At 62.2% G+C, this 57,671-nt stretch carries 55 protein-coding genes and 1 tRNA gene (2 of these 56 cut by a window edge); 28 read left to right on the forward strand and 28 right to left on the reverse strand.

The annotated features are described in order from the left end of the window. The 6 genes in view from hemB to hemE are tightly spaced (at most 57 nt apart) and all read right to left on the reverse strand, a layout consistent with a single transcriptional unit that may run on beyond the window. Positions 1–639, reverse strand: partial view of a porphobilinogen synthase gene (gene hemB, locus CLV85_RS00795; protein WP_229820518.1) — the 5' portion only. The gene continues 318 nt to the left of window position 1, outside the view; only the first 639 of its 957 coding nucleotides appear in the window; its start codon is at positions 637–639; its stop codon lies off the left edge, out of view. Between the two features lie 35 nt (positions 640–674). Next, positions 675–1,589 (reverse strand): hydroxymethylbilane synthase, encoded by a 915-nt coding sequence (gene hemC / locus CLV85_RS00800; protein WP_100387722.1) that lies wholly within the window; start codon positions 1,587–1,589, stop codon positions 675–677. Further along, on the reverse strand, positions 1,586–2,755 hold the full coding sequence (locus tag CLV85_RS00805) for a ferrochelatase (protein WP_100387723.1): 1,170 nt from the start codon (positions 2,753–2,755) through the stop codon (positions 1,586–1,588). The genes hemC and CLV85_RS00805 overlap by 4 nt, the downstream gene beginning before the upstream one ends. Next, positions 2,752–3,432, reverse strand: a complete 681-nt coding sequence (hemQ, locus tag CLV85_RS00810) for a hydrogen peroxide-dependent heme synthase (RefSeq protein ID WP_100387724.1) — start codon at positions 3,430–3,432, stop codon at positions 2,752–2,754. The genes CLV85_RS00805 and hemQ overlap by 4 nt, the downstream gene beginning before the upstream one ends. Before the next feature lie 57 nt (positions 3,433–3,489). After that, positions 3,490–4,803 (reverse strand): protoporphyrinogen/coproporphyrinogen oxidase, encoded by a 1,314-nt coding sequence (locus CLV85_RS00815; protein ID WP_229820425.1) that lies wholly within the window; start codon positions 4,801–4,803, stop codon positions 3,490–3,492. A 4-nt stretch (positions 4,804–4,807) separates the two neighbouring features. After that, positions 4,808–5,866, reverse strand: a complete 1,059-nt coding sequence (hemE, locus tag CLV85_RS00820; protein WP_100387725.1) for a uroporphyrinogen decarboxylase — start codon at positions 5,864–5,866, stop codon at positions 4,808–4,810. Positions 5,867–5,883: 17 nt separating this feature from the next. Here hemE and CLV85_RS00825 point away from each other — a divergent pair, with 17 nt between their 5' ends. From CLV85_RS00825 to CLV85_RS00850, 6 genes are all read left to right on the forward strand, one after another. Further along, positions 5,884–7,119, forward strand: coding sequence for a glutamyl-tRNA reductase (locus CLV85_RS00825; RefSeq protein WP_100387726.1), 1,236 nt, complete (start codon positions 5,884–5,886; stop codon positions 7,117–7,119). Between the two features lie 38 nt (positions 7,120–7,157). Beyond that, positions 7,158–7,856, forward strand: coding sequence for a GNAT family N-acetyltransferase (locus CLV85_RS00830; protein WP_100387727.1), 699 nt, complete (start codon positions 7,158–7,160; stop codon positions 7,854–7,856). Positions 7,857–8,138: 282 nt separating this feature from the next. Further along, complete coding sequence (locus tag CLV85_RS00835; protein ID WP_100387728.1) at positions 8,139–8,702, forward strand: GTP-binding protein; 564 nt, start codon at positions 8,139–8,141, stop codon at positions 8,700–8,702. Next, complete coding sequence (locus CLV85_RS00840; RefSeq protein WP_100387729.1) at positions 8,702–9,118, forward strand: roadblock/LC7 domain-containing protein; 417 nt, start codon at positions 8,702–8,704, stop codon at positions 9,116–9,118. The genes CLV85_RS00835 and CLV85_RS00840 overlap by 1 nt, the downstream gene beginning before the upstream one ends. Before the next feature lie 52 nt (positions 9,119–9,170). Further along, the gene (locus tag CLV85_RS00845; RefSeq protein WP_100387730.1) at positions 9,171–9,530 is read left to right on the forward strand and encodes a hypothetical protein; all 360 of its coding nucleotides are present in this window, start codon (positions 9,171–9,173) and stop codon (positions 9,528–9,530) included. 68 nt (positions 9,531–9,598) lie between these two features. After that, entirely contained in the window at positions 9,599–10,591 is a 993-nt protein-coding gene (locus CLV85_RS00850) for a DUF2510 domain-containing protein (RefSeq protein ID WP_100387731.1), read from the forward strand. A gap of 69 nt (positions 10,592–10,660) precedes the next feature. On the opposite strand, the gene CLV85_RS00855 is transcribed toward CLV85_RS00850, so the two are convergent. Next, complete coding sequence (locus tag CLV85_RS00855; RefSeq protein ID WP_100387732.1) at positions 10,661–11,575, reverse strand: serine hydrolase; 915 nt, start codon at positions 11,573–11,575, stop codon at positions 10,661–10,663. Further along, positions 11,569–13,536: a M13 family metallopeptidase gene (locus tag CLV85_RS00860; RefSeq protein WP_100387733.1), complete on the reverse strand. Its 1,968-nt coding sequence runs from the start codon at positions 13,534–13,536 to the stop codon at positions 11,569–11,571. The genes CLV85_RS00855 and CLV85_RS00860 overlap by 7 nt, the downstream gene beginning before the upstream one ends. Before the next feature lie 75 nt (positions 13,537–13,611). Between CLV85_RS00860 and CLV85_RS00865 the strand changes: the two genes are divergently transcribed. Genes CLV85_RS00865 through CLV85_RS00880 form a run of 4 tightly spaced genes read left to right on the forward strand, consistent with a single transcriptional unit; the run spans position 13,612 to position 17,465 of the window. Beyond that, a complete protein-coding gene (locus CLV85_RS00865) occupies positions 13,612–15,030 on the forward strand; it encodes an MFS transporter (protein WP_100387734.1) in 1,419 nt (472 codons plus the stop codon). A 50-nt stretch (positions 15,031–15,080) separates the two neighbouring features. Continuing rightward, the gene (locus CLV85_RS00870; RefSeq protein ID WP_100387735.1) at positions 15,081–16,052 is read left to right on the forward strand and encodes an alpha/beta fold hydrolase; all 972 of its coding nucleotides are present in this window, start codon (positions 15,081–15,083) and stop codon (positions 16,050–16,052) included. 4 nt (positions 16,053–16,056) lie between these two features. Further along, entirely contained in the window at positions 16,057–16,752 is a 696-nt protein-coding gene (gene nucS / locus CLV85_RS00875) for an endonuclease NucS (protein WP_100387736.1), read from the forward strand. A gap of 50 nt (positions 16,753–16,802) precedes the next feature. Next, positions 16,803–17,465, forward strand: coding sequence for an HAD hydrolase-like protein (locus CLV85_RS00880; RefSeq protein WP_100387737.1), 663 nt, complete (start codon positions 16,803–16,805; stop codon positions 17,463–17,465). A gap of 10 nt (positions 17,466–17,475) precedes the next feature. Here CLV85_RS00880 and CLV85_RS00885 read toward each other — a convergent pair whose 3' ends face one another. The 13 genes from CLV85_RS00885 to CLV85_RS00945 form a co-directional block, all read right to left on the reverse strand. Continuing rightward, positions 17,476–17,889, reverse strand: coding sequence for a hypothetical protein (locus CLV85_RS00885; RefSeq protein WP_100387738.1), 414 nt, complete (start codon positions 17,887–17,889; stop codon positions 17,476–17,478). Positions 17,890–18,026: 137 nt separating this feature from the next. Then, positions 18,027–19,163 (reverse strand): NAD(P)/FAD-dependent oxidoreductase, encoded by a 1,137-nt coding sequence (locus tag CLV85_RS00890; RefSeq protein WP_229820419.1) that lies wholly within the window; start codon positions 19,161–19,163, stop codon positions 18,027–18,029. Beyond that, the gene (locus CLV85_RS00895) at positions 19,160–19,690 is read right to left on the reverse strand and encodes an isoprenylcysteine carboxyl methyltransferase family protein (protein WP_100387739.1); all 531 of its coding nucleotides are present in this window, start codon (positions 19,688–19,690) and stop codon (positions 19,160–19,162) included. The genes CLV85_RS00890 and CLV85_RS00895 overlap by 4 nt, the downstream gene beginning before the upstream one ends. Positions 19,691–19,692: 2 nt before the next feature. Next, positions 19,693–20,748, reverse strand: coding sequence for a type III polyketide synthase (locus CLV85_RS00900; RefSeq protein WP_100387740.1), 1,056 nt, complete (start codon positions 20,746–20,748; stop codon positions 19,693–19,695). A gap of 29 nt (positions 20,749–20,777) precedes the next feature. After that, the gene (locus CLV85_RS00905) at positions 20,778–21,245 is read right to left on the reverse strand and encodes a DoxX family protein (RefSeq protein ID WP_205030303.1); all 468 of its coding nucleotides are present in this window, start codon (positions 21,243–21,245) and stop codon (positions 20,778–20,780) included. A 47-nt stretch (positions 21,246–21,292) separates the two neighbouring features. Further along, the gene (locus CLV85_RS00910; protein WP_100387741.1) at positions 21,293–22,504 is read right to left on the reverse strand and encodes an MFS transporter; all 1,212 of its coding nucleotides are present in this window, start codon (positions 22,502–22,504) and stop codon (positions 21,293–21,295) included. Positions 22,505–22,507: 3 nt separating this feature from the next. After that, complete coding sequence (locus CLV85_RS00915; protein WP_100387742.1) at positions 22,508–23,161, reverse strand: DUF624 domain-containing protein; 654 nt, start codon at positions 23,159–23,161, stop codon at positions 22,508–22,510. After that, the gene (locus CLV85_RS00920) at positions 23,158–25,125 is read right to left on the reverse strand and encodes a DUF4962 domain-containing protein (RefSeq protein ID WP_229820417.1); all 1,968 of its coding nucleotides are present in this window, start codon (positions 25,123–25,125) and stop codon (positions 23,158–23,160) included. The genes CLV85_RS00915 and CLV85_RS00920 overlap by 4 nt, the downstream gene beginning before the upstream one ends. After that, positions 25,122–26,987 (reverse strand): heparinase II/III domain-containing protein, encoded by a 1,866-nt coding sequence (locus tag CLV85_RS00925; RefSeq protein ID WP_100387743.1) that lies wholly within the window; start codon positions 26,985–26,987, stop codon positions 25,122–25,124. Before CLV85_RS00925 ends, CLV85_RS00920 begins: the two co-directional genes overlap by 4 nt. Further along, the gene (locus tag CLV85_RS00930; protein WP_100387744.1) at positions 26,984–27,748 is read right to left on the reverse strand and encodes an SDR family NAD(P)-dependent oxidoreductase; all 765 of its coding nucleotides are present in this window, start codon (positions 27,746–27,748) and stop codon (positions 26,984–26,986) included. Before CLV85_RS00930 ends, CLV85_RS00925 begins: the two co-directional genes overlap by 4 nt. A 61-nt stretch (positions 27,749–27,809) precedes the next feature. After that, complete coding sequence (locus tag CLV85_RS00935) at positions 27,810–28,745, reverse strand: carbohydrate ABC transporter permease (RefSeq protein ID WP_100387745.1); 936 nt, start codon at positions 28,743–28,745, stop codon at positions 27,810–27,812. Between the two features lie 2 nt (positions 28,746–28,747). Continuing rightward, entirely contained in the window at positions 28,748–29,707 is a 960-nt protein-coding gene (locus tag CLV85_RS00940; protein ID WP_100387746.1) for a carbohydrate ABC transporter permease, read from the reverse strand. A 73-nt stretch (positions 29,708–29,780) separates the two neighbouring features. Then, positions 29,781–31,061: an ABC transporter substrate-binding protein gene (locus CLV85_RS00945; RefSeq protein ID WP_157847460.1), complete on the reverse strand. Its 1,281-nt coding sequence runs from the start codon at positions 31,059–31,061 to the stop codon at positions 29,781–29,783. Positions 31,062–31,359: 298 nt separating this feature from the next. Between CLV85_RS00945 and CLV85_RS00950 the strand changes: the two genes are divergently transcribed. Together CLV85_RS00950 and CLV85_RS00955 are read left to right on the forward strand one after the other, a co-directional pair. Beyond that, complete coding sequence (locus tag CLV85_RS00950) at positions 31,360–32,424, forward strand: LacI family DNA-binding transcriptional regulator (protein WP_100387748.1); 1,065 nt, start codon at positions 31,360–31,362, stop codon at positions 32,422–32,424. Beyond that, a complete protein-coding gene (locus tag CLV85_RS00955; RefSeq protein ID WP_100387749.1) occupies positions 32,399–32,770 on the forward strand; it encodes a DUF2834 domain-containing protein in 372 nt (123 codons plus the stop codon). Before CLV85_RS00950 ends, CLV85_RS00955 begins: the two co-directional genes overlap by 26 nt. A 56-nt stretch (positions 32,771–32,826) precedes the next feature. Here the strand turns inward: CLV85_RS00955 and CLV85_RS00960 are convergent, their stop codons facing one another. Continuing rightward, entirely contained in the window at positions 32,827–34,194 is a 1,368-nt protein-coding gene (locus tag CLV85_RS00960; RefSeq protein ID WP_100387750.1) for an NAD-dependent succinate-semialdehyde dehydrogenase, read from the reverse strand. Next, positions 34,191–35,474, reverse strand: a complete 1,284-nt coding sequence (locus CLV85_RS00965; protein WP_100387751.1) for a M20 family metallo-hydrolase — start codon at positions 35,472–35,474, stop codon at positions 34,191–34,193. Before CLV85_RS00965 ends, CLV85_RS00960 begins: the two co-directional genes overlap by 4 nt. A 220-nt stretch (positions 35,475–35,694) precedes the next feature. Here CLV85_RS00965 and CLV85_RS00970 point away from each other — a divergent pair, with 220 nt between their 5' ends. Continuing rightward, positions 35,695–36,867: a PucR family transcriptional regulator gene (locus CLV85_RS00970; RefSeq protein WP_157847461.1), complete on the forward strand. Its 1,173-nt coding sequence runs from the start codon at positions 35,695–35,697 to the stop codon at positions 36,865–36,867. Here CLV85_RS00970 and CLV85_RS00975 read toward each other — a convergent pair. Then, the gene (locus CLV85_RS00975; protein ID WP_229820414.1) at positions 36,853–38,562 is read right to left on the reverse strand and encodes an amidohydrolase; all 1,710 of its coding nucleotides are present in this window, start codon (positions 38,560–38,562) and stop codon (positions 36,853–36,855) included. The genes CLV85_RS00970 and CLV85_RS00975 overlap by 15 nt on opposite strands. Positions 38,563–38,704: 142 nt before the next feature. Here CLV85_RS00975 and CLV85_RS00980 point away from each other — a divergent pair, with 142 nt between their 5' ends. The 6 genes from CLV85_RS00980 (at position 38,705) to pdxY (ending at position 45,788) form a co-directional block, all read left to right on the forward strand. Beyond that, the gene (locus CLV85_RS00980; RefSeq protein ID WP_100387753.1) at positions 38,705–39,880 is read left to right on the forward strand and encodes an RsbRD N-terminal domain-containing protein; all 1,176 of its coding nucleotides are present in this window, start codon (positions 38,705–38,707) and stop codon (positions 39,878–39,880) included. Positions 39,881–40,136: 256 nt separating this feature from the next. Next, positions 40,137–41,234, forward strand: a complete 1,098-nt coding sequence (locus CLV85_RS00985) for an alcohol dehydrogenase catalytic domain-containing protein (RefSeq protein ID WP_158592983.1) — start codon at positions 40,137–40,139, stop codon at positions 41,232–41,234. 99 nt (positions 41,235–41,333) lie between these two features. Beyond that, positions 41,334–42,326 (forward strand): sugar ABC transporter substrate-binding protein, encoded by a 993-nt coding sequence (locus tag CLV85_RS00990; protein WP_100387755.1) that lies wholly within the window; start codon positions 41,334–41,336, stop codon positions 42,324–42,326. Between the two features lie 70 nt (positions 42,327–42,396). Next, positions 42,397–43,863 carry an ATP-binding cassette domain-containing protein gene (locus CLV85_RS00995; RefSeq protein ID WP_100387756.1) on the forward strand — a complete coding sequence of 489 codons (1,467 nt, stop codon included), beginning with the start codon at positions 42,397–42,399 and terminating at the stop codon, positions 43,861–43,863. Next, the gene (locus CLV85_RS01000) at positions 43,860–44,867 is read left to right on the forward strand and encodes an ABC transporter permease (RefSeq protein ID WP_100387757.1); all 1,008 of its coding nucleotides are present in this window, start codon (positions 43,860–43,862) and stop codon (positions 44,865–44,867) included. Before CLV85_RS00995 ends, CLV85_RS01000 begins: the two co-directional genes overlap by 4 nt. A 69-nt stretch (positions 44,868–44,936) precedes the next feature. Continuing rightward, positions 44,937–45,788 carry a pyridoxal kinase PdxY gene (pdxY, locus tag CLV85_RS01005; protein WP_100387758.1) on the forward strand — a complete coding sequence of 284 codons (852 nt, stop codon included), beginning with the start codon at positions 44,937–44,939 and terminating at the stop codon, positions 45,786–45,788. Between the two features lie 94 nt (positions 45,789–45,882). On the opposite strand, the gene CLV85_RS01010 is transcribed toward pdxY, so the two are convergent. Continuing rightward, positions 45,883–45,966, reverse strand: a tRNA-Leu gene (locus tag CLV85_RS01010). A gap of 210 nt (positions 45,967–46,176) precedes the next feature. On the opposite strand from CLV85_RS01010, the gene CLV85_RS01015 reads away from it, so the two are divergent. The 8 genes from CLV85_RS01015 (at position 46,177) to pknB (ending at position 55,819) form a co-directional block, all read left to right on the forward strand. After that, a complete protein-coding gene (locus tag CLV85_RS01015) occupies positions 46,177–46,893 on the forward strand; it encodes a M23 family metallopeptidase (RefSeq protein WP_229820412.1) in 717 nt (238 codons plus the stop codon). An 80-nt stretch (positions 46,894–46,973) separates the two neighbouring features. Beyond that, positions 46,974–47,690, forward strand: a complete 717-nt coding sequence (locus CLV85_RS01020; protein ID WP_100387760.1) for an FHA domain-containing protein — start codon at positions 46,974–46,976, stop codon at positions 47,688–47,690. Next, positions 47,687–48,211: an FHA domain-containing protein FhaB/FipA gene (locus CLV85_RS01025; protein ID WP_100387761.1), complete on the forward strand. Its 525-nt coding sequence runs from the start codon at positions 47,687–47,689 to the stop codon at positions 48,209–48,211. Before CLV85_RS01020 ends, CLV85_RS01025 begins: the two co-directional genes overlap by 4 nt. Before the next feature lie 4 nt (positions 48,212–48,215). Continuing rightward, a complete protein-coding gene (locus tag CLV85_RS01030) occupies positions 48,216–49,460 on the forward strand; it encodes a PP2C family protein-serine/threonine phosphatase (RefSeq protein WP_100387762.1) in 1,245 nt (414 codons plus the stop codon). Then, positions 49,444–50,889 carry an FtsW/RodA/SpoVE family cell cycle protein gene (locus CLV85_RS01035; protein ID WP_100387763.1) on the forward strand — a complete coding sequence of 482 codons (1,446 nt, stop codon included), beginning with the start codon at positions 49,444–49,446 and terminating at the stop codon, positions 50,887–50,889. Before CLV85_RS01030 ends, CLV85_RS01035 begins: the two co-directional genes overlap by 17 nt. After that, the gene (locus CLV85_RS01040) at positions 50,886–52,340 is read left to right on the forward strand and encodes a peptidoglycan D,D-transpeptidase FtsI family protein (RefSeq protein ID WP_100387764.1); all 1,455 of its coding nucleotides are present in this window, start codon (positions 50,886–50,888) and stop codon (positions 52,338–52,340) included. The genes CLV85_RS01035 and CLV85_RS01040 overlap by 4 nt, the downstream gene beginning before the upstream one ends. Then, positions 52,337–54,025 carry a protein kinase domain-containing protein gene (locus CLV85_RS01045; protein ID WP_100387765.1) on the forward strand — a complete coding sequence of 563 codons (1,689 nt, stop codon included), beginning with the start codon at positions 52,337–52,339 and terminating at the stop codon, positions 54,023–54,025. Before CLV85_RS01040 ends, CLV85_RS01045 begins: the two co-directional genes overlap by 4 nt. A 69-nt stretch (positions 54,026–54,094) precedes the next feature. Next, positions 54,095–55,819, forward strand: coding sequence for a Stk1 family PASTA domain-containing Ser/Thr kinase (pknB, locus tag CLV85_RS01050; protein WP_121626128.1), 1,725 nt, complete (start codon positions 54,095–54,097; stop codon positions 55,817–55,819). Between the two features lie 64 nt (positions 55,820–55,883). Here the strand turns inward: pknB and CLV85_RS01055 are convergent, their stop codons facing one another. The 3 genes from CLV85_RS01055 to CLV85_RS01060 are packed head-to-tail and all read right to left on the reverse strand — an operon-like array spanning position 55,884 to position 57,447. After that, positions 55,884–56,519, reverse strand: a complete 636-nt coding sequence (locus CLV85_RS01055) for an anthranilate synthase component II (protein WP_100387766.1) — start codon at positions 56,517–56,519, stop codon at positions 55,884–55,886. Beyond that, positions 56,516–56,674: a hypothetical protein gene (locus CLV85_RS13395; protein WP_169925787.1), complete on the reverse strand. Its 159-nt coding sequence runs from the start codon at positions 56,672–56,674 to the stop codon at positions 56,516–56,518. Before CLV85_RS13395 ends, CLV85_RS01055 begins: the two co-directional genes overlap by 4 nt. Further along, a complete protein-coding gene (locus tag CLV85_RS01060) occupies positions 56,674–57,447 on the reverse strand; it encodes a class E sortase (protein WP_100387767.1) in 774 nt (257 codons plus the stop codon). Before CLV85_RS01060 ends, CLV85_RS13395 begins: the two co-directional genes overlap by 1 nt. A gap of 81 nt (positions 57,448–57,528) precedes the next feature. Between CLV85_RS01060 and CLV85_RS01065 the strand changes: the two genes are divergently transcribed. Next, positions 57,529–57,671 carry the 5' portion of a cell division protein CrgA gene (locus CLV85_RS01065; RefSeq protein ID WP_100387768.1) on the forward strand. 88 nt of this gene lie beyond the right edge of the window, so only the first 143 of its 231 coding nucleotides appear in the window; its start codon is at positions 57,529–57,531; its stop codon lies beyond the right edge, outside the window.

Here is a 57,671-nt window from a genome sequence, read left to right on the forward strand (position 1 = left end):
GGCGCGGCGGTCGCCCTCAAGCGAGGACTGCACGGCTTCGCGGAACGGACCGTAGAAAGCCGAGGCGTATTTGGCGGCGTAACCGAGCAAGGGGGTGTCGGTGTGGCCAGCGGTGTCGAGAGCATCGCGTACTTCGGCGACTTGGCCGTCCATCATGCCGCTGAGGCCCAGTAGTTGCGAGCCGGCTTCGGCCTGAGCCACGCCCATTTCGCGGTAGCGCTCGAGGGAGGCGTCGTTGTCGACGATGAGCTCGGTCGCGCCGGTGACGGGGTGAGTGCGCTCGCGCAGCACACCGCAGTGGCCGTGATCGGTGAATTCGTCGAGGCAGAGATCGGTCTGCACCACGAGGGCGTCACCGGCCTCGGCGACAGCCGCGCGCGTGGCGACGTTGAGGATTCCGTTCGGGTCAATCGCCCCCGAGCCCTCGGCATCCTTGTGCTCAGGAACACCGAACAGCATGATGCCACCGACGCCCAGCTCGGCTGCTTCGGCAATCGCGCGGCGCATCGAATCGAGAGAATGCTGCTGCACGCCCGGCATCGAACTAATCGGAACCGGCTCGCTCAGACCCTCGCGTACGAACATCGGCAAGATGAGCTGGCCCGGGTGAGTGCGGTTTTCGGCGACCAGGCGACGCATCGCCGGGCTCGACCGCAAACGGCGGGGGCGGATGATCACGCCCGCGCTCCCGTGAGATCCCCGGCACCCTGCGACAACAGTTCGTCGGCGACCCGCTGTGCTGCCTCGCGCGCCGGGTCTTCGACGTCGTTGACGTACAGCGCGTGCGAGCTGGTGAGGTAGCGGGAGCCGTCGAGGGCATAGACCCGGGCATCCAAGAACAGGAGGCCGTCGTCGATCACGGCGTGCGCTCCGAGGGGAGCCGAGCATCCGGCGTCAAGAAGGGCCAGAACGTAGCGTTCGGCCTCAGTCTTGGTGCGGCTGGGCTTGTGGTCGAGAACCTTGACGAGCTTCTCGTCGCCGTCGCGAACCTCGATGGCGAGGGCGCCCTGACCGGGAGCGGTGGGCCAGCCCGAGATGCCGAGGTACTCGGTAATGGCGGCGGCACGACCGGCGCGGGCGAGGCCGGCGGCGGCGAGAATGACAGCATCCAACTCACCGTTCGTCACCTTGTCGAGACGCGAATCAATGTTGCCGCGAATGTCGACTACTTCGAGGTCGGGGCGACGCGAACGCAGTTGCGCTTGACGACGCGGCGAGCCGGTGCCGACGCGAGCGCCAGCCGGAAGAGTGTCGAGGGTGAGCTCATCGCGAGCACACAGCACGTCACGCTCGTCGGCGCGCTTGGGCACCGCCGCAATCGTGAGGCCGGGCACATTGGCGGTCGGCAAGTCTTTCAACGAGTGAACGACAACGTCGCACTCACCGGCGAGCAGTGCTTCGCGAAGCGCGTTCGCGAACACACCCTGGCCACCGATCGTGGAGAGCGACTCGGTTGAGCGGTCGCCCTGAGTGGAGATCGGGATGATCTCCGTCTCGACGCCGGTCTTGCTTTCAAGCTGGCATGCCACCGTGGTGGTCTGCGCCATGGCGAGAGTGCTTCCTCGCGTGCCAATTCGGATGACGGTCACGGTGCTACCCCCGCGGCTGCGGGCTTAAAGCCGAGCCGCACATTCTCACAGCACCCGGGACGACACACGTCGTACCAGGGGCCGAGCTTGGTCAGTGCGGGGCGATCTGCCACCGGCACTCCGTCCCGACGCTCCAACACGAGGTCAACAAGACCCGTGACGAACGCCGGATGCACGCCAGGCGTCGGAACGCGGACGGCAAACATGTTGTGCCCTCCCGCCGTTTCGAGCGCCTCCGTGTCGAGGTCCCACTTCACTTCCATGTGGTCGGAGATGAAGCCGACCGGAACGATAACGACCGCTTCGATGCCATCGGCGGCGAGCGCATCAATCGCATCATTGATGTCGGGCTCGAGCCACGGCATCGAGGGCGGGCCACTGCGCGACTGGTACACGAGGCTGTGGGCCGGAAGCGGAGCCTCGGGCGAATCAACAGCCTGCGCTGCCATGACAACTTCGGAGACAGCGAGGTGCTGCGCGGCGTACGCGCCGCCTTCGCCAAAGCCACGCGACTCGGGGCCGCTCTTGGCGGCATCCGTCGAGGGGATGGAGTGAGTGGCGAAAAGTACGTGCGTCTTTTCGGGAGCAATGCCCTGAGCAGCAACCTTCGCGAGGCCCTCGCGCACGCCGTCGATGAACGGCTGAACGAACCCCGGGTGATCGAAGAACTGGCGAACCTTGTCGATCTGAATCGTGCCTTCGAGACCGGTCTGCTCGAGCGCGATCGCGTAATCTTCGCGGTACTGACGGCAGCTGGAGTACGAGCTGTAGGCGCTCGTGCCCACGGCGATGAGCTTCTTGTAGCCGCGTTCGTTGGCTTCGGTGAGCGCATCGCTCAAGCAAGGGTTCCAGTTACGGTTTCCCCACAGCACCGGCATGTCGATACCGCGGCGAGCAAGCTCTGCTTCGAGAGCGGCTTTCAGCTCGCGGTTCTGGTCGTTGATGGGGCTGACGCCACCAAAGGCGCGGTAGTGGTGCGCCACCTCTTCGAGACGCTCTTCGGGGATGCCGCGGCCGCGCGTGACGTTGCGCAAGAACGGGATGACGTCGTCTTGACCCTCGGGGCCGCCGAAGCTGGCGAGCAGAATGGCGTCGTAGGCCACCGCTTCTTCCACATGTTCGGGGCCGGATGCTGCGGCATCCGTTGCTCCCAGAATGCGAGTCACGACAGCACCTCGGCAATCTCGTCGAGCGTGATGCGTCGGCCCGTGTAAAACGGCACCTCTTCGCGCACGTGCATGCGGGCATCCGTTTGACGCAAGTGGCGCATGAGGTCGACTAGGTCAACGAGTTCGGGGGCTTCGAGCGCGAGCATCCACTCGTAGTCTCCGAGCGCGAAGCTTGCGACGGTGTTGGCGAGAACCTGAGGCATCTCGGAACCCTTGATGCCGTGGTCGCGCAACATCTTGCTGCGCTCGGCGTCGGGCAGCAGGTACCACTCGTAGCTGCGCACAAAGGGATAGATGGTGAGCCACGCTTCGGGCTCTTTGCCACGCATGAACGCGGGCATGTGGCTCTTCGAGAACTCGGCGTCGCGGTGCACACCCATGGCGTTCCACGTGGGAAGCAAGGAGGCGAGCGGCTCGCTGCGGCGCAATTCACGCAGCGCCCACTGGATGTCTTCGGGATTGTTGCCGTGCAGCCAGATCATGAGGTCGGCATCGGCACGCATTCCCGACACATCGTAGAAGCCACGAACGGTGACTCCACGGGCCTCGACCGCAGCAACGGCAGGAGCGAGATCGCCGGCAGCAGCGGGACGGTGCGGATCGCGACGGAACACCGCCCACAGGGTGTATCCCAAAACTTCGGCGGGCTTCTCGACGTCAGTCATGTCTTCCATTCTCTCCCCTGCCTTCTGGGCAAACTGGGAGAATACCTGTGAGTTAGGCGAACCTAACTAGCTTACCTCTTTGGCTGCCTCGTTCGGCTCGTCGCCGGTCGCGGCATCCTCGCCATCAGCGGGGCCCTCGGCCGCGAGCGCCAGCAGCCGATCCGCCGCAGCGTTCGCGTGCGTAACGATGCCGGCCAGCCCGGTGCCTCCGACGGTTTCGCCGACAACCACCACACCATCCGTGCGTTCAGCGGGGGCCAACGGTGCGGGGCGAGTCCACTCGCGACGAGCGAAATCAACGACGGCCTCGACGGGAAGCGAGACGCCCAAGAGAACTTCGGCATCGCGACGAGCAACCTCGGCAAAGTCACCGGCGGGCACTTCGTTGTACGAGAGGCGCACCACGTGACGACCCTCTGCCTGCTCCTTGAGCCACTGCCACTTCGCCGTGGCGTGTGTGAGTGCACGAGCAGAGACCTTCGTACAGCCGGGCGCAACGAGCACTCCCGAGCCGCGGGGTTCGGCATCCAACTCAGGCGCATCGAGCACGAGAGTCGCGAGCGTGACCGTGCGACCACGAACCGGCGCGAGGATGCCGGGAGCAGCCACGATCACCGTGCCGTCGAGATCGGCGAGCGCCTCAGCGCTCTCGATGCGGCGCTCGAACTCAACAATGACGCCGTACGTCGTGAGGTCGGCCGCGAGCTCGGTAACCAGTCGGTTGATGCCACCCCGGATGCCCTGAACCGCTGTTCCGGCCGGCATCGCGTGGCGCATCGAACGCACCGCTGCCGCCAGCGAACCGTGCAGGGCGAGGCGCTCCTTGAGGGTGGCGACCCGCTCGAGCGGCAAGTCGTTGGGGTGCAGCGAGTACACGCCGTGCACGACGGGAGCGACGAGCTTCTCCACGACGGCCTTACCCATGCGGCGACGCACGAGCGCGCCAAGAGAAACGTCAGTGCGCTTGCCAAACCACGGAATCAGCGAATCGAGTTGAGCACGAAAGGCGCCGCCCAGACCAATTACCGCGATGGTGTCTTTGTCGAGCGGCGTCGCCGGAATGCCGAGAATGCCGGTGGCGGGCAACGGCAGGGCCGGGCCCTCCACGGGCTGCAGCCACGCACCCTCGTCACCCGGAGACACAATGTCATCGCCCAGACCCAGCTCGCGAGCGAGATCGGCAACAGTATTGCCGCGGGTGGCGAAGCTTTCGGCTCCGGCATCCAGATTAAGGCCACCAACGAGGTGGGATGCCACGGTGCCGCCGAGATGATCGCTCGCCTCGATGAGACGCACGGTTCGCCCCGCCATGGAGAGGCGGCGCGCCACAACGAGTCCGGCAATGCCGCCGCCAACGACGGTGAATTCTGTCGTGCTCACGGCACTAACCTTCCTGGTGAACGAGCTCCACGATCTTGGTGAGCACATCCGGATCGGTGTCGGGGCCAACGCCGTGGCCGAGGTTTACGACGTGCGAGGGAGCAACGCGGCCGCGGCTCATGACGTCGCGCACGTGTGCTTCGAGCACATGCCACGGGGCGCCAAGAAGAGCGGGGTCAATGTTGCCCTGCAGCGGAACGCCGCCGCCGAGGCGACGGTCGGCCTCGTCGAGCGGGATACGCCAGTCGACGCCCATCACGTCGGCGCCGATCGAGTGCATGGCCTGCAGCACTTCACCGCTGCCGACACCGAAATGAACTTTGGGTACGTCGTAGCCGCGCAAGTGCGAGAGCGCGCGCTTGGAGTGCGGAGCAACCCGGCGCACGTACTGCTGCTCTGAGAGCGAACCGACCCACGAGTCGAAGAGCTGAGCTGCCGAGGCGCCCGCTTCGATCTGGGCCTTCAAGAATTCGCCCGCGATGTCGGCGCACCAGTTGAGCAGCGTGGCCCAGGTCTGCGGGTCGGAGTACATGAGCGTGCGAGCTCGCTGCTGGTCCTTACTCGGCCCGCCCTCGACCATGTACGACGCGAGGGTGAAGGGGGCTCCAGCGAAACCAATGAGCGGAGTCGTGCCCAACTGAGCAACGGTTTGCGCGACAGCTTCACGGATGGGCGCGAATGCCGCAGGGTCGATGGGGTGCAGCTTGGCGACATCCGCCGCTGTGCGCACGGGGTTCGCGAAAACCGGGCCGCGGCCAGGAACGATCTCTACCTCAACTCCGGCGAGCTTGGCCGGAATCACGATGTCGCTAAAGAAGATGGCGGCGTCGACGTTGTGTCGACGCACGGGCTGCATCGTGATCTCGCTCGCGAGGTCGGGCGTGAGGCACGCCTCGAGCATCTCGTTGCCTTCACGCAATTTGCGGTACTCGGGAAGCGAGCGGCCGGCTTGGCGCATAAACCAGACGGGGGTGGTTTCGGGGCGATCACCGCGGTAGGCCCGGATGATAGGCGAGTTAGCTGTGCGGCCGTCGAGAAGAGGGTGGTCAGAATTCAAAGTCACGGGGTTAACATTAGGTTGTGCTCCTGTGTCTTAGCTCGAATCATCGCAACGCGAGCTTAGACGTACTCGAAAGTCTGTCTGAGGTCGCCGCTGCGGCTACTAACGACCTCGTTTCGACTAACGATTTCGTTGCCGGAGCCGTTCTCGTTGCCACTTGCAACCGCTTCGAGGCCTATCTCGACGTCGAAGAACCCCTCACCGCTGGTTCGGCCATCACCGTCTGCTCGCTGCTCGAATCGCTGAGTGAACGCACGGGCCTCAGCGTCGACACCCTGCACTCCTCCATCGCCGTTCATGAGGGTGCGGATGCCGCAGCTCACCTCTTTGCGGTGACCTCTGGTCTTGAGTCCGTCGTGATCGGTGAAGCTGAAATCTCTGGCCAGGTCAGCCGAGCTCTCGATCAGGCTCGCAAGGATGGCACAACTACCCGCGACCTCGAGCGCCTCTTTCAGCGCGCAACGCACACGAGTCGCGGCATCAAGAACAACACCGCCATCGGCGGGGCAGGCAAGTCCCTCGTGCGCCTTGCGCTCGAACTGGCCTCAAGCCGCGTTGCCGACTGGTCGACCGCAAGCGTTCTTGTCGTGGGAACCGGCCGCTACGCCGTCACCACCGTCAACGCGCTGCGGGACAAGGGCGCCCTCGATCTGCGCGTCTTCTCGCCATCGGGCCGCGACGCTGCGTTCGCCCTCAAGCACGGCCTCACCCCCAGCGAAGACTTCGACGTCGACGTCATCGTCACGTGTACCGCAAGCGCCGTGCTCGGCACCGAGCGCTTCTCGGCCGCCAGCAAGTGCCTCGTGCTCGACCTTGGTCTCCCCCGCAACGTTGACCCCGCGGTGGGCCAGCTCGACGGTGTTGACCTGCTCGACCTCGAAACCATTAGCCTGCACGCCCCGCTCGAAGAGCTGAACGCGCACGCGGATGCTCGCGACCTGGTTCGCACGGCCGCCCACGAATTCGCTGCCGAAAGCCAGGCGGAGCCAGCCATCGTTGCTCTTCGCAAGCACCACTTCGCTCTCCTTGAGGCGGAAATTGCTCGCGCCACCGCCCGCGGAGCCGGCGACGAAACCATCTCCGCGCTGCGCCACCTCGGCGGAGTCCTGCTGCACGGTCCGTCAGTGCGTGCTCGCGAGTTTGCGGCTGAAGGCCGCGTCGCGGAGTTCGATGCTGCGCTCTCGGCGCTGTACAACATCCCGGTAGAGCGTTCGACTACGTCGGCGGATGCTCGCGCTCGACCACACTCGGCCTAACTGCCTCCCATCTCTACCCACAACGACGAGGGTCTCCGATGAAACCGTATGACTCGCTCGCTCCGATCGCCACCGAACGTCTCGTGCTGCGTCGCCTCACTCTGAGCAATAACGACATCGACGACCTGCACGCTCAACAGTCGAACCCCGAGCTCACGACCTACATGCTGTACGACCCCCGCGACCGCGCGACCGTCATCGAGAAGATTCAGGAGTGGACGGGCAACGAAGTTCTCGCCGCCACCAACGACTACCTGCAGCTGGCCATTGACCTGCTGGATGCCGTGCCTCCGAAGGCCGTGCAAAGCACGGCTATCACTGATGCCAACGGCTCTGCGGCCGCCACCACTACCTCAGCCTCCGCCTCCCCCGGAGCCACGACCGAACCGCCCTCAGAGCGCCGCACCGTGATGATCGGCACGCTGTACTTCAAGCTCACCAACGCCGAGCAGTCCACCGCAGAAATCGGCTGGGCCCTGCATCCGAATTTTCAGGGCAAGGGCTATGCCCGGGAGGCAGCATCCGCACTCCTCGATGTTGCTTTCGGCGAGATGGAGCTGCACCGAGTGACCGCGCTTCTCGACCCGCGCAACGGCGACTCCATCCGGTTGTGCGAGGCCCTGGGCATGCGGCGAGAGGCTCACTTTGTGGAAGACCTGTGGTTCCGCGGCGCCTGGGAAGACACCTACAGTTACGGAATTCTGGCTCGCGAATGGGCCTCGCGCTCACGCCGCTGAACAGGAACAGGATGGCGCGGAGCCTCCCAAGTCTCCGTAAAGATGCCTGAGAAGCTCGCGTTTTTGCGAGAAAAACTTACACCCATTTACGGGGACAGACAGAACGTTCTGGTGCAGTTTTCCGGGGGTCTTGTCAACATGTCCCCCCGAGTGGGGACTCGCGGATGCCGGGACGGCCTAAGAGTCTAAATACAGCGCGGCACAACCCGACTCGTACCGCCGCTATCTGAGCGCATCATTTCTGGCGCTTCTCTCCGCACCTTAACCAACCGAAGTGGATCTATGTCTGAGCATGTCGTTTTGTTCGCCGGCCCGATGGGCTCCGGCAAGACGACCGCTATTCGCAGTCTGAGCGAGATCGACGTGGTGTCGACCGAGGCTACCAACACTGATCGCGCCACCGCAGATAAAGAGACCACTACCGTGGCTCTCGACTACGGCGAGATCACGCTCGACGATGTCACGAAGGTTCGACTCTACGGAGTTCCGGGGCAGAAACGTTTCGACTTCATGTGGTCAATTTTGGCGGGCCGCGCACGTGGTCTACTGCTGCTGATCAACAACGATGCGCCCGACTCCGTCAACCTGCTCATTGAGTACCTCAGCGACTTCCGTGAGCTTCACGAACGTGGAGCCGTCATCATCGGCGTCACTAAGTCTGATGTTGCCTCCACTCCGACAGTCGCCGAGTATTCGGCCGCGCTCACGGCTGCCGTTCCCGAACAACTGATTCCCGTGTTCACCGTCGACCCCCGCAACGCTGAAGAAATGCGCACGCTGCTCTTGAGCCTGGTTGCCAGCGTCGAAATGCGTGAACTCCTCGCACCCGCACCGGAAAAGATCTGATGAACCAGCCACTTGCGCCCGCAACCGTTCCTTCGCACCTCAACCCTGTGCACATCGACGCCGGCAACCGCACCCTTGCTGAAATGCAAGACCTCGCGAGCTCGCTCACCTTCGCCGCCATGCTCACCGACGACGGCTTCGAAATTGTGCACCTCAACGGCGCCCACACCGACGGCGGTCGCTTCGCCAGTATGTCCAGCTCGGTGCAGGCCCTCAGCGACGCTGTCGCCCACGAACTGAAAATCGGCACGAACGAATACGTGATCATCGCGTCTGAACTCGGCCACGTCATCCAGCTGCGCGTTCAGGGTCACCCCATCGTGATCGCCGCGCTGTTCGACACTCACGAAACTTTGGGCAAGGGCCTTTCGATCGCGCGCATCGCCGCACGACGCATGGCCGAGCTCATCGCGTAACCACGCACCACTAGAAGTAACACCAAACCCGACACCATAAACGGAGAACACAATGTCAAACATCACCGAAACCCTCACCGCTCTTCTCGACACCGATGGCGCTATGGCAGCCGCCGTTGTCGACAGTGGCTCGGGCATGCTCCTCGGAAGCGCTGGAAGCGGCATCGACCTCGACGCAGCAGCAGCCGGTAACACCGAGGTAGTGCGCGCCAAGCTCAAGACCATGAAGGCACTGGGCCTCAGCGACTCAATCGATGACATCCTCATCACGCTGTCGAGCCAGTACCACATCATTCGCCCGCTGACCTCGAACCCCGAGGTCTTCATCTACTTCGTACTCGACAAGGCGAAGTCGAACCTCGCGCTTGCTCGCATCAACGCCAAGACCGCAGACACGAGCTTGAGCCTCTAAATAACTTCAACTGTGGCGGTCACTGAGTGTGACCGCCACAGTGGGCTCACCACCCAGAAAGATTCACTATGACCGACGGCACTGACGTTCCCGCAGGGTGGTACCGCGACCCTCTGGGTGGCGAACACCTCCGTTGGTGGGACGCAAACTCCTGGACTGAGCACATCGCGCAACTCGATAGCTCACCTCAGCCACCCACCTCATCAGTGAACAGCTCGACCAATCCCTTCGATACCGCGTCAACCGCGCGCGAGCCCGAAGTCATGATCATTCACCCGTCATCGAGCAAGCGCAGCACGCGCAACGCGGGCGTCGGCACGTCAGCGTCGGCTGCGGTAGGCAACACGACCTCGGATGACAGCGGCACCGTTATCGAGGAACCCACCCGCGCCAGCATCAAAGCTGCAGCCGCGGCGGCCGCCGCCGCCGAGGAACCTCGTAAATCGGGATTCTCTGACATCGCCCTCACCGTGGAGACCTGGAACAAGCTCAACCGTGCCATCACCGACGCGGTCAACTCACCCACCGAGCCGCTCGTTGAGCTGCGCTTCGCTGATGCCCCCACGTTGGTCATCGATCCGCGCGGCTGCGCTTACTGGTGGGCAGACTCTCTCGACAACCTTGCGACAGCATCCGCCGACGGCGACGTCGAAACTGTCGCCCGTCCGCTCGGCATTCATCAGGATGAGGCCGGCCGCGACTGGGAGCCCCTCGTGTGGCTCATCGGAACACACGCCCAACCCGACTCTTTCGATCCCCTGAGCCTTTCGGGCGCGCGCTTCAAGCTGCGCCGCTGGCCCAACCTCACGACTTTGAGCCATACGACAGAGCAAATGGGTATGACAGCCATGCTCGGTGCCGCGTACCTCACCGTCACCGAATTGGCCTCGTTGGCCAAGGTCGATGTTGATGAGGCCCGCCGTCTCATCTCCACGTTCGAGCTGATGGGACTGTTGACCCACACGGTCGACACCATTGCCGAAGAGGCTCGCCAGCCCCTGGCGGCTCAGCCCGCAAAAGAGGGAATCTTCTCTCGCTTGAAGGCACGCTTCAGCCGCTAACGACTACATGCGGCCGTGGCCGCACTGCTCGCAGGTGCAGGTGCAGGTGCAGGTGCAGGTCTGCGCCCTTTAGTGCACGTACTCCATGAGATCGAGTCCGAACGTGCGCAGCGCCTCGATCACTTGCAACCGAGCATGCATGCTCTTGTCATCAAATTGAATGGATGCCGCGTAGGCCACCGCACGCTTGTTGCCTCGCAGCGCTCCGGCTTCCGCTCGCACGCCTCGGTCGATGCCGGTCTTGTTCACCAGCAGAGTGTTGTGGTCGGCACCACGATGAGCCAAAGGATCAAGCCCGAACGCGCTCGAGACGAGTGACAAGTCAGTGTTGAGCGAGAGCCAGCCAAGCACGCGTTGACTCGCAATGGAGTTCACGATTTCGCCGCGCGCGAGGGCGCCGAACAACCAGCTGAGTTCCACGGCGGATCCGACAGAAAGCTGTGGGGCATCGTCGGGGCCGCGGGTATCGCGCACGAGGTCGAGCAGTGCCGTCTTGGTCAGGCCGAGGGATTCGGTGCGAGCTCGCACGGCATCCAACCCGATCAGGCGAAGCAGGATGTTCGTTGCCAGGTTGTCGCTCGTTGCACCTACCAGGGCAGCAAGGTCGGCAACGGGCAACGATGGTGCCTGCAAGTGTTGCCACAGGCCGGCGGCGCCCACGGATGCTCCGGGGACCTTGTCGAGGATGCCGTAGGGCGCGAAATCGCTGTCTTCGAAGCGGGCAGAAACCTCGATCAGCAGCAGAATCTTGCCGATGCTGGCCGTGGGTAACGCGACGCGATCGTCGATGCTGAGCACGGTGCGACCGCTGTTGATGTCGACGGCGCTGGCAGAAACGCGCATGCTGCGATCAGCGAGCCGCAGTTTTCCAAGCGCGGCAAAGGTGCTGGTGAAGTTGGGCTCTTCTCCAGCTCCGGCGTGTTTCGCAACTCGGGGGGTGCGAATTCGACTCCGGCGTTCTCGGGTTTGCTCGATCTCTACCAAATAGTGACGCGATCTTTCGGGTCCAGCCACAACGAATCGGATTTCGTCACACCAAATGTCTCATAGAACGCATCGATATTGCGAACAATTTGGTTGCATCGGAATTCGTTCGGCGAGTGCGGGTCGATCGCGAGCAGTCGAATGACCTCTTCGTCGCGCCCCTTCTGCTGCCAGGACTGTGCCCACGACATGAAGAATCGCTGCGCACCAGTGAGGCCGTCGATAACGGGCGCTTCGGCTCCATCGAGTGAGATTTGGTAAGCCTTCCACGCGATCATGAGACCACCGAGGTCGCCGATGTTCTCGCCGATCGTGAGCGAACCGTTCACGTGGTGCTCAGGAACCTGAGCCGGCGCGAGCGCGTTGTACTGGTCGATCAGCGACTTCGTGCGCTCTTCGAATGCGGCCTTGTCTTCGGGAGTCCACCAGTCAATCAAGCGACCATCGCCGTCGTACTTGGCACCCTGGTCGTCAAAGCCGTGACCGATCTCGTGGCCAATGACGGCACCGATCGCACCGTAGTTAGCGGCGTCATCCCGCGACTCGTCAAAGAACGGGTACTGCAGAATGGCTGCGGGGAACACGATCTCGTTAAAGCCGGGGTTGTAGTACGCGTTGATCGTTTGCGGAGTCATGAACCACTCGTCGCGGTCGAGCTCTTTGCCGATCTTGCCGAGTTCGCGCTGGAACTCGAATTCGTTGGCGGCACGCACGTTGCCGGCGAGGTCATCCGCACTGATCTCGAGCGTGGAGTAGTCGCGCCACTTTTCGGGGAAACCGATCTTGGGAGTGAACTTCTCAAGCTTCTCGAGCGCACGCTGCTGCGTGGTGGGCGTCATCCATTCAAGGCCGTTGATCGACTGGCGGTACGCCTCGACCAGGTTGGCGACAAGAACATCCATGGCCGACTTGGCGGTCGGCGGAAAGTGGCGCTCAACATAAATCTTGCCGACGGCTTCGCCGAGCACACCCTCGACAAGCGAGACACCGCGCTTCCAGCGAGCACGAAGTTGGGGAGTGCCCGAAAGGGTGCGACCGTAGAAGTCGAAGTTGGCCTCTACAAAATCGCCCGACAAGTACGCAGCATTGTTGCGGATGACCTGCCACGACAGCCAGTCCCGCCACGCCTGCAGGTGGTCGTCGCTCAAGATCGCCTCGAGCCCCTCAACGAAGCTGGGCTGGCGCACTACAACTTCGTCGAAGGAGTGGGCCGGAACATCGATGGCGTCGAGCCAGACGTTCAAGTCAATAGCACCCGTGAGCTCGTTGGCAGCCTGCCACGTCATCGGGTTGTAAGTCTTCTCGCTGTCACGGTTGGCGACGTTGTCCCAGTGCTTCGACGCGATCTCGGTCTCGAGAGCGACGATGCGAGCGGCACGCTCGGCGGGAGCATCGAGACCGGCGAGCGTGAGCATCCGCTCAATGAAGGTTTCGTACTTGGTCAGAATCTCAGCGAACTTCTCGTCGCGGTAGTACGACTCATCGGGAAGGCCAAGGCCGCCCTGCTCAAGGAAGACGAGGTAGCGCTCGGGGTTGCCCGGGTCGTTGTCGACGAAGAGCTGGAAGAAGCCGCTCGTGCCTCCGCGTTCGAGGCGGCCGAGGGTGCTGAGCAGAGTCGGGATGGAATCGACGGCGGCGGCCTCCGCGAGCTGCGCGGCGATCGGGGTTGCCCCGAGCTCGTCGGCGCGAGCTTCGTCGAGGAAGCTGGCGTAGAGGTCGCCTACCTTGCGCGCTTCAGTGCCGGGCTCAGCCGATTGCGACTCGATGATGATGTCGCGAACAGCCTCCTCGGCCTCCTCGGCAAGCACCATGAACGAGCCATAGCGAGCCTTGTCGGAGGGGATCTCCGTGCGGTCGATCCAGGCTCCGTTGACGTGCCGATACAGGTCGTCTTGAGGGCGCACCTTCTCATCAAGATCGTTGACGGCAATTCCGGATGACAATGACGATTCGGCACTCATGCACCCCAGCCTAGAGCGTTCTCCTTATGCACACGCTGCGAATTTGAGACCGGTGGATAGCCCTACACTTAACTGATGACAGCCTCTGACTCGGCCGCCACACCACCATCTCTCCCCCACGGCCTCACCAGCCGCAACGTGCTTTCGTGGCGCAACGCGATCGCCACGCTCTTCGCGCTCGCTGGCTTTTCTTTCGCCAGTTGGGTGGGCCGCATCCCGACGGTGCGAGACACCTTCGATGCCAGCCATTCGGAGATCGGCATCCTGCTCTTCGGCCTCGCTATCGGTTCCCTTTTGGGGCTCGTGGTTGCCGGCAAGCTTGTCGAACGCTTTGGCGCCAAGATTGTCGTGCGGGCGTGCGTCGTGCTCTTCGTGGCGTCACTCGCTGCCACTGCAATCATCATCGGAGTGCTCGGCAGCTTCTTCGGTGCGGTGATTTCCCTCGCCGTGTTTGGGCTCGCGTTCAGCACCTACGACGTCGCCATCAACCTGTCCGGCACAGCGAACGAACGGCTCCTCGGCCGCTCGAGCATGCCGACCCTGCACGGTTTTTACAGCCTCGGCACGATGGCCGGAGCGGGCTTCGGCGCAGCGGCGGAAGCCCTTCACGTTCCCCTCGCCACTCACCTCGTGATCGTGTCGGCGATCGTGCTGATCACCGCCCTGATCGTCTCCGCGTTCATCCTGCCCGAACGCCTCGCAGACCCACCGCCCAACACCGTCGAGATGAAGATCGCCGCGGGAGAGTTAACGGCCCCGAAGTTGAAGAGCGTCTGGCTTGAACCCCGCACCATCCTGATCGGCATCATCGTGTTGGGCATGGCCTTCGCCGAAGGCTCGGCGATCGACTGGCTCGCTCTCGCCATGGTTGACGGCTACGAAATCTCCAACGCCTTCGGCACCCTGATCTTCGGTATCTTCGTGACGGCAATGACGGCAACTCGCTTCTTTGGCGTTCGCGCCCTCGACCGCTTCGGTCGCGTTCCCGTGCTGCGGGCATCCGCTGGTCTGGCCGCTGCTGGCCTCTTGCTCGTCATTTTCTCGCCGGCGGTCTGGCTCGCCGTCATCGGCACCGCGCTCTGGGGCGCTGGTGCTGCACTCGGTTTCCCGGTCGGCATCTCCGCCGCTGCGGATGACCCCAAGCGCGCCACTGCCAGGGTCACCGCCGTGGCAACCATTGCCTACGCCTCGACTCTGATCGGACCGCCGATGATCGGCGTTCTCAGTGACCAGGTCGGCGTGCTGCACGCGCTGTTGCTGATCGTGGTTCTCGCGATCATCTCAGGCCTGCTCTCGCCCTACGCCCGCGAGCTGGCAGGCCGCCACGCGTACCCGTACGTCGACTTCTCGTCGCCGGGCCCGACATCCGCTGCCGTCACGATGGCGACCACCGAAATGCACTTCGTCATCACGCCCGAGCAAATCGAAGAAGCGCAGCGCGAGAACGCACGTCGCGGCCTGGGCAAGTTCAAGCGCAAGCGCCCCGGCAAATAGCCGGGCGGCACAACCACGCGCCGAGCCATCGACGCTCCTAGGCTAGAGGCGTGTTCGCACCCATCACACCCCATTCGCACGGCTGGCTAAGCCGACCCGATGGAGCGCGCTTGTTTTGGGAGGAATCCGGCAACCCGCACGGGCAGGCAGCGCTCTACCTCCATGGTGGCCCGGGCAGCGGGCTCGGCCCCGGAGGCTACCGTCGACGCTTCGACCCCGCGGCGTATCGAATCATTGGGCTCGACCAGCGTGGCTGCGGACAGAGCACCCCACTCGCTATCGATGCACTCGACTCGCTCGACTCCAATACGATTCAAGCGCTCATTGCCGACCTCGAAGCTTTACGCGAGCACCTGGGTATAGACACGTGGGTTGTGCACGGAGTCTCGTGGGGCTGCACGCTAGCGCTGGCGTACGCGCTCCAGCATCCGGAAAGAGTGCTCGGTCTGGTGCTCGTCGCCGTCACCACCGGAGCCCGTGAAGAAATCGAGTGGATCACCGAAGGCGTCGGCACGATTTTTCCCGAGGCGTGGGCCCAGTTCAGCGCAGTCGCACGCGAGGGAGAGCGCCCAGTGGATGCCTACGCGCGGCTTTTGCGAGACGGGGATCCGCAGGTTCGAGCTGACGCGGCCCGCGCTTGGGAAACTTGGGAGAGAACCCACATATCGCTAGACCCTCATTGGGCTCCCGGCCCCCTGTTCGACAACGATCGTGACCGGGAGAACTTCGCCACCCTCGTGACTCACTATTGGGAGAACGACTGTTTTCTCGGCGGCGCCTTGCGAATCTGCGATCGCATTGCAGAGCTTGAGGGAATTCCCGCCACCCTCATCCACGGCCGTCGCGACATCAGTGGGCCTGCAAGTACGCCCTGGCGGCTTCACCAGAACTGGCCGAGCAGCGAACTCATCGTCATTGAAGACGAAGGCCACGGCGGCCCCCGCCAGATGGAATGCGCTGCCGCCGCTCTCTCGAAGCTGATCTCATCGGCTGATCATCCTGCCTCCGGTCAGCTACCGTAGGACGGTGCGACTTGTCATAGCCAAATGCTCCGTTGATTACGCCGGACGTCTCAGTGCCCACCTGCCCCTCGCGACGCGACTGCTATTGCTGAAGGCCGACGGCAGTGTGCTCGTGCACTCCGATGCGCTCTCGTACAAGCCGCTCAACTGGATGAGCCCGCCCTGCGTGCTTTCCACCCTTGAGCCCGAAGCCGAACAGTCGGATGCCGGAGTCACCGAGATCTGGAAGGTCGCCCACACCAAGTCGGCTGACATGCTCATCGTCTCGATTCACGAAATCCTGCACGACTCAAGCCACGAACTAGGCGTCGACCCCGGACTGCAAAAGGATGGCGTCGAGGCTCACTTGCAGAAGCTGCTGGCCGAGCACATCGACATTTTGGGTGACGGCTACCGCCTCGTGCGCCGCGAATACATGACCGCCATTGGGCCGGTCGACATTCTCGCGACCGACGAAAACGGCGCAAGCGTTGCCGTGGAGCTCAAGCGCCGCGGCGATATCGATGGTGTCGAGCAGCTGACGCGCTACCTCGAGCTGATGAACCGTGACCCGTTGCTGGCTCCCGTCACGGGCATTTTTGCAGCCCAGGAAATCAAGCCGCAGGCACGCACGCTCGCGAAGGACCGCGGCATCCGCTGTGTGCTGTTGGATTACGACGAAATGCGCGGCCTCGACGACCCCAACATGCGCCTGTTTTAGTCTGCGGGCGATTGTTCTAGTCTTCAGCCACACGGCCTAGGCTGGTAGCGATGGCTACTAATTGGACTTGCATTCTCGTTGACCTTGACGGCACGATCGCTGACTCGGCGCCCGGAATTACGGCGTCGCTCGCGTACATGTTTGAGGAAATGGGCTACCCCGTGCCCTCCGCTGACGAGCTGCGCGCGTACGTTGGCCCGCCGATCGTTGACTCGTTCCGCGACCGCGCCGGGTTCACTCCCGTTGAAGCAGCGCAGGCACTCTCGATCTACCGCCGCCACTACATGGAGGGCAACAACGCCAACGGAAGCGACATCTTCCCCGGCATGCCCGAAGTGCTGAAGACGCTGCACGCGACCGGCATTCCGCTGTCGCTGGCGACCTCGAAGCCCGAGTTTCCGGCATCCGTAATTCTGGATCACGCGAACCTCACACAGTACTTCCGCGTGATGGCCGGCGCCTCGATCGACGAGATTCGTAGCGCCAAGAAGGATGTCGTGGCCGAGGCCATCACGCGCCTGAAAATGATCGGTGCCGACGTGAGCAACCCGGTGATGATCGGTGACCGCTTCTACGACATCGAGGGCGCTGCCGAGCACGGCATCCCCACGATCTATGTCGACTGGGGTTACGGCAACCCCGGCGAAGCTGAGGGATCGCTCGCTGTGGTGTCGAAGGCTGAAGAGTTGCTGCCGCTGCTGCTTCCTAGCTAGACGGCGCGCGCTACCATTCTCCGAACTTGGGGTCGAGCGGGTACTTGATTTCGCAAACGTACTGCAGGGCGTAAAACTTTTCTTGGTCGAAGTCTTCGTTCACTACCCAGCCCATGCCGCCGCTGTCGTCGACCGTTACATCGAACCCTTCAGCGTTGAGGCAGTCGGCCCGCGCAGCCGGAAGTTCTTCGGGCGTGACATAGCGCACGAGCGATGCCTCGGGCACTTCGATGTCGGGATACAGCTCGAGCAATCTGTCGCGCGCGAGGTCGGCCTGCTCTGCGGCAACTTTCGCCTCTTCGTCCGGCGGAACGACCGGGTGCGTAACGACCTGGGGTTCTTGGGCGGTGCAGCCAGCGAGTATCGCGACGACTGACGCGAGGAGCACGATAGAGATCCGGTGTGGTGCGCGCATCGTTGACATCGTTTTCTCTTCCTCGGCCGTGGAAACGTCGGCTGTCTCAACGTACGTCGCGGCCTGAAAACCGTCAATGCATTCCAGCAGTTTTGCAGAGAAAATGTCATATTGGTGCGCCGGATGCTCGCCCTTTGCCTCTACTGCTACCGGGCGAGGCTCTCCACCACGCGGCCGTAAACGCGCGGCAGTCGCGCGGCGAAGGGCACGATGGCTCGGCGCAGCGGTGAGTTCGCCGCCGCCACAAGCCCGGTGGTGAGCATCCGAAAGTCGCGGGTCACTCGCCGCCATTCGCGTTCGTAGCGTTCGGGTTCACCGGCGACGATGCACTCGATGGCGGCGCGCGCCTCGGCCAGCCCTAAGCGGATGCCCTCCCCCGTAATCGCATCGACGTAGCCAGCGGCGTCGCCTACGAGCAACACTCGGCCCGCGCGCTGCCCGGTCGTGTTCTGCAACAGCGGACCAGCTCCCCGCACGCTTGACGCAGGCGCCGCACCGCGCAGCCGTTCGGCGAGCGCCGGCACACTCGCCAATGCCTCCTCGAATGACGTTCCGCGCGGGCCCAACACGGCAACGCCCACCTCGGTGTCGCTCACCGGCGTGACATACAGCTCAGCGGTCGGCGCCCAATGCACCTCCACGAGATCAGTCCACGGAGCAACCTCAAAGTGCTGCCGGATGCCGAACCGCCGAGAATCACGTCGCCCCACACGGCGAGGGCGCGCGGCCAGGCCCACCAGCTCACGCACCGTGGAGTGCAGGCCATCGCAGCCGAGCATCCACCGCCCCTCGATGGTGCGGCCGTCAGCGAGGTGCGCGGATACCGCGCCGCCCTGGTCACCGTCGTTCCCCTGCTCGATGGCCTCAACCTTGCCGTGGTCAAACTCGACGCCGAGCTCGACCGCGCGTTCGCTGAGCGCCCGGTGCAGTTCGGTGCGACGAACGCCGAGAGCGGCATCCGAAGCGAAGCGGTGTTCGGCGGTGTGGGTGCCGTCTTGGTAACTGATGCCCGCGATCCTGCGCCCGTGCGGGTGAACCCCGAGGGCGGCGAGTTCGGTGACGGCGCCGGGCATGACTCCTTCGCCGCAGGCTTTGTCGATGGTGCCGGTGCGCGGTTCGATCACGAGCGCGGTCAGGCCGTGCATCCGCGCGTTGATGGTGGCAGCGAGACCGATCGGCCCGCCGCCGACGACGACTACGTCGACGACCGGCGAAACGCTCGGTTCTGCTACAACATCATCGGCCGCACCTGCGGCAACCGCATCCTCGCCCGCCGCACTCATGGCGTCAGTTCGCGCAGTGCCCGGTTTTCGGTCGGGATGCGAAACGCCAACAGCAGCACCGCATTCAGCACGGTGAAGACAATCGCGGTGACCCAGGCGGTGTGCACGAGCGGCAACGCGATGCCTTCGATCGCGACAACCAGGTAGTTGGGATGCGGCAGCCACGTCAGCTTGTACGGTCCGCGGTTCTGCACGCGGCCGGCCCCGGGCACCACGATTACGCGCGTGTTCCACTGTGCGCCGAGCGAGTTGATGATCCAGTAGCGCGCCGCTTGGCAGAGCAGAGTGATCACGAGCATCGGGATTCCGAGCCACAACAAGAAGGGGCGATCGGCGACGATCACTTCGACAACGCAGGCGATCAGCAGGCCCGTATGCAGGGCCACCATCCACGGAAAGTGCTTCTGCCCGTACTCACGACCGCCGCGCTCAAATGCTGCGGCGGCATTGCGCTTGGAGATGCGCAGCTCATAGAGGCGCTCCATACTCGTGCCCACGATGAGGGCGATGTAGGCAATCACGGTCATACTCACCACTCCAAGAGAACGAATTCGGCGCTCACGCCCGGACCGAGAGCGAAGGCGAGGGCGTGACTACCGGGGGCTGGGGCCGGGTCGGCGTGCAGAGCATCCGCCAGCACATGCAGCACCGCCGCCGACGACAGGTTGCCGACGCGAGCGAGGCAATCCCAACTCGACTGCAGGTCGCTGCGCTCAAGCCCGAGCGAACTCTCGAACGCTTCGAGCACACGCGGGCCACCCGGATGCGCGATCCAGGTATCGATGTCCGCGATCGTCAGACCGTTGCGGCCTAGAAAGTCGCTGACCTCGCCCGGGAAGCTGTTCTGAATCACGTCGGCCACGCCCGCGCTCAACACAATCTCGAAACCGGTGCCGCCCACGTTCCAGCCGATCACATCGTGACTGTCGGCGACGAACGTGCTGCGGGTGTCGATCACGCGCGGGCCCGGCTCGCTGCGGTTCTCCCCCACCATCACGACCGCCGCGGCACCGTCGCCGAAGAGGCCGGTGGCGACAAAGTTGGCCATGCTGTGGTCATCGCGCTGCAGGGTGAGCGAGCACAGTTCGACGCTCAGCAGTACGCCGACCTCATCCGGATGCCCGACCAAATAGTCATGCACACGGGCCAAGCCCGCGGCCCCCGCCAGACAGCCCAGGCCGAACGAGGGAACCCGTTTCACGTCGGGGCGCAAGCCCAGCCGAGGAATCAGCAGCGCGTCGATCGACGGTGCCGAGATGCCGGTGACGGAAGTGAAGAAGACGAAGTCGACATCGCTCGGGGCGAGGCCGGCATCCGCGAGCGCCGTGGTCAGTGCACGCTCAAGCAGCTCGGTCGAGACGCGGATGAACTCATCGTTAGTCTCGCGAAAACTGCCGAGTTCGGGATACCGCTCGAGCGGAAGCGCCATGTGGCGACGGTCGATGCCACTGGCGCCGTGCATCCGCTCAATCACGGCCTCATGGCGGGAATTCTCGGCCAGAAGCGGCGCGAGCATGCCGGTCATTTCGGCTTGCGTGTAGCTATATTCGGGCACCACCGGGGCGACTGCCGCAACCCTGCTCATTCAGAGACTCCGCTCATTCACAGAAGTTATCACGCGCCGAGGGTGCGACCCTCGTTGCGGCGATAGGCACGCCACGCGCGCCAGGCGCCGGTCGACCAGAGCGCCCACAGAACGAGCACGGGCTGGAACGGCATCCGGATCCAGCGTTTGAGGTCGGTGTCGAGCCCGAGCGAGTCGACCTGGTTCACGAGCTGCGAGATGTTGCCGGGGTAAATCGCGATGAAGAACGCAGCGGCAACCCAGCCCACGTGCGGGCGGTACTTCTTGGCGAAGATGAGTGCACTGCCGAGCGCAATTTCGACAACACCGGATGCCACAACCACGAAGTCTTGGTCGAACGATTGCCAGTCGGGCACTTGGGCTTGAAAGTCTTCGCGCGCGAACGTGAGGTGGCTGATGCCGGCAAACACGAGCGAGGCACCGAGCGCGATGCGCCCAATTCGGCGGCCGATGCGGCTGGCTCGGGAAAGTTCGTCGGGCTCGGTTGAATCTCTCACTGATGCGACGTGGATCGGCTCGCGGGGTGGTGTCTGCTCCATCTGCCCTATCTTGGTGCGCTCGGCTTAGAGTCTGCCGAGCCTGACGCCTGACGCGGCCCAAAAACCACGAACATGATGGCGACGATAATCGCCCATACCGGGTAGGTCAGCCAGACCCAGGATGCTCCGGGCTCGCCCGAATCGGCGAGCGCGTAGATCACACCGGCCGAGCCGCTTCCGGCAGCGCCACCGATCGCGTTGGCGAGGCCCTGCACTCCGAAGTAGCTGGCGACGGAACCTTCCGGGGCAAAACGCGAAACGGTGGCGTTGAGCACGGGCTGCGCCAACATTTGGCCGACGATGAACACGGCAACGCCCACGAGCATCCCGACCAGATTCGTCGACAAGCCCATGATGCCGATCCCGACTCCCAGACAGGCAGTCGCGCCAGCGAGCGTGATGCGGTCGGGCAAGAAGCGGTTGGCGGCGCCCGTGAGCGGCAGCATCGTGAGCACCATCACAATCGCGGCGCCCGAGTAGATGAAACCGAGATCCGACGGGCCCGAGGTGAACTCGGCCGCCCGGAACGGGATCACGAGATAGAACTGCGCGATCAGCACCGCGGTGCCCGCGACGAGAGCGCAGTACCGCAGGAACGCGAGGTCGGCGAAAGCCACTCTCAGCCGTGGCGGCGTGCGCGCTGCATGCTCCTCCCCCGGGCCGGGCAAACCGATCGCGCTGATGATAAACGCGATCACGAACATCCCGGCGGCCGAGAGGCTCACGAACGCGAAGTCGGCCCCCGCGAGAAAACCACCGATGATCGGGCCGACGATGAAGCCGACATTGCTCACGACCTCGCGCGTCGAATACACCCGTACGCGGTCGCTGCCGGTGGTGAGCGCCGCATAGGCCGAGTAGCTGGCGGGGTGAAAGAGTGCGCCGCCGAGCCCCGTGAGAATCGACGCCACCACGAGCAACGGCACCGATTCCACCGTTCCGAGCATCGCGAAACCGGAGGCGCGAACCAGCACTCCGATCAGGATGGCGCGGCGAAAGTTGATGCGGTCAGCAACCCACCCGGCGATCGGCATCATCCCGTTTTGAGCCGCCGTGCGGAGTGCCGTCAACGCCGCAACGACTGCGATCGTGAGGGTCAGATCTTGCAGAAAGTGATACGCCAGCAATGGCACGAGCATGTAGAAACCGACGGCCATGATGAAGGTGTCGCTGTAGAGAACCTTCAGAGCGAAGGAGACCGGTGGGCGCTTCGCCACGCCCTAATCCTGTTCGTCGTTGACGGGACGCTTCGGGCCCCACGCCCGCACGCCCACGTAGACCGGCAGCGCGATCGTCACGAACGGCGCGAGGCTCGGCAGCAGCACCGAGGCCACGATGGTGACCGTCAGCGTGAACAACACGAGCAGCGAGCGACGCGGATGCTGCAGCATCAGCACGAATCCCTCACGTGCCCAGGTGCGCGCATCCGCTTCGGTGGAGAGCGTCGCGGCCGCCGTGAGCGCGACGGCGAACACGCCCACCGCAGCAGCGATCGGCATCACGGCGGCGGCAAACATAAGCGCGAGCGGGTCTCCGGTGCTCGTCAGTTGCGCCGCGAGGAAGATGCCGTCGGCCACCAAGATCGCGAAGACGACGGTCGCGATGGCGCCGAGGCCCAGCGTGCGCCGCCACGTTTCCCGAAACTGCCGGAACGTATTCGTGAAAACTTTGTCGTCGTTCGTCACATTCCAGAGGGCGAAGGCGCGCGCGAGCGCGATCGCGGCCGGCAGCACCGTGATGATGCCGAGCGACAAGATGAGCACCGCAAGCGACCCCAGGAAGATGTTTCCCGGATACGCGAGCGCACCAAGCAGAGTGGTCTCCCAGCGGGGAGACCGTCTCGTGCCCTGCGGTCGCTGCGGTCGTTGTCTCATCGGTGCGTACTCGTGCTCCCCTGGAATCCATCGCCCACGACGGCCGTTGCGCCCAAAGTGGGAGCGTCGCCATCAAAGCCCAACGATACGGTTTCGGTCACTCCGTCGCGCTCGATCTCCACACGCACCCCGCCCGCTGCGACGTCGTAGCGGATGCTCGCGGGTGCGGTGTCATCCCAGCGACGCGACTCGAGCACCGTGACGAAGCGAGCACTCGTGGTCGCCTCGCTCAGTCGCTTGAGGGTGTGCTGCTTCTTACTGATTGCCAAACTCGGCGTGGATGACGTGGGGTTAGCGTGCACGAAGGTTTCGACGATTTCGCTGATGGGGTTGTCGTCGAGCGCAGCGATCGGCATGACACCGTGTCCGGCATCCGCTCGCCACCGCTTGTCGCCGAGCCCGACCGGAGCGTTGTCGGTTTGCAGCAACCAGGTCCAGGTGCGGGGCTGGTCGGCAGCGAGATCGTCGGCAATCACGAGGGTTCCGCCGGGCGTCATGACGAGGTGGCGGCGCACCCGCGTGACGCCGAGCGCCCGGTCGTACATCGCCGAGGATTCGCTCACCGCGTGAGTCCAGCCGTCTTTGAGCGTTGTCGTCAGAATCTCGGCCGTGAACTCTTCGGCCAGCTCTTCGAACACGTGATACCGGTCTTCGTTCACGAAGCCGTTGCCGTCAACGAGGATCGAGTTGTGGTGTTCGGTGAGCTTGCGCGACGAGTAGCCCTCGTCGATCGCCAGGTACGAGCCCTGACCTAAGAACACGAAGCTGCCGGAGTCGGGATGGTGGTGCCCCGCGTTCAGCGTGACCCAGCCGTTCTGCTCGCGCTGGCGGTGCGACTGGTTCCACGCCTTGTGGCCGCCACCGGGTGAGGCCTTGAACGACACGAGTGCCGCTTGCTCATCCCACGAGGTGCGCCCCACCACGAGACCGAGGTCGTCGAAGTACTTGCTCGGTGGGAGCGTCTCGGGGCCAGCCGCCTCAACGCTGGGGTCAAACCACAACAGCTCTTGGTACGCCTCGGGGCGAACGCCGGGCCGCACTCCGCTCTCGTACGCTTCGCGCCAATAGAACTCGGTCGACACCTTGTTCGCCAACCACTGTGCCTGCGGGATGCGGTACTCGGCAGCGAGCTTGTAATACAGCGCGACCGGATGCCCGCTGCGGCGGTCGTGGCAGTCACCGTGGTCGACGATCCGCTCCAGGTCGGGAGCTGCCTGGTAGAGGCGGTACCAGAACGTCTCCTTCAAGTAGGTGCCGCGGTTGAACCAGTCGATGCCCTCTTGGTCACGCAGCACGTCAAGGTAGCTCGCGATCCACGGCACTCCGTAGCGCCAGTACACGACGCCCTCGTTATTGGAGCCATCGTCGGGAAGCGAGTCGAGAACTAGGGCGAAGTTCTCCTTCGCGCGCTCAGTCCACGCCTTCGCTTCGGGGTACTTCTCTTGCAGCGCGTAACCGGCGGTGGCGAGGCCGGCGTAGCAAATCCAGTTGTGGTTCTGCCAGTACGACGACGACCACCATCCGCCCTCTTTCTCCACTGCGAACTCATACATGCGCTGGCCTTGAAGCAGCAGTTTGTCTTCGAGCGCCTGCTTCTCTTCGGGGCGCAGCGCGTCGCCGGCCCACGAATAGGCAAGCGAAAGACCGTGCAGAATCCAGCCCGCGTCGAGGTCGTGGTCGGGCAGATTCGCCTTGCCCCAGTGCGGGAACGACAGCGGCGGCGCCAACCAGCGACGCAACTCTTCGAGGTACGCGTCTTGCCCGGTGAGGCGGTACGCCAGCGCGAGATTTGCCGAGCCCGGTCCGAAATAAGTGATGGATGCCAGCGGGTGTTCCTGCGGAAGTTCCATCCCCTTCGCGCGCTCGCACTCCTCGAGCAGTCGACGGAACTGCGCACTCAGCGGCCCATCAAGTTCGCTCCGCAGCGCTTGCTCGCGAGAACCAATCAGCATGGGGGTGGTCACAGTGCTACCTCTATTCGGGTGGTGTCATGGTCAGAAAGTTGGATGTCGATGGCGAGGTTCGTGCCCTCAACGCTCGCGCTAACGGTCGCAATGCTGCGCTCGGCGTCGAAGGAGTAGACGCTCACAAAGCTGGCTTCGGATGCCGTCGCCGCCCAGTCGCCAATCTCTTGCAGTCGGCTCGGATCGTCGGAGGGCCCGCGCCCGGCGTGCAGTTCTAGCGTGCTTTCGCCGGAAGCCCAGTGCCATCCGGTTAGCGCCGCCGGCTGTTGCTCGGTGCGTTTCGCGTGCGCTCCTGCGGGGGTTGCGGCGGAGGCTGCGGCAGCAGAGGAGGCGGCAGCGGCTCCCCAGGTGGAACGCCAGGCATCGCCCTCGACCACTACGGCGAAATCCACGGCGGGGCGAAGACCAAGCGAAATCTCGTGAGGTTGGCCGTCGTCGCACGACACGTGCACGACATCCACGAGCAGTCCGTCGCTGAGCTGCACCGTGCGGCTCAGTCGCACGCCGTCGATCGCGGTCGTCGTCACGGCCGTGACACGGGAGGCCGCGGCATCCCACGCAGTGATTTCGGCGGTGGCTTCGACCTGATCAGCGCCGTCAACGCGAACCGTCGGATGCGCGATCGTTCGCGCGTAGTACGAGTGACGAAGCGCATGCCCATACGGCGGCACAGCCGGAGCCGGCTGCCACTTCGCGCCATCGCCGTACAGGTAGAGAGCGAGTTTGTCGAAGTGACCGTGAGCTCCCCCGTGAGGTCCAGCATCGAGGATGCCGACCATGCGATTGCGTGAATCACGCAACACGACATACCCGGCATCCTCGAATGCTCGCGAACCGACCACCACCGGTGCGCGGTCAAGCGGTGCGCCCACAAACCAGCCATCGAGCATCCACTCGAGGCCATCGTGGTCAGCACCCAGTCGTTCAACGACCCACGACTGCACAGTCGTCAGGCCGGTGTCACTAAAGAATTGTGCGCTCAGCGTGCAAATCTCGAGCACTTCGCGGTGCATCGCGACCCGGTCATAAGGGCCGTCATGCAGCGCGGGCAAGAAACCGTCGGGAGACGCAATCGACACCAGAACGTCGATCATCGAACGCACGCAGTCGACAGCCTCCTCAGGCATGTCACGCGGATTAACCCCGCGCAGCGCCAAGAGATAGGCCCGCAAAACGAACACGTGATAGTAAGTGGATGCCTCCCACTCCCAGCCGTCAGAACGTACCGCGAGCTGCATATGGTCGAAGACCACCGCCGCAAAGTGCGGTGCGACCGATGGCCCGCCCAGCGTGTGCGACGCCAGCGCTACCAACCGGGCTGCGGCATCCAGCCAGGCGGTGTAGTTGCTGCGCTGATCGTTGCGATCTTCCACAAGGATGCGGCGAGATTCGGCCAGTGTCGCGGCCAATCCGTCGAGGGTGCGGCTGAGTTCCGTCGATTCTTGCAGTTTGGGAATCGCTCCGAGCGTGATGATCGCATCCGCGAAGCCGACAGCCCACTGCGCCTCAGACAGCGCCTGAGCAAAGAGCTTGCCCTGCAGCATCCACGATTCGCTCCGGTCGCTCCAGCCGGCGGCCGAAATCTGCACGTAGAGAGAGGAGTAGTCGAGCACGAGTTCAACGGCCCGAGCACGGTCGGCTTCATCGCCGTGAAGGGAGTACCGCCGCGCAGCAACCCGGGCGGCACGAGCAAGCGCTTGATGCTCGAGTGCGAGCCAGGCGGCCTCAACTTTGTCGCCTGTGAGGCGACAGCCGTGGTCGCACAGAAACTCGTTACCCTCGCGAGCACCAAGCTCGATGCCGTGGGTGGGACAGACGTAGTCGTGCCACCATCCACCGGGCTGCTGCGGAACAGAACTCATCGGAAGTTGAGGCCTCCGTTGATGTCGACTACCTGGCCAGTGACGTACGACGAGAGGTCAGAGGCCAAAAACAGAGCAACGTCGGCAACGTCTCCCGCGGTTCCTGCACGCCCAAGGGGGATGCCCGCGACGATGTTCTTCTGAGCCTCGCCCGGTGTGAACGTTTCGTGGAAGGCCGTCTCGCCGATGAAGCCAGGGGCCACAGCGTTAACGGTAATCTTCTTCGACGCGATCTCCTTGGCGAGCGCCCGAGTGAAGCCGACGACTGCAGCCTTCGAGGTTGCGTAAACCACTGATCCAGCACCGCCACCGTTCTCGGCAGCGAGCGAGGCCATCGTGATGATGCGACCGTGCTCCGACTCGGCGAGCGCGGGGAGGGCCTGACGCGTGGTGAAGAAGGTGCTGGCGATGTTCACATCCATCACTTCGTTCCACCGCTCATCCGTGGTCTCGGTGATCGTGGCGCGGCCCACCAAGTGGCCAGCGTTGTTGACGAGGATGTCGAGGCCACCGAGGAACTCGACGGCGGCATCCACGAGCTTTGTCGCCTGCGCCGAGTCGGTGAGATCGGCCTGAACGGCGAGCGAGCGGCGCCCACCAGCCTCGATCTGCTGCTTCACGGAGTTAGCGCCTGCTTCACTGTGGGCGTAGTGCACCACAACATCGGCACCCGCCTTAGCCAGTGCGATAGCGATGGCCGCGCCGATTCCTGCTCCGGCGCCTGTGACGAGTGCGCGTCGTCCGGTGAGGTCAATGCTCATTTTTCTTTACCGTGCCTATCTCTTTGTTGGTGATGGAAAGTTCGTGAATGGATGCGGCGAGCTACTTGATGCCCGCGTTAGTGAAGCCCTGAATGAAGTACTTCTGGGCGAAAATGAACAGGATCACCATGGGAACTGTCGCCATGGTTGTTCCGGCCATCAGGTACTGCCACTGCGTGTTGTCGAGCTGCTGGAACACCGCGAGCCCCACCTGAATCACGCGCAGGTCGCTGCTGGTCGTCACGAGCAAGGGCCACAGGAAGTTGTTCCAGCTCTCTTGGAACGTGAGCAGCCCCACTGTGGCGATCGCTGGCTTGATGAGTGGCGTGTAGATCTGCGCGAAGATGCGGAACTCGCCCAGCCCATCGATGCGAGCGGCCTCTTCGAGGTCTTTCGGCAGCGATAAGTAGAACTGGCGAAAGAGGAAGATCGCGGATGCGCTGAGCCCACCAGGAATGATGAGTGCCCACCACGTGTCCAGCCAGCCGCTACCGCCCTGGCCGAGGATGTCGTTGCCGCCGAACAGCGGCATGAACTTCACGAGCAGGAACTGCGGAACGATCTTCGTGTAGGTGGGGATCATCAGCATCGCGATGAACGCGAGGAAGATCGCTTCACGGCCGCGGAAGTAGATGCGAGCGAGTGCGTAGCCAGCCATCGCACCGAGAGCGATCGTGATGAGCGTGTGCGTTGTAGCGATGACGAGACTGTTGCGAAAGTACAGGCCGAACGGCGCAGCATCCAGCGTCGCGGCATAGTTGCTCCACATCCACTCTTGCGGGAACACCGTCGGCGGAAACTGGGCCAACTCGGCTGGCGACTTGAGGCTCGTGAGAACCATCCAGAGGAACGGCACCAGCATCGTGATCGCGCCCAGACTGAGCAAGATATTGACGAGTACCGCCTGGCGTCCCTTGGCGTGATGGAACCACCGCTTGCGGGGTGCAACTGTGACCTCTTCGCTGATAGCGAGGGCTTTGATAGTGGGGAGGGTCATCGCTAGTCCTCTTCTTTGGTGACGCGACGGCTAATGAGCGTGACGAAGAGCAGGAAGGCGAAGAGGGCGACCGACTGAGCCGAGGCCATTCCCATCCGGAACTCTTGGAAGGCGGAGCGGTAGACCTCGTAGGTCATCATCGTGGTCGCGTTCGCGGGACCACCGTCGGTGAGCACGTAGATCTGGTCGAAGACTTGGAACGCTCCGATGATCGAGATGATGAAGACGAAGAAGGTCGCCGGCTTGAGCATCGGAACGGTGATGCTGAAGAACTGGCGAACCGCGGATGCGCCATCGAGCGAGGCAGCTTCGTACAGCGACTCGTCGATGTTCTGCAGCGCCGCAATGTAGATGAGCATCTTGATGCCGATGCCCTGCCACGCGCCGACCAGAATTACGGAGGGCAGTGCCCACTGCGGGTCGACGAGCCACGCTTGGCCGGGAAGGCCGATCGCTTCGAGGCCGGCATTAAGCAGACCGTACTGCGGGTTGAAGATCCAGAGCCACACCATTGCGATCGCGACCGTGGCGGTGACCTGAGGAAGGAAGAAGGCGGTGCGGTAGAACTTCTGGAGCTTGAGGCCCTGGTTGAGGAGCACTGCCACAACGACGGCCACGGCCATCGACACGGGCACGGTCCAGAAGGTGTACCAAATGGTGTTGCCGATCGACTGCATGAAGACCGGGTCGTTGAACATCTCAACGTAGTTGTCGAACCAGATCCACTTCGGCGCCGAGAAGATGCCGTAGTCAGTAAAGGAAAGGTAGAAGGTCGCGATGACGGGAATCAGCGTCCAGAGGCCAACGTGAATAACGGATGGCGTGATCATCAACCAGCCAGCACGTCGCCGCTTCTTCTCGGCCATACTGATGCGCTTGCGTTTGCGCGGTGGTGCTGTCGCAGTGCCGGGCACGGACGCCGCTTTCGCGACCCGAGCTGGCCGGTGGTCTGTAGTAGTCATCACGCCCTCGTGTGTTTGGTGCTGGGGAGGTGGATGCTCGGGCACATGGAGTACCCGAGCATCCGGGGAGGAACTAGCGGTCTATCGAGGTCTGAACGAGCGCGGCGAGGTCGTCAAGCGCCTCTTCCGGTGTCTTCTGACCAAGCAGAGCTGCTTGAACGGCGGGAGCGAAGTCACCACGGACTTCGAGCCACTGAGCGGGGCCACCTTCACGCTTGGCGACATCCAGGTTTTCCATCGCGAACTGAACGAAGCGGTTCGACTGAACGTAGTCAGAGTCGAGTAGTTCGGTCAGAGCCGGCACGTTTCCGCGCTGTTCGTTGGCGGCAAGTGCAGCCTCGGGGCTCGACAGGAACTCGAGCAAGGCACGAGCGGCCTGAGGGTTCTTGGAGTTGTTGGCAACCGTCGCCAAGGTTCCGCCGAAGAACATTCCCGAGGACTCACCCTGAATCACGAAGGGTTCGAGATTGTCGAGCACAGTTTCGTCTGCCTCGAGCGCCTGAGTCCAGAGGTTGTTGTGAGCGATACCCATCGCGGCGCGGCCGTTGATGAGCGGGTTCACGATGTCATCGGTTGACGTGAAGCCGATGTCCTCTACTTCGTACTTGTTCACGAGGTCAGCCATGAGACCAAGAGCAGCGACACCCTCATCACTGTTGAAGGTGGGCTCCGTGGCATCCGCATTGAAGAGGTCTCCACCGGCGGAGAAGAGCACTGTCTCGAAGGCCTGGCGGGCATCCAGCGACATCATGTCGAAGCCGGCACGTTCAAGCGAACCATTGGATGACCGAACCGTTGTTGCTTCGGCGATCTCAATGAGCTCGTCCCACGACGACGGTGGGCTGTCGTAGCCCGCTTCCTTGAGGATGTCCATGCGAGCGACACCAAAGCGAGTGTCGAGCATGATCGGCACAGCGTAGACGTTGCCGTCCCACATGCCTGCTTCGACGATCTCGTCGGTGTAGCTCTCCTTGAGGTCAGCTTCACTGAGGCCGAGTTCACCGAGGTCGGCGAGTACGCCCTTATCGGCGAAGGCTTCGATCCAACCGACGCCCATGAGCATTACGTCAGGCACGAGGCCCGAGACGACCGCCGTAGTGAGCTTCTCGTTCAGGTTTCCGTAGGTCGTGTAATCCACGTTGACCGTGACGTTGGGGTACTCCTCGTAGAACTGCGGAAGCAGCTCATCTTCGAGAAGGTCTTGCCCAGGGCTTCCTTCAAAAATGGGGGTAAGCAGGCTGATCTCGCCCGATACCTCATCGGGGTTCAGATCGGCATCCGCTTCTCCGGCTGAACAGGCGGCGAGACCGAGACCCATCAGGGCCACCATCGCGACCGATGCTGTGCGGCGCATTCGTGACTTCACTTCCATGTGCATGTCCTCTCAAGCTGAGATTGAGCGACGGCTCCAGTGCCTTCGTTCCGCGACGTCGTCGTCGGCTCATTCGATTCCTAACCGATTTCCTAGGGGGGTGGATGAAATCGGTGTAACGATGCACTGACCATAGACGAGTCGTTCTCCGTGAGTCAAGAGAGCCGCCGGATTATTTCTGAACACTCAAGCAAGAACTGGACCACTGGTTGCCGAGATTCAATAAATCGTTACACTAAAACGACGATCATCAGGATCGACGACAACCGAAGGAGGTCGCGTGGCTCGAGTAACCATCCAGCACGTGGCGCAAGCTGCTGGGGTCTCCCCCAGTACCGTCTCCAACTTTCTGAACGACCGTCAGGGTCGAATGGTCGCAGCAACGCGAGCTCGCATCGAGGCGGCTATCGCAGAACTTGGCTACCGCCCCAACCGTGCTGCTCGCCAGCTGCGCAACGGCAAGACTCAAACCGTCGGCCTCGTCGTGCCCTCCGTCGGCAACCCTTTCTGGGGAGCCTTCGCCCATGAAGTAGAAGTCGCCGCATTGGCCTTGGGCTGCAGTGTTTTGCTCTGCAACAGCGAGCGTGACCCGGAACGCGAGCGCCGCTATGTCGAAGAGTTGTGGGAAGACGGCGTTCGCAGCATCATCCTGTGCACCTCGCTGCCCTCGCTCGATCACGTCAGCCATGTCATCGAAGAAGGCCTGCGCCTCGTCACGTTCGACCGGCCGGCACAGCCCAATGACCCGCAGTCTGTGGTGAGCATCAGCATCGACAACAACGTCGGCGGCCAGGTTGCGACCGCGCATCTCCTCGAGCTCGGTCACACGAGCATCGCCTTCGTGTCGGGCTCGATCCGTTCGGTCAACCGGTCTGCGCGCTACCGCGGGTATTGCGATGCCCTCGAAGCCGCCGGTCTCTCGGTCGCGGACATGCCGCAGTGGACCGGGATGGATGCCTCACACTTCGGTGACGTCGAAGCTGCCGAAGTAGGGCGGGCCGCCGCGCGCGATCTCTTCGCTGATCCCACGAACGCGCCCACCGCGGTGGTAGCGATCAATGACATGACGGCACTCGGATTCTGCCGCGGGCTCCGCGATCTCGGCCTCAAGGTCGGCCGCGATGTCTCCGTGATCGGCTTTGACGACATCATCCTCGCCGACCTCTATGACCCACCGCTCACGAGCGTTCGCCAGCCCATCACGCGGATGGCGCAGCTCGCCGTCTCAGAGGCCATCGAGCGTGGTTCAAACGAGTCGACCGACCCGGGCAGCTCGGTTCTCTTGCGCCCAGAGCTAGTGGTGCGAGAGTCTACGGAGCATGTCCCCTCAGCCGCACGACCGTAAGCGCTCCGCTCTTCTCCGCCACTGGAATGCCACCGCAATCACTTTCGCGGTGCTTTCCCTCGTCGGCTTAGTCGGCACGTGGGTCTTCAACGCGCTAGCGATCGTGCAGATGCGGGATTACCTCGGCGACTGGTTCGGCAGCGGCCCGGCCGTCAACTCGCTCGGCGTCGACCTTCTCGTCGTTGCCGTGGCGGGCAGCATCCTGATCATCATCGAAGCACGCCGCCTCGGGATGAAGCGGCCCTGGCTCTACATCGTGCTCTCGGGCATCACGGCCTTCGCGTTCACCTTCCCGCTGTTCCTCGCGATGCGCGAGCGCAAGCTCGTGGAGCTCGGGCGCCGCTAGCCCAAGACACCAAAAAGGGGAGCAGCCGCAACGCGGCCACTCCCCTAATCACACAACTACGCCCGACGAATGAGCTTGCGGTTCACGAATTCGGCCATGCCGTATTCGCCAAGCTCTCGGCCCATTCCTGATGACTTCACTCCACCGAAGGGGAGGTCAGCCTGGGTTTGCGACGGGGCGTTGATTGCGACCATGCCGACTTCGAGCTGTTCGGCAACAGCTTGCGCACGCGCGTCGTCAGAGGTGAAGATCACACTTCCGAGTCCATACGGCGAATCGTTGGCGAGACGAATTGCGGCATCCTGATCCGCAACCCGGTACACCGCGGCGACCGGCCCGAAGATCTCTTCTGTGTAAGCGCGGGTGCCCGGCTGAACATCCGCGATCACTGTCGGCTCGACGTAGGCTCCGGGACGATCGATGCGCCCACCGCCGGTAAGCAAGGTTGCGCCATTGGCCACCGCATCCTCAACCTGTCCAACGACCTGAGCAGCAGCAGCTTCAGAAGACAGGGGGCCGAAGGCGACACCTCCCTCTCTAGGCTCACCCACCTTCAGCGCCTGAACCTGAGCCACGAAGCCCTCAACGAAACGGTCGTAGATCGCATCGAGCACAATGATGCGCTTCGAGTTGTTGCAGGCCTGACCGGCGTTGCCCATGCGGCCGGCAACCGCCCCCGCGATCGCCGCATCGAGGTCGGCGTCGTCGAGCACAATGAACGGGTCTGATCCACCCAGTTCGAGCACGAGCTTCTTCATCTCGCGGCCCGCGATCGCACCCACGGCACGCCCTGCACGCTCAGAACCGGTCAACGAGACGCCCTGAATGACGGGGCTTTCGATGATCGTTTCAACCTGCTCGTTGGTGGCGAAAATGTTGACGTACACGCCCTCCGGGAATCCGGCATCCGCAAAGATCTCGGCGATTGCTTCGGCCGATTCGGGGCAGCTTGGGGCGTGCTTGAGCAGCATCGTGTTGCCCAATGCGAGGTTCGGCGCCGCGAAGCGGGCGACCTGGTAATACGGGTAGTTCCACGGCATGATGCCGAGCAGGGCGCCAATGGGTTCGCTTCGAACATAAGCCGATCCGGATGCCACGTCGATGGGCTTGTCCGCCGCGAACGCCTCCGCGTTGTCGGCGTAGAAAGCGTAAATGCTCACGCACAGGTCTACCTCGCCAAGAGCTTCCGCGGTGGTTTTGCCCATCTCGCGGATGATGATCTCAGCAAGCCGTTCGCGATCGGAAGCATAGCGATCAGCAACCTTCCGCAGCATGGCCGCACGCTCCGCGATGGGAACGAGACGCCACTGACGATACGCCTGGCCAACGGAAGCGACAGCCGTTGCTATCTGTTCGTCGGTCGCGGTTTCATAGCGCTTAACAACGAGACCGGTAGCGGGGTCTGTAACGGCGTAGTCGATCACGAAAGTTCCTTGTCAGTTGAATCGGATGTTGCTGGCGCGAGCTCTCCCGCCACCAGACGACGAGTCACCTCAGCGATAACGGCGAGGCCGGCCACGAGGTCTTCATCGGTGGTGTATTCGCCTTCGGCGTGAGAGATTCCTTCGACCGAGGGAACGAAGAGCATGACCGTGGGAACAATATCTTTCATGTTGGTCGAGTCATGACCGGCGACGGTCATGATGTCCATGTGCGAAAGGCCTAGCGCTTCCGCCGAGGAACGGCTGACGTCGACGCCCTCTGGCTGGTAGGGATTGATGCCCCACGAGTGCGACAAATTCATGTCGACGGAAACTTTGGCATCCGCTTCAATCTCGGCGATGGCACTGGCGAGAATCTCGTCTGCTTCCTTCAAAACGGCCTCGTCGCCCGACCGCAGGTCGAGCAGAAGGGTAACTCGCGAGGCTACGACAACAGGCGAGTTGGGATAGACATCCAATTGACCGACAGCAGTGTGGAGGCTGCCGGGGAAACGGTCGGCAAGACGACGAGCAGCGACAACGAGCAGCGAAGCGCCGAGGAGCGCATCGTGGCGATCCTCCATGACGGTCGCACCGGAATGAGCTTGCTCACCCTTGATCACGATGCGGTACTTGCTGGCGGCCCAGGTGGCCGTGACCAGGCCGATTGTGACCTTGGCATTTTCGAGAAGACGGCCCTGTTCGATGTGGATCTCTGCACAACCAACGGCCTGAGGGCCATCACCCGTACCCACAAATCCCGTGTCAGCCAGCGCCTGCTCAACCGTGACGCCGAGGTGGTCGGTGACGGCGAGCGCTGTCTCCAGAGCCATCTTGCCGGTGTACACCGAGCTGCCCATCATCGATGGGGCGAAGCGGGAGCCCTCTTCGTTGAACCAGTTGACGACGGCGAGGTTGTAGGCAGGCGTAACGGCGCCCTGTTCCCACGCTTCCTTGAGGCGGAAGGCCGAGTGCGCAGCAGCGAGAACGCCGTACGCGCCGTCGTACTTGCCGGCGGTCGGCTGCGAGTCCATGTGAGAACCGACGATGACGTAGGGGGCACCGGGCACCAGTTCGAGAAGACCAAACTGGTTCGCGATGCGGTCGTACTCCACGGTGAATCCGTGAGACTCGAGCAAGCCAGCGAACCACCGTCGCTGCTCGATATCTGCAGCGCTGGCGGCCTGACGGTCAACTCCACCGTCGCCGGTAGCTCCGAACTCGCTCATCGTGGCGAAATCGGCCAAGAATGCGGCGTCGGTAGTGATGTCGTTGGCGTCCATAGGACGGATCCCTTCGTCGGGTGGTGCATGAGCGCTCAGATCAGAATTGACCATTTGCACATCTGGATTCCCGCAGTTGTCGCTGCCCAGAAGCTGACGTCAGAACGGGTAGATCAATGATTCCAACGATCTTCAGCCCCGGCAATTGCGAATGTGCATATCATTGAGGAGACATTATGTGCACCTGCACAGACTGAAATCTGTCAGAAATGTGATGGACATGACCGAGTCATCCGTACCCCGAATTCTCGCGCAAGCTACAAGCGCGTGCCTCCTTGAGGTTGACGCTCTCGTCTCCCGGTGGGCCGTTCAGCTCGGCACAATCGATGCGTACAAAGCCGGACTCGTCGATCTGGATCGCGTCGCCGCCGATTGCCGAATGATCTTCATCCGTCTACTCACCGATATCGGTGGCCACGAGATTCCAGCCGAGGCTCGGGATGTGTCCGAACGCGTCGGGCACTCTCGCGCGCTTCAGGGGATCCCTCTTGTCGATGTGATGTCGGCCGTACGGCTGGACTACCGCATTATGTGGGAGGCGATTTCCGCGCACACGACGGATGCCGAGATGCGAGAGGTATTCGACAGCGTTCCCCGCATCTGGGATGCCGTCGAGCGCCACAGCCAAGAACTCACCACGGCGTACACGGCGACTCAATTCGGCATGGCGCAGGTACGGCAGGACGAACGACGACTCTGGTTTGCTCGCATCCTTGAAACGGACGGCAAAAACCACGTGCTCAACACCCGCGCCTGTGCAGTGTTGTCCTTCGCGCCCGAAAGTGACTTCACCGTCTTCACGCACGCCGACCGAGTCGACGAGTCTCTCGACCGCCTTCAGAACACCCTGCAGCAAGCGGGCGTCGTGTCTCACCATCATGAAACCGTGGCCGGTCCGGTACTCATTGCCCAGATGCCGCGGGAGGGCTCATTGCCGCTGAACGCGATCACTCACGAGCACAAGGTATTGATGCTCGACGACATCAGGGGTATCTCTGCGATCCCGGCCGCTATCCGGGTCACTCAAGCCGTGGCTCTCGTTTTGCCCGCGGGCGATGCCCGCTTGGTCAATGTCAGTGATTTTTGGCATGTAGCGGTTTTTCAGAATCCTCTCGATGCCGCCCGCATCCTCCACCAGCGCCACGTTGACTCGCTCCTGAAGCTGCCCTTCGCCGAGCGTGCGGTGCTTGAACGCACTGCCACTGAGTTTCTTCTGACCGGCTCAATCGCTCTTGCCTCGCGAGCTCTGTTTTGTCATCGCAACACCGTGACCAACCGTCTCGACAGCCTCGAACGCGTGACCGGCTTAGATCTACGACTTCCAGCGGAAGCGTCGCTGTACATCCTCGCCCGCAGCGCAACTCGGGCTGAAGCGACGTCACTCAGCGACTGAACCCCGCACGCCTGGCACAGCCGAGAAAAGTCCGCTCCTGTCGTGACTCACGAAGCCACCGACGATGGTTGCCTCGACACCGATCTGACCGATGCGCTCAGCCCGAACATCCACGGGGCTATCGGCAAGCACCACAAGATCGGCGAGCATTCCGCGGGCCACCGTGCCTTTGCGAGCGCCCCACCCTGTAGCGACGGCGGAACCAACGGTGTAGGCGCGCAGCGCTTCATGCGCGGTGATCTTCTCCCCCTCGCCGTAGCTGGCCCCTGACTGAGTCAGACGCTCGACGAACGATTGCATCACTGCCAGGGGCGCACCGGGCGCGACGGGGCGGTCAGAACTTCCTGGCAGCACGATTCCGGCATCAAGGAAAGAGCGGGCACGGTAACTCCACTGCGCTCGTTCGGCGCCCAGCCGTTCGATCATCCCGTCCCCAAAGAGGCGGATGAAGTGGGGTTGCGGCACGACGCTCGCCCCGGTGGCAGCAAGGCGCTGCAACTGATCCGGCCGGATGACGCCTCCATGCTCAATCCGGTTCGGCATTGTGGGGTGCGACGAATCTTCGCGCGCACTCTCGAGAATCCCCAAAGCAAAGTCCAGGGCACCGTCACCGATGGCGTGCAGTGCGAGGGCCCAGCCTGTGCGGTGGGCTGCGAGCGCCTGCTCTCGCAGCGCTTCAGGATCACCCTGCAAATAGCCGTGGTTGTGAGAGGCGCCTTCGTAGTGCTCCGTCATGAGCGCCGTAGAAGCAAGGAGCGAACCGTCGGTAAAGATCTTGGTGGGACCGAGCTGTAACCATTCATCGCCAGCACCTGAGCGGATGCCTGCAGCCAGCCCGACGCCGGCGGGGTCATCGCTGTGTCCAGGGAGCGCGTCGAGCGCGTCGATGCTCACCATTACTTGCATCCGCGAAAGGAGCTTTCTCGCATCTTTTGCATTCTGATACGCGGCGAATTCGCGAGGACTGTGGCCGATCCAGCCGCCGGCAATTCCGGCATCCGTCACGCTCGTGAGGCCTTCGCGGGCGTACTGCGTGGTCGCTTTGGCGAGTGCATCCTCGATAACGGTCAGCGGATACGGGAGCACCAGCTGTTGCACGAGGCTCATCGCGGTTTCCTCAAGAACACCGGTTGGCCGGCCGGAGTCGTCGACCACGACACGTCCCCCGCTCGGCACGGTCGGGGCGGAGTTCTCAGCGCCGACGAGCTTCAAAGCCACACCGTTGAGAACGCAGGCGTGCCCGGAACTGTGCTTGATCCACACCGGGCGCCCCTGCGAGACCCTGTCGAGTTCATCACGGTCGGGGTAGTTGCCACCCGTGGCATGGTGATTGAGGCCACTCGCGATAATCCATCCATCGCCTTCGGAATCAGCAGCCGCCTCAGCTATAACGTCGTAGATGTCGGTCAGCGTTGTTGCGCCACTGACATCAGCCTCAATAAGCGTGAGTCCGAACCAAACGCTGTGAGCGTGCGCGTCGTTGAACCCGGGAACCACGGTTGCTCCCTGCGCGTTAATGCGATTGCGGGCAGAGACCCCCAGGAGCTCTTCGTCGATTCCGACAATCACGCCGTGATTGATTCCCACACTGTGGGCGTACGGACGAGCCTCACTCATGGTGATAATTGACGCGTTTTCGATGATGGTGTCGATGAGCACTGAGGCATCCTTGAACTGAGAAATCGAAGTGGACATCGAAGGATGCCAGGCCGTCGAGACCTTGGTCGCCTATTTAACCGGGGCATAAAGTCACTATCAATGGGATTTTGTGGCACTTATGGGCAATAGGCTGTGCACATCACCAAAGGTGATGATCCGGCTCTAATCGAGGTTTGGCATGAAAGCACACGGCAACCCAGCGTCGGAGCAGGCAGACGTGGTCGATAACGAGTGGTTACAGCTTGTCGACCGTCTCTTCATTCACCTCGATGAGATCGTTGCGGATTTCCTCTCCCGATTCGCCGAGGCGGAATATTACGAACCCCGAGTCGTGGAGGAAAGCGATCTCGCCCGCACCGCCAACGATGTGCTCAGCATGCTGCTCTACAAATTGGGCAACAAAGAGCTGCCGATTCAGTTCACCTCCCTCGCCCACGATTTTGGCGCCCGTCGTGCTCGCCAAGGCGTTCCCGAAGATGTCCTCCTCGAGGCCATCCGGCTCGATTTTCGAGTCTTATGGTCTGCGCTGCAACAGCATGCCGGGCCCGATTCCGAGGCACTCCTCGTGCGGAATGTGGAACGCGTGCTCACCACCGTGGAGGACTACGTCAGTGAGGTGCAGCAGTCCTTTCTGGCAGAACAGTCCCGACTCACCCGGGATTCCCGCTTGCTCACGGCCCGTCACGTCTCACGTCTTTTCTCTAGCGACACCTCCCGCCCCGAGCTGGTCGCCGAAATTGCGGCTGGCCTAGGCGTCTCCTCCACGGCTCGGTTCGAGGTTGCCGTGGTCGTTGGTGAAGGCGTCGCTGAATTACAAGCCCAACTGGCGAAGGGCGCAGTCTCACCAACTTGGTTTGGCTACGATCACGGCGATGGTTTCTGCCTGTTTCGCGAGCAGGGCACTCCCACCGCGAACACCACAGTGACCGACGAGTTAGCGGATCTCCCCGGGGGCTACGTCGATGAGGTACTCGGCCTCGCCCACGTTCCCGCCGCAGCTGCCACCGCGGCAATTTTTGCGCGGCACGCCTCGCGCTCCGCCCAACCGCGGATGATCGGCAATGACGACGCCTGGCTTTCCGTGGCGCGCGAACTGTTGAACACCGCAATCCCTGACTTTGGACGCGACATCCGCGAAGCGCTATCCGAGTGCACAACGCACGAGCGCGAGCATCTCGTACAGGCTGTACTCACGTACGCTGAGACAGGATCGATCAAGCTGACTTCTGAACGCTTGTTCTGTCATCGCAATACTGTGGTCAACCGCCTCAGTACGTTTCGTCAGGTCACAGGGCTCGACATTACGGTGCCCAAAGATGCCGCAATTGCGTTGGTGGCGCTGCACTCTCCGTGACGGATATTTCCGGCATGTTTCGCCCACAATTCCGGCTGAGCTAATTCGGCGCGATTTTGGGCAATTGCACAGCGAGGCACCCAAGATCGCACAATTACGACATTGCCGATGACTCTTTGCTGCATCTAGCGTTGCTTCAACGAACCGGAACGCACGGTTTTTGGCAGTCGAAACCAAGGCCATCAGACACGACAAATGTTCGTTGCTCATGGCCCCCATCTCTGCCCACGTTTTCATTCAGCAGTCAGGAACGCACATGAAATCTCTCCTCTTCGATGGCGTCGGCACCGAGCCCTATCTCGCAGAAGTTGCTGTCGCCGATCCGCGTGCTGGTGAAGTGCTCGTTCGCATGACAACCGCCGGCGTCTGCCACTCTGACCTGCACGTCATCAACGGTGACTGGCCGTTCGACCACCGCGTTGCTCTCGGGCACGAAGGTGCCGGAATCGTCGAGGCGCTCGGCGAGGGCATCAGCGATCTCGCTGTCGGCGACCAAGTCGTGCTCTCCTGGTTTGCCCCCTGCAACACCTGCGCCTCCTGCATCGCCGGTCAGTCCTGGCTGTGCCAAGCCTCAGGCGCTGCAACCAACGGATTGCCCGACGGCAGCACTCCTCTTACTGCGGCCGACGGCAACGAAGTCCGTCCGTACCTCGGTGTCGGAACATTCTCCGACTACGCCGTCGTGCCCCGCTCGGCCGTCGTGCCCATCCCGGCTGAAGTGCCGGCAGCGGTGGCAGCACTCATCGGGTGCTCGGTCACGACCGGGGTCGGAGCTGTCATGAACACCGCCGACGTTCGCGCAGGGCAATCTGCAGTCGTCGTCGGATGCGGTGGCGTCGGCCAGACCATCATCATGGGTCTGAAGCTTGTGGGCGCCAGCACCATCATCGCGATCGACCTCTCCCCCGACCGGCTGGAGACCGCAACAGAATTCGGCGCAACGCACACTCTCCGCGGCGACGACCCAGAACTGGCCGAGAAGATCGTGGCGATCAGCAACGGCGGCGTCGATTACGCGTTCGATGCGATTGGCCTCGCCGCTACATCCGCTCGCCTCCCTGACTACCTGAAGCCGGGTGGGGCGGCCGTTCTCGTGGGAATGCCCGCGCGCGATGTCGAAGTTGGCTTCAAGACGTGGCACCTCGTGGCAACCGGAAAACGCATCCTCGGCTGCAACTACGGTTCATCACGCCCTCAGGTCGACTTCCCTCGAATCGCTCGCCTGTACCTCGGCGGCCAACTTCCCCTCGACAAATTGATCGGCGACACCATCCCCGTTGCCGATGCAGCCCGTGCCATTGACGATCTGCGCGCCTCCACCGGGCGCCGCATGGTCGTTGATCATTCCCTGTGAGCCACTAACTCTGCAGCTTTTCTCGCACGGCCGCTTTATCTGCGCCTCCTCAGCGGGCGCAGCCCTTCCGCAGTATCACTCCCAATAAAGGACACAGCAATGTCTACAACCTCATCACGTTTTCGCCGCCGAGCTCTGAGCACGGTCGCAGCAGCATCCGTTCTCGCTCTTAGCCTCGGAGCCTGCAGCAGCGCTGCAGACGACTCGTCAAGCACGCCCGCAACCAACGGTGCGATCGCCATGGGCTTCGCTGGCATGGACATCACCATCTGGAACGACCAGCTGAAGATCATGCAGCCGATCATCGAAGATGCCGGATACGAGTTCTTGACAAGCGACCCGCAGTGGGACGTCCAAACTCAGGTCTCTGACTGGGACGCTTGGATCCAGCGCGGCGACGTCAAAGCAATCATGGGCTTCCCCGTGCAGAGTGATGCCATGGTTCCTGTAACCGAGCGCGCTCAAGCAGCTGACATCCCCGTTCTCGGCTACGCCGTCAAGTGGGATGGCGTGGAATACGGCACCATCATCGACGCCTACGAAGACGGCCGCCTCCTCGGCACCGCCGCAGGCGAGTGGATCAACGAGAACATGGCCGACGAAGCTGAAGTAACGGTTGCTCTTATCGCCGACAAGACTTCTGACCTCGGAAAGGGTCGCACCGAAGGAATCACGGATGCGCTCCTCGAGACGGCCTCCAACGCCGTAATCGACGAACTTCCCGGCATCTCGCGCGCTGAAGGTAACGACAACGCCAAGAGCCAGCTCATCGCCGACCCCGACACCAAGATCTGGTTGGGAACAAGCAACGACAACACGGCCGGCGTCTACCAGGCCCTGCTCGACTCTGGCGTAGCAGCGGATGACGACAGCTACCTCGTCGGCTCGCTAGACGCCACCAACGAGACGCTCGACATCGTGAAGGACGCCAACAGCATGTGGCGTTTCGCCTTCATCCTTCCCGCTCAGCTACTCGCAGAGAGCAACGCCTCGCTTCTGCTCAAGGCCGCTGCCGGCGAAGAACTCGAAGACACCGTGCTGACCTCGATTCAGGTCACTCCCGAGAACGCAGAATCTTTCTACGTTCAGTAAGCACGCAGCACTTGTCCCGCCGTCGACTCCATCGGGTGTCGACGGCGGGACTTCTACAAGAGAGCAAGTCATGACATCCACCACTGAGAGCGTTCGACTCCGCTTCGACAAGATCACGATGCGCTACGGCTCAACTCTCGCGGTTGATGGCATCGATCTCTCCATCAAAGCGGGAGAAATCGTCGGCCTGCTCGGCCACAATGGCGCAGGCAAGTCCACCCTTCTGAATGTGGCGACAGGTGCCGCCACAGCGACATCAGGTGCTCTCTGGCTCGACGGCGAGAAAATCCCTGCCGGATCGACACCAGGCGAGATTGCCCACAGCGGGATAACGGTTATCCACCAAGAGCCAGCCCTTGCTTCCAACCTCTCGATCATCGACAACCTGTTCCTCGCCCGGTCGAATGTGCCGGGCCGCGCAGAACGGTTGCGTCGCGGCCGCGAAGCGCTCGACTCAGTCGGCGCAGAAGGACTCGCGCTCGATGTTCCCGTTGGCGCGCTGACTCTAGGCGAACGCCAACTCGTCGACCTCGCGAGAGGCTATCTCGCCGGCGAGATGAAAGTTCTCATGCTCGACGAACCGACGGCCGCCCTCGGCGCTGCCGAAACGGAGGCGCTGCACGACCTCATTCGCCGCCTCGCCAGCCAGGGAACCGCGGTCATCTACGTCTCGCACCGTCTTCCCGACATCCTCGAAGTATGCCAACGCATTGTCGTTTTGCGTGGCGGCGCACTCGTCATGGATCACTCCGCCAGCGGCATGAGCCTCGCTGCACTTTCCGCAGCCCTTGCCCCTGAAGTCGACTTCGATTCCGAATGGCATCCGGAGATCGGTGAAGAACGTCTCCTGGTCAATGATGACGACGGGGAGTTAGTTTTCCGTGACGGTGAGATCGTGGGGCTCTTCGGCATGGCCGCCGGGGAACAGTTCGATCTCCTTGCCACACTCTTCGGTCTCGGCAATTCTGTCGACGCGACACTCTCCGGGCGACGGTATCGCGCCCTTTCTCCGCAGCATGCGATCAAGAGCGGCGTGCACCTTGTCCCTGCCGACCGTGAGGTCGACGGGTTAGTCGTTGGCATGAGTGCCGTCGACAACACTTTCCTTCCCTGGCGCGGTCGCCTCGGGCGCGCAGCAATGACCAAGCAGTACGCCACCATCCGGGACACCCTCAACGTCGTCGGCCCCGATGGCGACGCACCCATCGCGAGCTTCAGTGGCGGAAACCGTCAGAAGCACCTGCTCGCCCGGTGGATGTTCCCCGTGGCCCCCAAGGTGCTCCTGCTCGCTCAACCTACGCAGGGGGTCGACATCGGTGCAAAGCACGACATCAAACTCGCCCTCCGGGCACTCGCCGCAACGGGAGTGAGCATCATCATCGCGTCAGCCGAAACCGACGAAATCGCTTCACTGTGCGATCGCAGCTACGTATTGGCCCACGGCCGCCACCAAGAACTACACCGCACTGGAGGCTACGAAGAGCGCCTCCTCAACACCCTTCTTGATCTCACTTCAGCCGAAAGAAGCCCCGCATGAACCGCATCAAAATCGCTCTCGCTCAGAACGGGACATTCATCGCTCTCCTCGTGATGATCATCTTCTTTGCGTCGATGAATCCGCGATTCCTCAGCCTTGCAAATGGCCAGACCATTCTTCTGCAGATCGCTGAGCTGGGAATCATCGCTCTGCCACTAGCCTTCCTCGTCATGTCAGGGACCCTCGACCTGTCAGTAGGTTCGGTCGCTAGCCTCAGCGCTGTTGTATCGGCCATGGTGATGATCGAAACCAACTCTGCGCTATGGGGCTTTGCCGCCGCAATCGTGGTCGGAGTGATCACCGGGGCGCTGAACGGGCTTCTGGTTGCCTACCTCAAGCTCAATCCCCTCGTCATCACGCTCGGGTTCCTCAGCGTCTGGGGTGGCTTAGCGTTGTTCCTTACGCAGGGTTCGACCCTCGTGGGATTCCCCGATTCCTTCAAAGCACTCGGAACTATGACAGTCGGGCCCGTGCCGCTTCAAATCATCATCCTTGCCGTGGGCGTTTTCCTGGCGTGGTACGTGCTGAATAGAAACTCGCTAGGCCGCAACGTGCTCGCAATCGGTGGCAACCCGCGGGCCGCTCACCTCATGGGCATCCGGGTCCCCCGCACGATCTTCTCGCTCTTCGTCGCTACCGGAGTTGCCGCCGCTATTTCGGGCACGCTGCTCGCCGCGAAGCTGCAATCTGCACCGCCAACAGTGGGTAACGGCATGGAGATCCAGGCGCTGACTGTAGTGCTCCTAGGTGGCGTCGCTCTCGAGGGTGGCATGGGCCGCATCACCGGTGTTGTATCCGGTCTGCTGTTCGTCGGAGTGCTGCGCAACGGCCTCGTCATCATGGGCGTCTCACAGTTCCTTCAGACCATCCTCATCGGTGCCACGCTTGTCGTCGCCGTGTTGCTCGACGGCTCAGTCCAGCGCTTGCTCAAGAAGTCGTGGACGACTCTCGACGTCAAGAAGACACCGAAATCCGATAAGGCGAAGACTGAGGTTGCTGCCTAGGCGCCCCCACCGCCCAGTGACGCCCGGCGAATGCAGCATGCACGGAGTCGAAGGTGGGAGAATCGAGGGATGAAGATCCTCTCGATTCAGTCCGCAGTAGCGTTTGGTCATGTCGGCAACTCTGCTGCGGTGTTCCCGCTGCAGCGCATCGGCGTTGAGGTGTTGCCGGTTTACACGGTCAACTTCTCTAACCACACTGGCTATGGCGCATGGCGCGGACCGATGATCGACCCGAGCGATGTCTCTGAAGTCATCGCTGGCATTGAGGATCGCGGCGTCTTCCCGCAGATCGACGTCATCCTTTCGGGCTACCAGGGTGGCGACGGCATCGGCGATGTCATCATCGACACTGTTGCTCGCGTCAAAGCGGCGAACCCCAACGCGATCTACGCGTGCGACCCGGTGATGGGCAATGCGAAATCCGGATGCTTCGTGGCTCCCGCTATCCCCATCCTGCTGCGTGAGCGCGTGGTTCCGGTCGCCGACATCATCACGCCCAACCAGTTCGAGCTGGGCTTCCTTACTAATACAGAGCCAGACACCATCGAGTCGACGCTCGCATCCGCCGATCTCGCCCGCGCCATGGGTCCCAGCACGGTTCTCGTGACGAGCGTTGAGCGCCCCGACCGTGAGGCCGACACCATCGAGATGATGGTCGTGACGGATGCCGGAGCCTGGATCGTGCAGACCCCGCAGCTTCCGATGAAGGCCAATGGTTCCGGTGACGTGACCGCCGCCCTCTTCACCGCCCACTTCACGCAGACCGGCGACGCGGCGGATGCGCTGGCCCGCACCGCATCCAGCGTCTTCGACCTGCTCACCAAGACCCTCGAGTCGGGCGAACGCGAACTCCAGCTCGTCGAGTCACAAGAGTTCTACGCGAACCCGCAAATGCAGTTCACTACGCGCCAGGTTCGCTAGCCGGCAGAAAACAGGCCAAAGCGCCACAGACCAATAAGAAAAGGCCCACCAACCGGTGGGCCTTTTCTTTTACTTCTGCTGTGCGATTGCACTGTGCGCGAGGGGGGACTTGAACCCCCACGTCCTTTCGAACACACGGACCTGAACCGTGCGCGTCTACCAATTCCGCCACTCACGCGTGGATTGAGTTGAACACTCAACTGAGTGAGATTATCACAGCGCCGGGCTGTTCAACGATTCGTAGGCAGGAAGATGTTTAGTGACGATTCACAGCTTCGTCATATAGGGTCGATAGCTGTCCGTGTGCCTAAAGCCACGGGTTGAACCAGACTTGATCCAAAACTGTCCAACCAGACAGAACACAGACCACACCCCTGGGGGTTACCGCGTGAAACGATTGCTGACACTCAGCGCAATCATGGCTGTTGTCGTGAGCGTGACTGTTCCAGCCGCAGCACACATGGAACCTTCGTCGCGCGACATCGAATCGACTGCTTCTGCAGCTTCGGCATCCGCAATCCTGCAGCAGTCTGCTGCTGTCGCTACGACTGAACCTGTTCAAAGTGTGCCGATCCAGTCCTTCGCTTCTTCAGTAGAAACCGAAATCAGCGCCGCACAGCGCGACAAGCTCTCGATCAAAGAACCTGAGCCCGAGCCAGAGCCCGTTGCAGACGTTTACACCGCTGGGCCTTCCGGTTCATTCGCTGGTACGTATGGCGGAGAATTCGCCGGGTTCCTTGCGGTCTGGCCCGCTAACGCCCCGGTCAACGACGGCTTCGGCTACCGCGGATCAGAATTCCACGGCGGCATCGACATCATGACCGGTAGCGGAATGACGATCGTGTCGGCATCGCCCGGTGTTGTTACCCAGGTCACTTACGGTGGCGGCTGGGGCCAGTACGTCAAGGTTGATCACGGCAGTGGCGTTTCCACCCTCTACTCGCACATGATCGCTGGCTCTCAGATGGTCTCCCCCGGCCAAACCGTTGCCGCCGGAACCCCCCTCGGCCTCAGCGGCGCCACCGGTTACGTCACCGTCGCCCACCTCCACTTCGAGACCTATGTCAACGGCACTCGCGTTGACCCCATGGGCCTCCTTCCTTAATAGCTCGACCCTGAGTAACGGGTTAGCCGCACACACCGGCTAACATCGACGTACTACAACGAGCCACCACGAGGAGAGCTTTGGGTCTTCTGGACAACTTTGAGCGAGGTCTCGAACGCGCAGTAAACGGCGCCTTCGCAAAGACCTTCAAAAGTGGTCTGCAACCCGTCGAAATCACTAGCGCCCTGCGCCGCGAACTCGACACGCAGGCCGCTGTTGTGTCGCGCGACCGCATCCTCGTGCCCAACAACTTCACGGTTCGCCTCAGCGACACCGACTACCAGCGCATGGCCGGCCTCGGCAGCACGCTCATTTCCGAGCTCACCGAACTCGTTCAGCGCCACGCCACCGCCCAGCACTATTCCTTCTCGGGTGGCATCGCCATTGTTCTTGCCCCCGACGACTCCCTGAGTCAAGGCATGATCGAAGTCGATTCGGTCAGCGTCAAGGGCACAGTCGCGTGGACTCCTGTCGTCGACATCAACGGCGCCCGACACACCCTTGTGCACTCGCGCACCATCATCGGTCGCGGCAGCGAAGCCGACATCACCGTCGATGACAACGGCATTTCTCGCAAGCACGTCGAGATCCTTTGGGATGGCTCGCGTGCCGAAGTGAACGACCTGAACTCCACAAATGGGTCCAAATTGAACGGATCACCAGTTTCTCGCGCACCACTCGCGCCAGAATCCGTGATTGATATCGGTCGAACCCGTATCGTGTTCCGTGTGCTTGCCCAATCCTCCGATGCCGACCAGTCCGCTGATCGCCGCAATGACCGGGGGTTCACCCTATGAGTGAACTCACCCTCCTGTTGCTGCGCATCGCGTTCCTCGCCATCATGTGGGGTTTCATCTTCGCGATTGTCTACGCACTCCGTTCCGATCTCTTCGGAGAAAAGGTACGCCGGATGCCCGTGCAGAGCGCAGCTCAGGCGCAACAAGCTCCCGCCACTCCCCCGGCACCCGTTGCCGCACAGCCCACTCGCCCGGTGGCTCCCGCCGCTCCGGCAACCGGCAGCTCTCTCGACGCGACCCGCCTAGTGATTGTGTCTGGCTCTAAAGAGGGCCTGGAAATTGCTCTTCCCGAAGAGCAACTGACTATCGGTCGCTCGAGCGAATCGGGTCTCGTTATTCGCGATGACTACACCTCGACACACCACGCTCGCCTTTTGCGTTGGGCGGATAGCTGGGTTGTACAAGATCTTGACTCAACGAACGGCACCTTCTTAGCCGGTCAACGAGTGAGCGTCCCGACGCCAATTCCGTTGAATACGCCGATCAAGATCGGCACTACTAGCTTCGAACTGCGACGGTAACTGAATGGCCACTTCGGGCAACAGTGCTGCCGCATCCCATGTGGGTAAAGTTCGGGCTAACAACCAGGACAGTGCCTACGCCGGCAGCCATCTCTTTATTGTCGCGGACGGTATGGGTGGCCACGCGGGTGGCGATGTTGCTTCGGCCATCACAATCAAACACGTAGCCGAAGCTGACCGCAGTTTCGAGTCGGCAGACGACGCCGCTCAGGTGTTGCACGACACTCTCCTTGCCGCCAACGGCATCCTCTCCGACACCGTTATTGAGCACAATGAGCTCACGGGCATGGGCACCACTGTCAGCGGAATGATTCGCGTTGGCAACAAGATGGCCATGGCCCACATCGGCGACTCGCGTATCTACTTGCTGCGCAAGGGCGAAATGACGCAGATGACGCACGACCACACGTTCGTGCAGCGTTTGGTGGAGAGCGGCCGCATCACCCTTGAAGAAGCTGCCGTGCATCCGCGCCGCTCCGTTCTCATGCGCGTTCTCGGAGACGTCGATGCGTCTCCCGAGATCGATACTGAAGTTTTTACGACCGAGCCCGGTGACCGTTGGTTGCTGTGCTCCGACGGTCTCAGCAGTTTTGTCACTGAAGACAAGATCGCCGCGACCCTGCGCCGCGTTACAGATCCACGAGTGGCAACTGAGCGTCTCGTTCAGGCAAGCCTCGACCAGGGCGCTCCCGACAACGTCACCGTAGTGCTCGTCGACATCGGTGACGATGAGTCTTCAGCGCATGAGCCGCCGATCATGGTCGGTTCGGCCGCATCCCCGCTCTCCTTCGAGCCGACGATCGCCAAAAAGCCGGTTCGTCTGCCCAATCTGCTGCTGCACCCGCTCAAAGCAACGCAGCCCGACGACAGCCACTTCGAGCCTGAGTCTGACGAGTACTACCAGGCGATCATCCGCGAGGACCGCCGTCGAGTTCGTAACCGCCGCATCTCGTGGATTACGTTCATCACTCTCACGATTGCCGCGATCACTGCGGGCGTCATCCTGGGTTACCAGTACACGCAACAGCAGCACTTTGTGGGTAGCGTGGATGGCAAGGTCGCCATCTATCAGGGTGTCCAGCAAGACATCGGCCCCATTTCCCTCTCGCACGTGTACCAAGTCAGCGATGTGCGCGTTGTCGACTTGCCGCTGTACCTGCGTGCCAGCGTCGAGAACACCATCAACGCGACTGACATCGAAGACGCCCGCCGCATCGTAAGAATGTTGTCTGATGCCCAAATCCCCTAGCGCCGACGCTCGTGCCTCGGCTTCGGCCGGCCCACGAGAGATCACTGAAAACATCCGCCTCAAACTGCGGGTGCCTGCCCGCCTGCGCAACCTTGAGTTGCTGCTGATCATTGTCGCGATTTCGATCAACCTCGGGTCAATCGCTCTCGTTCAGCTTGGCGTCATGGGCCACCTCGGCTTCACCGTGCTGGGACTTTCCGCGCTGCTTGGCGTACTGATTCTCGCGATGCACATCACTCTGCGTGTGACTGCTCGGGATGCCGACCCGCTAATTTTGCCGATCATCACGGTGCTCAATGGGCTCGGCATCGCCATGATCTACCGCATCGACCTAGCCGATGAGGCTACGGGCTGGGGCAGCGGCGGCGTTCGTCAGATCGTCTGGACGGGTATTGCGATCGTCATCGCTATCGCGGTGTTGATCATCATCAAGAACCACCGCATCCTGCAGCGCTACCGCTACATCGCGATGTTCAGCGGTATCGCTCTGCTCCTGTTGCCGCTGGCTCCCGTGATTGGCGACACCCGCTTCGGAGCCCGCCTCTGGGTTCAGATTGGTGCATTCTCGTTCCAGCCGGGTGAGCTCGCCAAGATCGCTCTGGCCATCTTCTTCGCGGGCTACTTGGTGTCGGCACGCGATTCGCTCTCGATGGTCGGCCGCAAGTTCCTCGGCATGACCTTCCCGCGCGCCCGTGATCTGGGCCCGATCATCGTTGTCTTCGTGGCATCCATGCTCGTCTTGATTTTCCAGCGCGACATGGGAACAGCCCTGCTCTACTTCGGCCTGTTCCTCGTCATGATTTACGTTGCCACCGGCCGCTCGAGCTGGATCCTTCTCGGTATGGGCATGTTCCTCGGCGGTGCTTTCGTAGCAAGTCAGTACCTCACGTACATTTCTGGCCGCATCGACGCGTGGCTCGACCCCTTCAACCCTGAGGTCTACCAAGCCACGGGAGGCAGCTACCAACTGGTGCAGGGCCTCTTTGGTCTGGCAGATGGCGGGCTCATCGGCACCGGCCTCGGTCGCGGTAGCCCCGAGATCACGCCCCTCGCCGAGAGTGACTACATCGTCGCGTCGCTGGGCGAAGAACTGGGTCTTATCGGCATCTTCGCAATTCTGGCGTTGTACCTTCTCTTTGTGTCTCGTGGATTCCGTATCGGCTTTGCCGGTCAAGATGATTTCGGCCGCCTCTTGGGTGTCGGTCTCGCTTTCGTGATCGCTCTTCAGGTGTTCGTCGTTATCGGTGGTGTCACGCGCGTTATTCCGTTGACGGGACTCACCACTCCTTTCTTGGCCGCGGGTGGTTCCTCGCTCGTTGCCAACTGGATCATCGCGGCCCTCTTGCTTCGCCTCTCTGACACAGTGCGCCACCAGCCGCAGCTTGTGATCGAGCCGTCAATCGAGAACCGATTGGTGGTGGGACAGTGAATCGCGAACTCAAGCGAGTGAGCACAGTCGTGCTGATCATGTTTGTGAGCTTGTTCATCTCAAGTTCCGTCATCCAAGTCGTTACGGCCGATCAGCTTCAGGCAGATGGCCGCAATGTGCGCACTCTGTACGCGAGCTACTCGGCCGAACGTGGCCCCATCCTCGTCAATGGCGAGCCGATCGCGTACTCAGAGCCCGTGGACGACGAGTTCAAGTTCTTGCGCGTGTACCCGAAGGGCGAGCTGTATGCGCCCGTTACCGGCTACCTCACCTTGAACCAGGGCAACACTGGTCTCGAGAACTCGCTCAACGATTACCTCAGCGGTTCATCGAACGACCAGTTCTTCGACCAAGTCAACTCGATCCTCACGGGCCAGAACCCCACGGGTGCTGCCGTGGAACTCACCCTCGACCCGGTTATTCAGCAGGCCGCCTGGGATGCACTCGGCGACCTCAAGGGTGCCGTTGTGGCAATCAACCCGAAGACGGGCGAAATTCTCGCGATGGTGTCGAAGCCTTCGTACGATCCCAACGAACTCGCGGTGCACAACACCAGCGAAGTCATCGATGCGTACGACCGTTTGCTCAACGATTCTGACGATCCCTTCTTCAACCGCACCCTCGCGGGCCCGCTTGATCCTCCCGGTTCCACGTTCAAGCTGGTCGTGGCGGCGGCAGCTCTCGAGAGCGGCGACTACACCGCAGACAGTTCCTTCCCGAACCCCGCTGAACTGCAGTTGCCCGAGAGCACCTTCAAGATCAGCAATGCCGACAGCGGCACCTGTGGCTCGGGTTCGACGGCAACGATCGCCACGGCCATCCGCCTCTCGTGCAATATTCCATTCGCTGAGCTGGGTGACGAGCTCGGCTCGAATGCAATTCGTGAGCAGGCGAATGCCTTCGGCTTCAACGAGAGTGTCTCCGTGCCTCTCGCCTCGACCGAGAGTGTTTACCCTCGCGCCCTCGACCGCCCACAGACGATGCTTTCGGCATTCGGCCAGTCGAGCGTGCGCGCGTCTCCCCTCCAAATGGCAATGGTGTCGATGGCGATCGCCAACAGCGGCACCATCATGCAACCCAATCTTGTTGAGAGCATCGTTTCCTCCGATCTCACAACCATCCAGTCCTTCGAACCGACGCTGTTCAATCAGGCAATCAGTCCGCAAACCGCGGCCGCACTCACCCAGATGATGGTGGATGGGGTCAACAGCGGTGCAGCGAACACTGCCGCCATTGATGGCGTCGAGGTCGCAGGAAAGACCGGTACAGCAGAAAACGGAGAAGGCGAGCCATACACGTTGTGGTTCACCGGATTCGCGCCGGCAAATGATCCAGAAGTTGTAGTAGCGGTAGTGGTGCAAGACGGCGGCGGACTGGGACAGTCCGGTACCTCGAGCGGCCTGTCCGCACCAATTGGGCGTCAAGTACTAGAGGCGGTGCTAAACAGATGAGACCGACCAGTGGACTCACTTTCGGTGGCAGATACCAGCTATCCAGTCGCGTAGCGATCGGTGGAATGGGCGAGGTGTGGGAAGCCACAGACCTCGTTATCGGTCGAACGGTCGCGATCAAGATCCTCAAGGATGAGTATCTCGGCGACCCTGGTTTCCTTGAGCGCTTCCGGGCAGAAGCCCGCCACGCGGCTCTCGTTAACCATGAAGGAATCGCCAACGTCTTTGACTACGGCGAGGAAGACGGTAGCGCCTACCTCGTCATGGAACTCGTTCCCGGTGAGGCGCTCAGTGCCATTCTCGAGCGCGAGCGTGTGCTCGACCCCGACCGCGTGCTCGACATGGTCGCGCAGACTGCGGCCGCTCTTCAGGCTGCCCACGCTGCGGGACTGGTTCACCGCGACATCAAGCCCGGAAACCTTCTCATCACGCCCGAAGGCCGCGTCAAGATCACCGACTTCGGTATTGCGCGCATCGCCGACCAGGTTCCACTGACCGCCACCGGTCAGGTCATGGGAACGGTGCAGTACCTCTCGCCCGAACAGGCCAGCGGTCACCCGGCATCCCCGACCACCGACATCTACTCGCTCGGCATCGTCGCTTACGAGGCCCTCGCCGGCCGTCGCCCGTTCACGGGTGAGTCGCAAGTTGCTATCGCCATGGCGCAGATCAACGAAACTCCCCCGGAGTTGCCGATCACTGTCGCTGAGCCCGTACGCAACCTTGTCTACGCCTGCTTGGCTAAGTCGCCCGGCGACCGTCCGGCATCCGCGTCACACCTCTCACGTGCGGCGCAATCACTGCGCCGCGGCGACATCGCCGCTGCAGCAACAGCGGTACCCGGAATCATGGGAGACAACTCTCACGCCGCGACCGTCGGCCTCAACTACGGCAACGCAACCCAAGCCACGCGCGTACTGACAACCGCCGGTGCAGCAGGCGTTGCCGGTGAGCCGGCTACCGCCGCAGAAATCGCGGCAGAATCTAAGCCGCGCAATCCGTGGACGTGGCCCATCGTTGCCGTGATCTCGCTTCTCGCTGTGGTGCTGATTGGCGTCATCATCGCGCTTCTCGCCAGCCCGGGAGATGAAGAACCCGTCGCGACAAGCGCTTCACCCAGCGCATCGGAGACTGTAGTCCCCGAGCCAGAACCAACGCCTACGGTTGTCGCCCTCAGCGAAGATGAGCTCTTGGATCGTAAACAAGACGCCGTTTCTCAGATTTTGGAAGACAAAGGACTTGTACTCGATGCACAAGTCGGTTCCGAGGCGCCTTCGTCTGAAAAGGTCGGCTTCTCCTACCGCGCAGCTCCGACAGGCAATGTCGCTAAGGGTGAAACCATCACGGTCTACTTCTACGACAAGATCGCGGTTGTTCCTACCCCGCCACAGCCCCAGGCAAACCTGCTGGAGCCCTCAGGGCCCTACGAACCGGGTGACACCGTGACGGTTAAGTGGAACACCTACGGGGACTGCCCCGCCGGGCATCCACGTTCCGGCTACAGCTTCCTGATTCAGGGTGGCCCCAGTGCTGGTTCATCGACGTGGGGACCGAACGATACCCAGTTCGACATCACGCTGCCGAACGATCCCAGCGTCGAAACTAAGATCTCGTATTCAGTTTCGTGCACGGACCTTTCGTCGCCTGCGTCAGAGCAGGTCATCGTGAGCGTTACCGCTCCGTAAGCAAATATCACGTTTACCAGCGGATAGACTGAACCGGTACTTTCCGCGACAACAAACAGGAGTGAACCAGTGAGCGAAGGCGTTGCACAGGGCGTACGCCAGCTCGCTGGGCGGTACCAGATTGGCGAGCTTCTCGGCCATGGCGGTATGGCCGACGTTCACCTCGGTATGGATTCACGGCTCGGGCGTCGGGTTGCTATCAAGCTACTCAAGCCCACGCTCGCCAACGATCCCGCGTTCCGCACCCGGTTCCGTCGCGAAGCCCACGATGCAGCGAAGATGGCGCATCCCACCATCGTTCGTATTTTTGATGCGGGCGAAGAGTCCGTCATCGATCCTTCGGGTCATGAGACACTCATCCCGTTCATCATCATGGAATACGTCGACGGTCGACTGCTGAAAGACATCGTCGCCGAAGGCCCGCTCGCACCAGAAGAAGCAGCGCGCATCGTTTCGCAGGTGCTCACCGCTCTCGAGTACTCACATCGTGCCGGCGTCGTTCACCGCGACATCAAGCCCGGCAACATCATGGTCACCAACAGTGGCCAGGTGAAGGTCATGGACTTCGGTATCGCCCGTGCGGTCTCCGATTCTGCCGCTACCATCGCCGAGTCCAGTGCCATCGTCGGCACTGCGCAGTACTTCTCGCCCGAGCAAGCTCGCGGTGAAGGAGTGGATGCTCGCTCCGATCTGTACTCGACCGGCGTCGTGCTGTTCGAGCTCCTCACCGGGCAGCCTCCCTTCAGCGGAGAAAACCCGGTCGCCGTTGCCTACAAGCACGTCAACTCCGAGCCCGTTCCGCCGAGCACAACCACTGCTGCGGTGTCGCCGGCGCTCGACGCTGTCGTGTTGCGTTCGCTCGCGAAGGATCGCTTCGACCGTTACCAAAGTGCTGCTGAGTTCCGCACTGACGTAGAGTCCGCTGCGGCGGGTTCCGTTCCGGAGCGCAAGCAGCTCGCATCCACAGATTTCAACGCCACCCTCTTCGGCGTAAACCCCAATGCCACCGCGGGCAGCGATGCCACCTTCCGTCAACTTGCCGTTGACGAGAACGACCGCACGCCCCGCACCCAGAACCGCCCGCCCGTCGCGTGGATCTGGGGCGGCATTGCACTGATGGCTGTCATCATCGTTTCTGTTGTGGTCTGGGCTTTCAGCCTCAGCCCCGCACAACTCAGTGGCACGAGCGCTGTCGACATTCCCGACGTCGCTGCCATGACCTACGACGACGGTGCTGCTCTACTCACAGAACTCGAGCTGGTTCCCAAGCGCGTCAACCAGGCCAGTGAAACCGTCGATGAGGGTGTCATCATCCGTACCGATCCTGGCCCTGGCCAGACGGTATCCCTCGGCTTCGAAGTTCAGGTTATTGTCTCCCTTGGCCGCACTCCCGTCACCGTTCCGAACGTGGCGAACATGCAGGAAGATGCTGCCATCAAGCTGCTTGAATCGGCGGGTCTTGTCTACGGCTCTACTTCGCAGACGTACTCGCCTAACCTCAAGAAGGGCACCGTCATCAGCTCTGACCCGCGCGGCGATGCCGAGCGCACGGCCGATGGCGCGATCATCCGCGAGGGTGAGACGGTCAACCTTGTCGTGTCGAACGGTCTCGTTCAGGTGCCCGATGTCACGGGTAAAGACATTGGCGAAGCCAACAGCACTCTCACCGCTCTTCAACTCAGCGTGAAGCTGAGCGCCGACTTCGGATGCTCAGGCAACGTCGTGAGTTACCAGTCGATCGTGGGCGATCAAGCTCAGAAATCTGAGATCACGCTCCAGTACTGCGCTGGCTAATAACGCGCTCCGTTCCGGTGCGGACCGCGATAGCTACGAACTATGCACGGCAACTAGAGAACAGCTAGTTATGCACCAAGGGCGTGAGCGTCTTGGCCAGAGCAGGCGCTTCGGGCATCCCCACTTCGGAGAGCCAGTTGCCGAGCATCAGATACCCACCCTCGGTGAGTACCGACTCAGGGTGGAACTGCACGCCGTAGACCGGCTGCGAGGCGTGCTGAACGCCCATGATTACTCCACCGGGGGTGCGTGCGGTCACGATGAGCTCGTCGGGAACAGTCCCGTCCACAATCGCGAGCGAGTGATAGCGCGTTGCGGTGAACGGCTGCGGTAGATCGCGGAAGATGAGGCTGTCGTCGTGCTCGATCCGCGACGTCTTGCCGTGCATCAGTTCATCGGCGTGAGTAACTGTTGCTCCCAGAGCTTCGGCAATCGCTTGGTGGCCAAGGCAGACTCCGAACAGCGGCTTACTCGTGGCAAGGGCGGCGTGAACGATCGGGATGCTCACGCCAGCGTCGGCGGGAGTGCCGGGACCGGGCGAGAGCAGAACGGCGTCGTACTCGGCTATGCGGGCCGCCGCGTCATCCGCGCTGAAAGCATCGTTGCGCACAACGTCTGTTGTGGCGCCGAGCTCGAGAAGATACCCGTTGAGGGTGTAGACGAAGCTGTCGTAGTTGTCGACGACGAGGATGCGGGTCACTGTTGCACCGTCGCATCCAGCGGGGTTACCAGGGGCAGCACCCACGGGAAAACCCACGCAAAGAGCACAGCGACAATCGCAGCTGCCAAGATCAGCAGAGTCAGAACCCGCACGAGTGCTGGGCCTGGAAGTACACGCCAGAGTGCTGCATACATTAGCCAGCTCCTTCGAGGTTTTGAGCGATCGCGGCGATCTCAGAGGGAGCTCCCTCTGAGCGGGGGTACCAAGTGTCGTAGACCGCGTAGGCGATGATTCGCTCATCGGCGGTGTGAATGGGGTTGCAGCTTGTGAGCGTCATGATGCGGTCACTCGCGGCGGCTCCTTCAAACTGCGGCACCGGGTTAAGTACTCCAACACCGGATGCCATCACATATTCCAAAGAGCGGAACACGTAGCGGTACCAGCCAGCTTCAGTCTCGACGTAAATGCTGTCGCCGATCTGAAGCTTATTGATGTCGTAGAAGGGGTCGCCCCAACCGGTGCGGTGGGCGGCGACGGCGAAGTTGCCGACCTCACCGGGCATCTGGGTGCCGGTGTAGTGGCCAACACCGCGAGTATTGAGAACCTGCTCGAGGCTAACGCTCTCGGCGATGGGTCGCGTGTAGTCAGCGCCAAACCGCGGAACGATCAGGGTGCCAAACACTTCGGCACGAGCGGGAGCCTCGTCCACGATCGGTACGCCGGGATCAGCTCGCTCATCGGGCGCAAGCTTCACAGCCTCGCCCTTGTTCCACTCTTGGCTCAGCTCAACGGCTTCGTCGCGCTGCGCGTTGCTTACGAAGATGTTGTTCACCCAGGTCTGCCAGACCAAGAAGAGGAGCACAACAACGCCGGCAGTAATGAAGATTTCGCCGAGAACTCCAATGAAGGAGACAGGGCGGCGGGCTTTCGCTCTGCGCCGCGATGGGCGGCCATCTTCGAGAACCATAGGCGCAATTCTATCCGCAGTCTCCTACTGGTTTCCGCGCGGCCATTCGTCACTCAGGGCGTTCGCGCTAGAATCTCTCCCATGGCCCGTAATTCTGCAGAAAAATCACCGTCGCGTCCCGCTGAAGACGCTCCCAACGCGGTCTGGTTCAAGCCCGTCATGTTCGGCTTCATGCTGATCGGGCTCGCTTGGATCATCGTGTTCTACGTGAGCAACCAGCAGTT

This window comes from Salinibacterium amurskyense, assembly GCF_002797685.1.
Taxonomy (GTDB): Bacteria; Actinomycetota; Actinomycetes; order Actinomycetales; family Microbacteriaceae; genus Rhodoglobus; species Rhodoglobus amurskyensis.

Excerpts from the sequence above, each read along its gene's own strand:
- hemQ (WP_100387724.1), bottom strand. The coding sequence starts at position 3,432 with ATGGAAGACATGACTGACGTCGAGAAGCCCGCCGAAGTTTTGGGATAC.
- CLV85_RS00830 (WP_100387727.1), top strand. The coding sequence starts at position 7,158 with ATGAAACCGTATGACTCGCTCGCTCCGATCGCCACCGAACGTCTCGTG.
- CLV85_RS00835 (WP_100387728.1), top strand. The coding sequence starts at position 8,139 with ATGTCTGAGCATGTCGTTTTGTTCGCCGGCCCGATGGGCTCCGGCAAG.
- CLV85_RS00840 (WP_100387729.1), top strand. The coding sequence starts at position 8,702 with ATGAACCAGCCACTTGCGCCCGCAACCGTTCCTTCGCACCTCAACCCT.
- CLV85_RS00845 (WP_100387730.1), top strand. The coding sequence starts at position 9,171 with ATGTCAAACATCACCGAAACCCTCACCGCTCTTCTCGACACCGATGGC.
- CLV85_RS00850 (WP_100387731.1), top strand. The coding sequence starts at position 9,599 with ATGACCGACGGCACTGACGTTCCCGCAGGGTGGTACCGCGACCCTCTG.
- CLV85_RS00860 (WP_100387733.1), bottom strand. The coding sequence starts at position 13,536 with ATGAGTGCCGAATCGTCATTGTCATCCGGAATTGCCGTCAACGATCTT.
- CLV85_RS00865 (WP_100387734.1), top strand. The coding sequence starts at position 13,612 with ATGACAGCCTCTGACTCGGCCGCCACACCACCATCTCTCCCCCACGGC.
- CLV85_RS00880 (WP_100387737.1), top strand. The coding sequence starts at position 16,803 with ATGGCTACTAATTGGACTTGCATTCTCGTTGACCTTGACGGCACGATC.
- CLV85_RS00885 (WP_100387738.1), bottom strand. The coding sequence starts at position 17,889 with ATGTCAACGATGCGCGCACCACACCGGATCTCTATCGTGCTCCTCGCG.
- CLV85_RS00890 (WP_229820419.1), bottom strand. The coding sequence starts at position 19,163 with ATGAGTGCGGCGGGCGAGGATGCGGTTGCCGCAGGTGCGGCCGATGAT.
- CLV85_RS00895 (WP_100387739.1), bottom strand. The coding sequence starts at position 19,690 with ATGACCGTGATTGCCTACATCGCCCTCATCGTGGGCACGAGTATGGAG.
- CLV85_RS00900 (WP_100387740.1), bottom strand. The coding sequence starts at position 20,748 with ATGAGCAGGGTTGCGGCAGTCGCCCCGGTGGTGCCCGAATATAGCTAC.
- CLV85_RS00915 (WP_100387742.1), bottom strand. The coding sequence starts at position 23,161 with ATGAGACAACGACCGCAGCGACCGCAGGGCACGAGACGGTCTCCCCGC.
- CLV85_RS00925 (WP_100387743.1), bottom strand. The coding sequence starts at position 26,987 with ATGAGTTCTGTTCCGCAGCAGCCCGGTGGATGGTGGCACGACTACGTC.
- CLV85_RS00930 (WP_100387744.1), bottom strand. The coding sequence starts at position 27,748 with ATGAGCATTGACCTCACCGGACGACGCGCACTCGTCACAGGCGCCGGA.
- CLV85_RS00935 (WP_100387745.1), bottom strand. The coding sequence starts at position 28,745 with ATGACCCTCCCCACTATCAAAGCCCTCGCTATCAGCGAAGAGGTCACA.
- CLV85_RS00940 (WP_100387746.1), bottom strand. The coding sequence starts at position 29,707 with ATGACTACTACAGACCACCGGCCAGCTCGGGTCGCGAAAGCGGCGTCC.
- CLV85_RS00945 (WP_157847460.1), bottom strand. The coding sequence starts at position 31,061 with ATGCGCCGCACAGCATCGGTCGCGATGGTGGCCCTGATGGGTCTCGGT.
- CLV85_RS00955 (WP_100387749.1), top strand. The coding sequence starts at position 32,399 with ATGTCCCCTCAGCCGCACGACCGTAAGCGCTCCGCTCTTCTCCGCCAC.
- CLV85_RS00965 (WP_100387751.1), bottom strand. The coding sequence starts at position 35,474 with ATGGACGCCAACGACATCACTACCGACGCCGCATTCTTGGCCGATTTC.
- CLV85_RS00970 (WP_157847461.1), top strand. The coding sequence starts at position 35,695 with ATGACCGAGTCATCCGTACCCCGAATTCTCGCGCAAGCTACAAGCGCG.
- CLV85_RS00975 (WP_229820414.1), bottom strand. The coding sequence starts at position 38,562 with ATGTCCACTTCGATTTCTCAGTTCAAGGATGCCTCAGTGCTCATCGAC.
- CLV85_RS00980 (WP_100387753.1), top strand. The coding sequence starts at position 38,705 with ATGAAAGCACACGGCAACCCAGCGTCGGAGCAGGCAGACGTGGTCGAT.
- CLV85_RS00985 (WP_158592983.1), top strand. The coding sequence starts at position 40,137 with ATGAAATCTCTCCTCTTCGATGGCGTCGGCACCGAGCCCTATCTCGCA.
- CLV85_RS00990 (WP_100387755.1), top strand. The coding sequence starts at position 41,334 with ATGTCTACAACCTCATCACGTTTTCGCCGCCGAGCTCTGAGCACGGTC.
- CLV85_RS00995 (WP_100387756.1), top strand. The coding sequence starts at position 42,397 with ATGACATCCACCACTGAGAGCGTTCGACTCCGCTTCGACAAGATCACG.
- CLV85_RS01000 (WP_100387757.1), top strand. The coding sequence starts at position 43,860 with ATGAACCGCATCAAAATCGCTCTCGCTCAGAACGGGACATTCATCGCT.
- pdxY (WP_100387758.1), top strand. The coding sequence starts at position 44,937 with ATGAAGATCCTCTCGATTCAGTCCGCAGTAGCGTTTGGTCATGTCGGC.
- CLV85_RS01025 (WP_100387761.1), top strand. The coding sequence starts at position 47,687 with ATGAGTGAACTCACCCTCCTGTTGCTGCGCATCGCGTTCCTCGCCATC.
- CLV85_RS01030 (WP_100387762.1), top strand. The coding sequence starts at position 48,216 with ATGGCCACTTCGGGCAACAGTGCTGCCGCATCCCATGTGGGTAAAGTT.
- CLV85_RS01035 (WP_100387763.1), top strand. The coding sequence starts at position 49,444 with ATGCCCAAATCCCCTAGCGCCGACGCTCGTGCCTCGGCTTCGGCCGGC.
- CLV85_RS01045 (WP_100387765.1), top strand. The coding sequence starts at position 52,337 with ATGAGACCGACCAGTGGACTCACTTTCGGTGGCAGATACCAGCTATCC.
- CLV85_RS13395 (WP_169925787.1), bottom strand. The coding sequence starts at position 56,674 with ATGTATGCAGCACTCTGGCGTGTACTTCCAGGCCCAGCACTCGTGCGG.
- CLV85_RS01060 (WP_100387767.1), bottom strand. The coding sequence starts at position 57,447 with ATGGTTCTCGAAGATGGCCGCCCATCGCGGCGCAGAGCGAAAGCCCGC.